This window comes from Haloparvum alkalitolerans, from assembly GCF_050122995.1.
Taxonomy (GTDB): domain Archaea; phylum Halobacteriota; class Halobacteria; order Halobacteriales; family Haloferacaceae; genus Haloparvum; species Haloparvum alkalitolerans.
Genome location: NZ_JBNLIA010000014.1, coordinates 1 through 55,170 on the forward strand (window position 1 = coordinate 1; position 55,170 = coordinate 55,170).

General features: G+C 70.6%; 52 protein-coding genes and 1 pseudogene. 38 read left to right on the forward strand and 15 right to left on the reverse strand.

The genetic code is table 11. The features are described from left to right. Positions 1 to 421: 421 nt before the first annotated feature. Entirely contained in the window at positions 422 to 898 is a 477-nt protein-coding gene (locus tag ACQE3L_RS12920) for a 50S ribosomal protein L11 (protein ID WP_426964283.1), read from the reverse strand. Between the two features lie 120 nt (positions 899 to 1,018). Beyond that, complete coding sequence (locus ACQE3L_RS12925; protein ID WP_058366484.1) at positions 1,019 to 1,492, reverse strand: GNAT family N-acetyltransferase; 474 nt, start codon at positions 1,490 to 1,492, stop codon at positions 1,019 to 1,021. A gap of 95 nt (positions 1,493 to 1,587) precedes the next feature. Between ACQE3L_RS12925 and ACQE3L_RS12930 the strand changes: the two genes are divergently transcribed. From ACQE3L_RS12930 to ACQE3L_RS12955, 6 genes are all read left to right on the forward strand, one after another. Continuing rightward, a complete protein-coding gene (locus tag ACQE3L_RS12930; protein WP_426964284.1) occupies positions 1,588 to 2,736 on the forward strand; it encodes a DUF502 domain-containing protein in 1,149 nt (382 codons plus the stop codon). Next, entirely contained in the window at positions 2,733 to 3,143 is a 411-nt protein-coding gene (locus ACQE3L_RS12935; protein WP_426964286.1) for an archease, read from the forward strand. Before ACQE3L_RS12930 ends, ACQE3L_RS12935 begins: the two co-directional genes overlap by 4 nt. A 115-nt stretch (positions 3,144 to 3,258) precedes the next feature. Next, positions 3,259 to 3,450 carry a 30S ribosomal protein S17e gene (locus ACQE3L_RS12940; protein WP_058366481.1) on the forward strand — a complete coding sequence of 64 codons (192 nt, stop codon included), beginning with the start codon at positions 3,259 to 3,261 and terminating at the stop codon, positions 3,448 to 3,450. 76 nt (positions 3,451 to 3,526) lie between these two features. Then, positions 3,527 to 4,762, forward strand: coding sequence for a tripartite tricarboxylate transporter permease (locus tag ACQE3L_RS12945; RefSeq protein WP_426964288.1), 1,236 nt, complete (start codon positions 3,527 to 3,529; stop codon positions 4,760 to 4,762). Positions 4,763 to 4,896: 134 nt separating this feature from the next. Continuing rightward, on the forward strand, positions 4,897 to 5,076 hold the full coding sequence (locus tag ACQE3L_RS12950; protein ID WP_058366479.1) for an HVO_2753 family zinc finger protein: 180 nt from the start codon (positions 4,897 to 4,899) through the stop codon (positions 5,074 to 5,076). A 2-nt stretch (positions 5,077 to 5,078) separates the two neighbouring features. Next, positions 5,079 to 5,345, forward strand: coding sequence for an elongation factor 1-beta (locus ACQE3L_RS12955; RefSeq protein WP_426964289.1), 267 nt, complete (start codon positions 5,079 to 5,081; stop codon positions 5,343 to 5,345). Between the two features lie 133 nt (positions 5,346 to 5,478). On the opposite strand, the gene panB is transcribed toward ACQE3L_RS12955, so the two are convergent. Continuing rightward, positions 5,479 to 6,288 carry a 3-methyl-2-oxobutanoate hydroxymethyltransferase gene (gene panB / locus ACQE3L_RS12960; RefSeq protein ID WP_426964290.1) on the reverse strand — a complete coding sequence of 270 codons (810 nt, stop codon included), beginning with the start codon at positions 6,286 to 6,288 and terminating at the stop codon, positions 5,479 to 5,481. Positions 6,289 to 6,417: 129 nt separating this feature from the next. Between panB and ACQE3L_RS12965 the strand changes: the two are divergent. Then, positions 6,418 to 6,675: pseudogene (locus tag ACQE3L_RS12965) on the forward strand (DUF5822 domain-containing protein); the annotation flags it as partial. Positions 6,676 to 7,161: 486 nt separating this feature from the next. Here ACQE3L_RS12965 and gpmI read toward each other — a convergent pair. After that, positions 7,162 to 8,715 carry a 2,3-bisphosphoglycerate-independent phosphoglycerate mutase gene (gene gpmI, locus ACQE3L_RS12970; RefSeq protein ID WP_426964292.1) on the reverse strand — a complete coding sequence of 518 codons (1,554 nt, stop codon included), beginning with the start codon at positions 8,713 to 8,715 and terminating at the stop codon, positions 7,162 to 7,164. Between the two features lie 163 nt (positions 8,716 to 8,878). Between gpmI and ACQE3L_RS12975 the strand changes: the two genes are divergently transcribed. After that, complete coding sequence (locus ACQE3L_RS12975) at positions 8,879 to 9,835, forward strand: hypothetical protein (protein WP_426964293.1); 957 nt, start codon at positions 8,879 to 8,881, stop codon at positions 9,833 to 9,835. 104 nt (positions 9,836 to 9,939) lie between these two features. Further along, positions 9,940 to 10,596, forward strand: coding sequence for an ArsR/SmtB family transcription factor (locus tag ACQE3L_RS12980; RefSeq protein WP_426964294.1), 657 nt, complete (start codon positions 9,940 to 9,942; stop codon positions 10,594 to 10,596). A gap of 24 nt (positions 10,597 to 10,620) precedes the next feature. On the opposite strand, the gene ACQE3L_RS12985 is transcribed toward ACQE3L_RS12980, so the two are convergent. Next, complete coding sequence (locus ACQE3L_RS12985; protein ID WP_426964296.1) at positions 10,621 to 11,103, reverse strand: COX20 family protein; 483 nt, start codon at positions 11,101 to 11,103, stop codon at positions 10,621 to 10,623. Between the two features lie 110 nt (positions 11,104 to 11,213). Between ACQE3L_RS12985 and ACQE3L_RS12990 the strand changes: the two genes are divergently transcribed. The 3 genes from ACQE3L_RS12990 (at position 11,214) to ACQE3L_RS13000 (ending at position 13,006) form a co-directional block, all read left to right on the forward strand. Beyond that, positions 11,214 to 11,639, forward strand: a complete 426-nt coding sequence (locus tag ACQE3L_RS12990; RefSeq protein ID WP_426964298.1) for a universal stress protein — start codon at positions 11,214 to 11,216, stop codon at positions 11,637 to 11,639. Positions 11,640 to 11,714: 75 nt separating this feature from the next. Then, the gene (locus tag ACQE3L_RS12995; RefSeq protein WP_426964300.1) at positions 11,715 to 12,203 is read left to right on the forward strand and encodes a hypothetical protein; all 489 of its coding nucleotides are present in this window, start codon (positions 11,715 to 11,717) and stop codon (positions 12,201 to 12,203) included. A gap of 77 nt (positions 12,204 to 12,280) precedes the next feature. Next, positions 12,281 to 13,006 carry a guanosine phosphorylase gene (locus ACQE3L_RS13000; protein WP_426964302.1) on the forward strand — a complete coding sequence of 242 codons (726 nt, stop codon included), beginning with the start codon at positions 12,281 to 12,283 and terminating at the stop codon, positions 13,004 to 13,006. Between the two features lie 42 nt (positions 13,007 to 13,048). Here ACQE3L_RS13000 and ACQE3L_RS13005 read toward each other — a convergent pair whose 3' ends face one another. Then, positions 13,049 to 15,658: a PAS domain-containing sensor histidine kinase gene (locus tag ACQE3L_RS13005; protein WP_426964303.1), complete on the reverse strand. Its 2,610-nt coding sequence runs from the start codon at positions 15,656 to 15,658 to the stop codon at positions 13,049 to 13,051. A gap of 40 nt (positions 15,659 to 15,698) precedes the next feature. Next, positions 15,699 to 16,853 (reverse strand): NAD-binding protein, encoded by a 1,155-nt coding sequence (locus ACQE3L_RS13010; RefSeq protein ID WP_426964304.1) that lies wholly within the window; start codon positions 16,851 to 16,853, stop codon positions 15,699 to 15,701. A 203-nt stretch (positions 16,854 to 17,056) separates the two neighbouring features. Between ACQE3L_RS13010 and ACQE3L_RS13015 the strand changes: the two genes are divergently transcribed. The 4 genes from ACQE3L_RS13015 to ACQE3L_RS13030 all read left to right on the forward strand — a co-directional run bounded on the left by ACQE3L_RS13015 (position 17,057) and on the right by ACQE3L_RS13030 (position 21,166). After that, positions 17,057 to 18,313 carry a potassium channel family protein gene (locus ACQE3L_RS13015; protein WP_426964305.1) on the forward strand — a complete coding sequence of 419 codons (1,257 nt, stop codon included), beginning with the start codon at positions 17,057 to 17,059 and terminating at the stop codon, positions 18,311 to 18,313. Further along, positions 18,310 to 19,656 carry a DUF8167 domain-containing protein gene (locus ACQE3L_RS13020; protein ID WP_426964306.1) on the forward strand — a complete coding sequence of 449 codons (1,347 nt, stop codon included), beginning with the start codon at positions 18,310 to 18,312 and terminating at the stop codon, positions 19,654 to 19,656. The genes ACQE3L_RS13015 and ACQE3L_RS13020 overlap by 4 nt, the downstream gene beginning before the upstream one ends. A gap of 88 nt (positions 19,657 to 19,744) precedes the next feature. Further along, on the forward strand, positions 19,745 to 20,017 hold the full coding sequence (locus ACQE3L_RS13025; protein WP_426964307.1) for a ubiquitin-like small modifier protein 1: 273 nt from the start codon (positions 19,745 to 19,747) through the stop codon (positions 20,015 to 20,017). 84 nt (positions 20,018 to 20,101) lie between these two features. Then, complete coding sequence (locus ACQE3L_RS13030; RefSeq protein ID WP_426964308.1) at positions 20,102 to 21,166, forward strand: deoxyhypusine synthase; 1,065 nt, start codon at positions 20,102 to 20,104, stop codon at positions 21,164 to 21,166. A 410-nt stretch (positions 21,167 to 21,576) separates the two neighbouring features. Here ACQE3L_RS13030 and ACQE3L_RS13035 read toward each other — a convergent pair whose 3' ends face one another. Next, entirely contained in the window at positions 21,577 to 22,179 is a 603-nt protein-coding gene (locus tag ACQE3L_RS13035) for a P-loop nucleotide/nucleoside kinase family protein (RefSeq protein ID WP_426964309.1), read from the reverse strand. Positions 22,180 to 22,579: 400 nt separating this feature from the next. Here ACQE3L_RS13035 and ACQE3L_RS13040 point away from each other — a divergent pair, with 400 nt between their 5' ends. After that, the gene (locus ACQE3L_RS13040; protein ID WP_426964310.1) at positions 22,580 to 22,747 is read left to right on the forward strand and encodes a hypothetical protein; all 168 of its coding nucleotides are present in this window, start codon (positions 22,580 to 22,582) and stop codon (positions 22,745 to 22,747) included. A 32-nt stretch (positions 22,748 to 22,779) separates the two neighbouring features. Here ACQE3L_RS13040 and ACQE3L_RS13045 read toward each other — a convergent pair whose 3' ends face one another. Continuing rightward, positions 22,780 to 23,250 (reverse strand): hypothetical protein, encoded by a 471-nt coding sequence (locus ACQE3L_RS13045; protein ID WP_426964311.1) that lies wholly within the window; start codon positions 23,248 to 23,250, stop codon positions 22,780 to 22,782. A gap of 103 nt (positions 23,251 to 23,353) precedes the next feature. Further along, positions 23,354 to 25,537 (reverse strand): hypothetical protein, encoded by a 2,184-nt coding sequence (locus ACQE3L_RS13050; RefSeq protein WP_426964312.1) that lies wholly within the window; start codon positions 25,535 to 25,537, stop codon positions 23,354 to 23,356. A 136-nt stretch (positions 25,538 to 25,673) separates the two neighbouring features. Between ACQE3L_RS13050 and ACQE3L_RS13055 the strand changes: the two genes are divergently transcribed. The 5 genes from ACQE3L_RS13055 to map all read left to right on the forward strand — a co-directional run bounded on the left by ACQE3L_RS13055 (position 25,674) and on the right by map (position 29,975). Continuing rightward, a complete protein-coding gene (locus ACQE3L_RS13055) occupies positions 25,674 to 27,362 on the forward strand; it encodes a PAS domain S-box protein (RefSeq protein ID WP_426964313.1) in 1,689 nt (562 codons plus the stop codon). A gap of 99 nt (positions 27,363 to 27,461) precedes the next feature. Next, positions 27,462 to 27,587: a hypothetical protein gene (locus ACQE3L_RS13060; protein WP_281176549.1), complete on the forward strand. Its 126-nt coding sequence runs from the start codon at positions 27,462 to 27,464 to the stop codon at positions 27,585 to 27,587. A gap of 146 nt (positions 27,588 to 27,733) precedes the next feature. Then, positions 27,734 to 28,111 (forward strand): translation initiation factor IF-5A, encoded by a 378-nt coding sequence (locus tag ACQE3L_RS13065; RefSeq protein WP_058366500.1) that lies wholly within the window; start codon positions 27,734 to 27,736, stop codon positions 28,109 to 28,111. Positions 28,112 to 28,116: 5 nt separating this feature from the next. After that, positions 28,117 to 28,944, forward strand: a complete 828-nt coding sequence (gene speB, locus ACQE3L_RS13070; RefSeq protein ID WP_426964314.1) for an agmatinase — start codon at positions 28,117 to 28,119, stop codon at positions 28,942 to 28,944. A gap of 122 nt (positions 28,945 to 29,066) precedes the next feature. Continuing rightward, the gene (map, locus tag ACQE3L_RS13075; RefSeq protein ID WP_426964315.1) at positions 29,067 to 29,975 is read left to right on the forward strand and encodes a type II methionyl aminopeptidase; all 909 of its coding nucleotides are present in this window, start codon (positions 29,067 to 29,069) and stop codon (positions 29,973 to 29,975) included. A 96-nt stretch (positions 29,976 to 30,071) separates the two neighbouring features. Here map and ACQE3L_RS13080 read toward each other — a convergent pair whose 3' ends face one another. Then, positions 30,072 to 30,272, reverse strand: a complete 201-nt coding sequence (locus ACQE3L_RS13080; protein ID WP_426964316.1) for a DUF7835 family putative zinc beta-ribbon protein — start codon at positions 30,270 to 30,272, stop codon at positions 30,072 to 30,074. Between the two features lie 249 nt (positions 30,273 to 30,521). Here ACQE3L_RS13080 and ACQE3L_RS13085 point away from each other — a divergent pair, with 249 nt between their 5' ends. The 3 genes from ACQE3L_RS13085 (at position 30,522) to ACQE3L_RS13095 (ending at position 32,667) form a co-directional block, all read left to right on the forward strand. Continuing rightward, entirely contained in the window at positions 30,522 to 31,106 is a 585-nt protein-coding gene (locus ACQE3L_RS13085) for an HIT family protein (RefSeq protein WP_426964317.1), read from the forward strand. 22 nt (positions 31,107 to 31,128) lie between these two features. Next, on the forward strand, positions 31,129 to 31,983 hold the full coding sequence (locus ACQE3L_RS13090; protein ID WP_426964318.1) for a TatD family hydrolase: 855 nt from the start codon (positions 31,129 to 31,131) through the stop codon (positions 31,981 to 31,983). Positions 31,984 to 32,082: 99 nt separating this feature from the next. Continuing rightward, a complete protein-coding gene (locus ACQE3L_RS13095; protein WP_426964319.1) occupies positions 32,083 to 32,667 on the forward strand; it encodes a DUF2150 family protein in 585 nt (194 codons plus the stop codon). A 15-nt stretch (positions 32,668 to 32,682) separates the two neighbouring features. On the opposite strand, the gene ACQE3L_RS13100 is transcribed toward ACQE3L_RS13095, so the two are convergent. Then, positions 32,683 to 34,407, reverse strand: coding sequence for a hypothetical protein (locus tag ACQE3L_RS13100; RefSeq protein WP_426964320.1), 1,725 nt, complete (start codon positions 34,405 to 34,407; stop codon positions 32,683 to 32,685). A gap of 136 nt (positions 34,408 to 34,543) precedes the next feature. On the opposite strand from ACQE3L_RS13100, the gene ACQE3L_RS13105 reads away from it, so the two are divergent. The 8 genes from ACQE3L_RS13105 to ACQE3L_RS13140 all read left to right on the forward strand — a co-directional run bounded on the left by ACQE3L_RS13105 (position 34,544) and on the right by ACQE3L_RS13140 (position 47,887). After that, positions 34,544 to 35,980 carry a type IV pilin domain-containing protein gene (locus tag ACQE3L_RS13105; protein WP_426964321.1) on the forward strand — a complete coding sequence of 479 codons (1,437 nt, stop codon included), beginning with the start codon at positions 34,544 to 34,546 and terminating at the stop codon, positions 35,978 to 35,980. Between the two features lie 65 nt (positions 35,981 to 36,045). Beyond that, a complete protein-coding gene (gene hmgB, locus ACQE3L_RS13110) occupies positions 36,046 to 37,392 on the forward strand; it encodes a hydroxymethylglutaryl-CoA synthase (protein WP_426964322.1) in 1,347 nt (448 codons plus the stop codon). Between the two features lie 424 nt (positions 37,393 to 37,816). Continuing rightward, positions 37,817 to 38,872, forward strand: coding sequence for an anthranilate phosphoribosyltransferase (gene trpD / locus ACQE3L_RS13115; protein WP_426964323.1), 1,056 nt, complete (start codon positions 37,817 to 37,819; stop codon positions 38,870 to 38,872). Continuing rightward, positions 38,872 to 39,516, forward strand: coding sequence for a phosphoribosylanthranilate isomerase (locus ACQE3L_RS13120; protein ID WP_426964324.1), 645 nt, complete (start codon positions 38,872 to 38,874; stop codon positions 39,514 to 39,516). The genes trpD and ACQE3L_RS13120 overlap by 1 nt, the downstream gene beginning before the upstream one ends. Then, on the forward strand, positions 39,513 to 41,186 hold the full coding sequence (gene trpE, locus ACQE3L_RS13125; RefSeq protein ID WP_426964325.1) for an anthranilate synthase component I: 1,674 nt from the start codon (positions 39,513 to 39,515) through the stop codon (positions 41,184 to 41,186). Before ACQE3L_RS13120 ends, trpE begins: the two co-directional genes overlap by 4 nt. Further along, positions 41,183 to 41,806: an anthranilate synthase component II gene (gene trpG / locus ACQE3L_RS13130; RefSeq protein WP_426964326.1), complete on the forward strand. Its 624-nt coding sequence runs from the start codon at positions 41,183 to 41,185 to the stop codon at positions 41,804 to 41,806. The genes trpE and trpG overlap by 4 nt, the downstream gene beginning before the upstream one ends. A gap of 527 nt (positions 41,807 to 42,333) precedes the next feature. Then, complete coding sequence (locus tag ACQE3L_RS13135) at positions 42,334 to 45,486, forward strand: adenosylcobalamin-dependent ribonucleoside-diphosphate reductase (RefSeq protein WP_426964327.1); 3,153 nt, start codon at positions 42,334 to 42,336, stop codon at positions 45,484 to 45,486. Between the two features lie 202 nt (positions 45,487 to 45,688). Continuing rightward, the gene (locus tag ACQE3L_RS13140; RefSeq protein ID WP_426964328.1) at positions 45,689 to 47,887 is read left to right on the forward strand and encodes an amino acid permease; all 2,199 of its coding nucleotides are present in this window, start codon (positions 45,689 to 45,691) and stop codon (positions 47,885 to 47,887) included. 63 nt (positions 47,888 to 47,950) lie between these two features. On the opposite strand, the gene ACQE3L_RS13145 is transcribed toward ACQE3L_RS13140, so the two are convergent. Next, complete coding sequence (locus tag ACQE3L_RS13145) at positions 47,951 to 48,949, reverse strand: TIGR04024 family LLM class F420-dependent oxidoreductase (RefSeq protein ID WP_426964329.1); 999 nt, start codon at positions 48,947 to 48,949, stop codon at positions 47,951 to 47,953. A gap of 116 nt (positions 48,950 to 49,065) precedes the next feature. Here ACQE3L_RS13145 and ACQE3L_RS13150 point away from each other — a divergent pair, with 116 nt between their 5' ends. Beyond that, a complete protein-coding gene (locus ACQE3L_RS13150) occupies positions 49,066 to 49,272 on the forward strand; it encodes a hypothetical protein (RefSeq protein ID WP_426964330.1) in 207 nt (68 codons plus the stop codon). A 115-nt stretch (positions 49,273 to 49,387) separates the two neighbouring features. After that, positions 49,388 to 50,848 carry a cryptochrome/photolyase family protein gene (locus ACQE3L_RS13155; protein ID WP_426964331.1) on the forward strand — a complete coding sequence of 487 codons (1,461 nt, stop codon included), beginning with the start codon at positions 49,388 to 49,390 and terminating at the stop codon, positions 50,846 to 50,848. A 12-nt stretch (positions 50,849 to 50,860) separates the two neighbouring features. Here the strand turns inward: ACQE3L_RS13155 and ACQE3L_RS13160 are convergent, their stop codons facing one another. Together ACQE3L_RS13160 and ACQE3L_RS13165 are read right to left on the reverse strand one after the other, a co-directional pair. Next, complete coding sequence (locus ACQE3L_RS13160; protein WP_058367018.1) at positions 50,861 to 51,193, reverse strand: 4Fe-4S dicluster domain-containing protein; 333 nt, start codon at positions 51,191 to 51,193, stop codon at positions 50,861 to 50,863. Positions 51,194 to 51,617: 424 nt separating this feature from the next. Then, the gene (locus ACQE3L_RS13165) at positions 51,618 to 52,679 is read right to left on the reverse strand and encodes an AIR synthase family protein (protein ID WP_426964332.1); all 1,062 of its coding nucleotides are present in this window, start codon (positions 52,677 to 52,679) and stop codon (positions 51,618 to 51,620) included. A 169-nt stretch (positions 52,680 to 52,848) separates the two neighbouring features. On the opposite strand from ACQE3L_RS13165, the gene ACQE3L_RS13170 reads away from it, so the two are divergent. The 3 genes from ACQE3L_RS13170 (at position 52,849) to ACQE3L_RS13180 (ending at position 55,142) form a co-directional block, all read left to right on the forward strand. Continuing rightward, positions 52,849 to 53,916, forward strand: a complete 1,068-nt coding sequence (locus ACQE3L_RS13170) for an mRNA surveillance protein pelota (protein WP_426964333.1) — start codon at positions 52,849 to 52,851, stop codon at positions 53,914 to 53,916. Further along, on the forward strand, positions 53,913 to 54,383 hold the full coding sequence (locus tag ACQE3L_RS13175; RefSeq protein ID WP_426964334.1) for a DUF8215 family protein: 471 nt from the start codon (positions 53,913 to 53,915) through the stop codon (positions 54,381 to 54,383). The genes ACQE3L_RS13170 and ACQE3L_RS13175 overlap by 4 nt, the downstream gene beginning before the upstream one ends. A gap of 120 nt (positions 54,384 to 54,503) precedes the next feature. Beyond that, positions 54,504 to 55,142: a DJ-1/PfpI family protein gene (locus ACQE3L_RS13180; RefSeq protein ID WP_426964335.1), complete on the forward strand. Its 639-nt coding sequence runs from the start codon at positions 54,504 to 54,506 to the stop codon at positions 55,140 to 55,142. Positions 55,143 to 55,170: the final 28 nt, after the last annotated feature.

Genomic DNA, 55,170 nt, shown 5'->3' on the forward strand with positions numbered 1-55,170 from the left:
GGCGGCGCGGCCGCATTGTGGTGCGGTTCCGCGGCCGCGCCGCCGCCGAGGCTGGGGAGGTGCGAGGCCCGCAGTGCGGTCGCGGGGCGGTGCGGTGGGTGGGGCTGAAAGGGGCAGCCGGCTCGATCCGGCCCCGAGGCCTCAAGCACCGCAGCGGGCTGTGCGGAGAGCGAGGAGCGCAGGGCGTCTCGCGGCCGGTCGAGCCGGCTGGGGCTTTCTGGGTGTTACTGCCCCGATCAGCTAGATCAACGACAGAGACAGAAACAGCACCACCACCTAACAAAAACAGAGCATATCCACTTCGCTATACCCAGTATCGGTGTGGGGGATCAGTCATGCTGCTCACGTCGCTGGGGGACAGGAGTAGAAACGCGACCCGCGGACGTCGTCCGCGACGAAACGTGGAACTACGGCCGCGCAGTTACGCTTCGAGGACGTCGTCGTACTCGCCGGCGTCGACGCGGTCGTCGAACGTCCGGGCGTCCTCGCCCTCGATGGTGACGCCAAGGGAGGCGCAGGTGCCGCCAACCTCCTTGGCGGCGTTCTTCGTGTCGTAGGCGAGCAGGTCCGAAGACTTCTGCTCGGCGACCTTCTTGACCTGTTCGATGGTCATGTCGGCGACGAAGTTCTCCTGCGGCTCGCCGGAGCCGGTGTCGAAGCCGGCTTCGTCCTTGATCAGCTCCGCGGTCGGCGGGACGCCGACCTCGATGCTGAAGGAGCCGTCGTCGTCGTACTCGACGGTGACGGGAACCTCCATTCCGTCGAACGCGGCGGTCTCCTCGTTGATCTGGTTGACGACGTCCTGCACGTCCACGGGGGTCGGGCCGAGCTCGGGACCGAGCGGCGGGCCCGGGTCGGCCTGCCCGCCGGGAACGAGCACTTCGATAGTTCCAGCCATACTCGTAGCAACCCGGGCGCGACTTTTAACGGTTGTTCTTCGGCGCGCGGTGCGCGAGCGGTTCGCACGCCGGCGGGAGCGGCCGCGGGGCGCGACTCCGACCGGTGTCCCGCCGGCCCTTCAGCGACGGACGAAATCGGAGAGCCGTTCGCGCAACGAGTCCTCGCCGAGCTTGAGGTAGTAGGCGTCGCCGCCGTCCTCGTAGTAGTTCTCGATGTGCCGTTTCACCTCGAAGCCGAGGTGCTCGTAGAAGCCGAGCGCCTCCGCGTTCGTCGTCCGTGCGTGGCAGGTGACCGAGCGGTTGTCCTCCGCCACCTCCGCGACGAGGCGCTCGCCGTAGCCGTGTCCGCGCGCCGTCGGCGCCACCGCGAGAAAGAGGATGTAGCCGTCGCGCCGCACCGAGGCGAACGCGACGAGTTCGTCGTCCTCGAAGAGAAGGTGCGTCGTCGACCGCCGGTAGGCGTCGGTGAAGAAGCCGCGTCGCTGTCGGAGCACGCCCTCGGCCTCGCGGATCCGCTCCTTGAGGTCCCACGCGGCCGCGACGTGGTCCGCGTCCCCCGGTCGGTCGACACGCTTCCGCACGTTGACGCTCACTGGGACAACGTAACACGCCCACGAGATATAACTCCTCCGTCCGGCGCGATCCGAGGGGGGAACAATTAACTCGGGGTCGGGCGTCGATGAGGGCGATGGCAGACGAGTCGCCGCGCGCTCGCGACGAACTACGAAACGGGTTCCTCACGGGCGTCGCGGTCATCGTGCCGCTTCTGATCACGCTGATCGTCCTCGCGATCGCGTTCAACTACATCTACACGTACCTCGACCTCTTCTCGGACGTCATCCTCCCGTTCGAGGCGCAGGTGTCCGTCCCCGGAGTCGGGCTGATCCAGCAGGAGGTCCTGGTCGAACTCGCCACGCCGGTGGTCCTCCTGCTGCTCATCCTCGTCGTCGGGCTGACCGCGAACTCCTCGCGGTACGGCCAGCGCGCGGTCGACTACTTCGACTACGTCATCGAGCGCATCCCGGGCGTCGGCTCCGTCTACGAGAGCTTCAGACAGATGTCGGACGTGATGTTGGAGTCGGACGACCAGAACTTCCAGGAGGTCGTCCTCGTCGAGTTCCCGACGGAGGGCGTCTACACGACCGCGTTCGTCACGAGCGAAACGCCCGAGACCATCTCCGACCCCGTCGGCCGCGGCGACATGACGACGCTGTTCATGCCGATGGCTCCCAACCCGGTGATGGGCGGCCACGTCGTTTTCGTTCCGAACGACCGCATCGTCGAGGTCGACATGACCGTCGAGGAGGGGATCCGCGCGCTCGTGACGAGCGGCGTCGCCGTCAGCGAGGCGACCGGCGACGAGGCCGGGATCCCCGCCAGCCGACTCCGCGGCCTCTCGACGTTCGAAGAGGTCGACGGATGGTTCGACCCGGGCGACGTCGCCGACGAGGAACGCCCGGTCGACACGACCGCTACCGAGCGCACGAGCTACTACGACCGCGCCGTCGACCCCGAGCAGGCGCGGACGCCCGACTCCATCGCGGAGCGGGAGCGCCCGGACGAGCCCACGGACGCTACGGACGAGTCCGGAACCGGCGAAGCGGGGGTCTACGACCGGGAGGAGACGACGGTCACCCCGGCCGAGCGTGCCGGGCGCTACGAGGCCGAACAGGCCGGAACGGAGGAGCAGCCCTCGGAGGCGGCCGACCGCCCGGCGGAACAGCGCGAGGCGACGGAGCGGAAGCCCTCCGAAATCGCCAGGGAAAGCGCAGGTGAGGAGGCCTCCGAGGAGGACGACGACCGGGTCGACGCCGACGACGAGGGGGACGACCGGTGACCTTCGAGCTGCGCGACCACACCGCCGACGTGGCGGTGGCGGCGACCGCGAACACCCTCGACGGCGTGTTCGCGGACGTGGCCGCCGGACTGACCGCCGCGATGTGCGAGTCGTGGCCGGCCGACGGGGAGCGGTTCGAGATGGAAGAGCGAGCGGAGGGGCGGGAGGCGCTGCTGTTCGACTATCTCGACCGGCTGATCTACGAGCGCGACGTGCGCGGAGTGCTCCCCGTCGACCACGAGTGTGCGGTCCGTCGCGAGGGCGAGGAGTGGGTGGCCGAGGCGACCGCCCGCGGCGTCCCCCTCGCGGCGGTGCAGGCCCGCGACGTGAAGGCCGTCACCTACTCGGAGATGCTGCTGGAGCGGCGGGACGGGGGCTGGGAGGCGTACGTCGTCTTCGACGTGTGAGCGCGGCCGAACGCCGTCGGAGGTGCCGATACGGGCGGGGTCCGGCGTGAGAGGTCGTCACACCGCCGCGCTCGGGAACGAACCCTTTTAGTTCGGCCCGCAGGTACCACCCCCTATGGCTATCAAACCCAAGTACATCAAGCAGCTGGGGAACGCGCTGCTGGAGCGGTATCCGCAGTCGTTCAACACGGACTTCGAGACGAACAAGGAGAGCGTCGACGAGCTGACGACCGTCGAGTCGAAGGGCGTCCGGAACCGCATCGCCGGCTACGTCACCCGCAAGAAGTCGCAGGCCGGCGCGGCCTAATTCTCCGACGACACCCGCGAGACCCAACACGCACCTCCCGTAGCTTTACACCGGAAGCCGCGGCCAACCCCGCCGGATGGACCCCGGTTTCCGCCTCGTCGTCGACCCCGCGCTCGCGGCCTCCCTGCTCGCGTTTCTGACGGGCGGGATCGCGCTCGGGACCGCGAGCGGGCTGGTTCCGGGGCTCCACGCCAACAACTTCGCGCTGCTTCTGGCCGGCGTCGCGGTCGGGAGCGACGTCGACCCGCTCCTGCTCGGCGTGGCGATGCTGGCCGCGGGCGTCGTCCACACCTTCCTCGACATCGTCCCGGCGCTCGCGCTCGGGGTCCCCGACGCCTCGATGGCGGTCGCTTCCCTGCCGGGTCACCGCCTCGTGATCGCCGGCCGCGGCCGCGAAGCGCTGCGGCTCTCGGCGGTCGGCTCGGCGGTGGCCGTCGCGCTCGCGCTCCCCCTGGCGGTTCCGGTGACGTGGGTGATGTCACGCGTCTACCCGACCCTCCGTGCGCACCTGTGGATCGTTCTCGGCGGCGTCGTCGCGTTCCTCCTCGTGACCGAGTCCTCGCGGCGAGCCGCGGCCGGCGGCGCGGTGGCGTTCCTGTCGAGTGCCGCCCTCGGTGCCCTGACGCTGGACGTGGAGCCGGCCGCGCCGCTCGAGGCCGGCGGGATGCTCGCTCCGCTGTTCACGGGTCTGTTCGGCGCGCCGGTGTTGATCGAGGCGCTGCGGGGGTCGGGCGTCCCGCCGCAGGCGGACGCGCGGCTGGCGATGCCTCCGCGCTCGCTCGGGCGGGCCGCGGGCGCCGGCTCCCTCGCGGGCGCGGTGGTCGGCTACCTGCCGGGGATCTCGGCGGCCATCGCGTCGGTGTTGGCGCTGCCGGCGGTGCCGGCCGAGGACGCCGACCGGGGTTTCGTCGTCGCCACCTCCGGCGCTGGGACCTCGAACACAGTGTTCGCGCTGTTCGCGCTCGTCGCACTCGGGACGCCGCGGACGGGCGTGATGGTCGCGCTCGAGCGCGCGGCGGTCCCGTTCGCGCTCCCGGTGCTTTTGGCGACGACCGTCGCCGCTGCCCTCGCGGGTTTCTCGCTCGTCCTCCTGGTCGGAGACGCCTACCTCCGCGTGGTCGGGAGCGCGGACTACACGCGGCTCAGCCTCTGCGTGTTGGCGTTTCTGTCCGCGCTGTCGTTCCTGTTCGCCGGTCCGGTCGGCGTGGGCGTCTTCGCGGTCGCGGCCGCGCTCGGACTGGTACCGCCGCGGCTCGGCGCCCGGCGGGTCCACCTGATGGGCGTCCTGATCGGTCCGCTGCTGATCGGGTGAGAGCGGAAGGCGCTCTCGAGTCCCGGAGGCGCCGAAAACCCGGGTTGCGTCGGCTGAGGAGCCATCCATGCGATGCTGACACGGGGCGGCGCCAAAGAACAACGGTTAAAAGTCGTGCGCCGGTTCTTCAGTGTATGAGCGAGAGCCGGCAGCAGGCGGCGCGCAAGTGCGTCTCCTGTGGCATCAAGGTGTCCGGGAAGAACGCGGCGGAGTTCGCGTGCCCCGACTGCGGCACGACGATCTACCGCTGCGCGACGTGCCGCAAGCAGAGCAACCTCTACGAGTGTCCCGACTGCGGCTTCCGGGGGCCCTGACCATGGGTGACGTCGCCGCTCAGATCAAGGTCATGCCGCAGAGCCCCGAGATCGACCTCGACGACCTCGAGGAGCGTCTCGAGGAGTCGCTGCCGAAGGGCGCGAAGATCCGCGGCTTCCAGCGCGACGAGGTCGCGTTCGGGCTGGTCGCCCTGCTCCCGACCGTCATCGTCCCCGACGACGCCGGCGGTACCGAGGCCGTCGAGGAGGCGTTCGCCGACGTCGAAGGCGTCGAGTCGATCTCCGTCGAGAACGTCGGCCGGCTGTAAGCTGACGACCGCTTTCTCGCGTTTTCGCTCCTCCTGAGCGGACGCGCCGTCGGCCGCCCGGTTTCACCGGAACCGCGGTATCTCCCCGGCCCGCGGTGTCCCTCCGCGTTCCCAGCCGCCGGCCGGGCGTCGCTCAGTAGAGGTCCTCGAGCGTCTCCTCGACGTGGCTGTGCTCCTCCTCCGGGAACTCCCCGGCTTCTACCGCGTCGCGGTATCCCTCGACCGCGCGCGCCATCTCCGCGCGGACGTCGCCGAACTGCTTCGAGAACGGCGGCGACCAGTCGTCGAGCCCAAGCACGTCGTTGATCACGAGGACTTGGCCGTCGCAGTCCGGGCCTGCGCCGATGCCGATCGTCGGGATCTCCAGCGCCTCCGTCACCGCGCCCGCGAGGTTCGCGGGGACGTGCTCCAGCACGAGCGAGAAGGCGCCGGCGTCGGCGTGCGCGCCCGCGAGTTCGACGATCTCCTCGGCGGCCTCGCGGTCGGTTCCTTGTCGCCCGTAGCCGAGGCGGTTGACGTGCTGGGGGGTCAGTCCGAGGTGTGCCATCACCGGGATCCCCAGGTCGGTGAGCCGCGCCGTCAGGTCGACGGTGTGCGGCCCGGACTCGATCTTCACGGCGTCCGCGTTCGCCTCCTTCAGCATCCGCCCCGCGTTGTGTAGCGACTCGGCCTCGTCGACGCCGAACGAGAGGAACGGCATGTCGGCGACCACCAGCGCGTCCTCCGTCGCGCGCGCGACCGCGGCCGTTCGGCTTTCGATCTCCTCGATCGTCACCGGGAGGGTCGTGTCGTACCCGAGCACGGCGTTCCCCATGCTGTCGCCGACGAGGATGACGTCGATACCCGCCTCGTCGACGACCGCCGCCGTCGGCGCGTCGTAAGCGGTCAGCATCGTGATCGGCTCCTCGCCAGCCTTCGACCGCAACCCCCGCGTCGTGGTCATACCCGTTCGGTTCGGTGCCCGGCGGATAAAGTGGTCGGGGTCGCGGTCGGTTCGGCCGGGTCGATCTCCCCGACCCCTCGCGGCGGGCGGACCGGCAGCGATTTGGGCGCGCGCACCGCAGGTCCGCGCGTGCAACCCGTCGAGCGCACCGAGGTCGAGGGGATCGACTACGGCTGGGTGATGCAGATGACCTTCGTCGTCACCATCCTCGTGGGGGCGCCCGTCGTCGCGCTGCTGTCGACCGTCGTGACGCTCGACACCTGGGGCGCCCGCGCCGCGTTCGCGGTCCGCGTCGGCGCCCCCATCTGGTTCGTCACCGCCGTCTCGCTGGCCGTCTACGCGAAGCGGACGGAGGCAGGCGACGTGCGAGAGTCGACGGACGAGGAGTAGGGCGGGGCGGTCAGGGCGACGCTTGCCGCGACGCGTCTGATCGTTCCGCTTCTGTCGCAAACGCTGCTGATCGGGACGGGAACGGTTAGGGGTCTCCAGCCGGTTCGACCGCGCCGGGTTCCGGCAGACGGGTCGGGCAGGTTCGAGCCGGCTGCCCCGTTCAGTCCCGCACCGCGACCGCCCCGCACCGCGACCACGCCGCACCGCGACCACCCCGTACCGCGACCGGCACAGTACCACAGGCCTCACACCTCCCCAGCCTCGGGCTGGACGCGGCCGCGGAACGGCACTGCACCGCATCGCGGCCGCGTCCAGCCCTCCCTCGCGCGCGTTCCTCGCGCGCGCCGACAGCACAGCACCGCGGTCGCTTCGTCAGGAGTGTCGCCGAATCGGCAGGAGTTTCGGAAATCGAGGTGTGCCGTGGTGCGAGGATGCACCGAGTCACGGGATGGACCCGCCGACGCGCTCCCGGCCGTCGTCGAACTACTCGAGTAGGCTCTCGCCGGTCATCGCGGCCGGCTGCTCGACGCCCATCAGCTCCAGAAGCGTCGGCGCCACGTCGCACAGCGAGCCGCCGTCGCGGACCGCGTGGCCGCCGTCGTCGCCGTCGGGCGTGAGGTAGACGAACGGGACCGGATTGAACGTGTGTGCCGTGTGCGGCTCGGTCTCCGTTCCCATGTCGTCGGCGTTGCCGTGGTCCGCGGTGACGACCGCGTGCCCGCCCGCGTCCGCGACCGCGTCGAGCAGGCGCCCGAGCTGCGCGTCGACCGCCTCGACGGCCTCGACCGCGGCGTCGAAGTCGCCGGTGTGGCCCACCATGTCCGGGTTCGCGTAGTTGAGGACCAGAAGCTCGGGGTCCTCCCGCTCGACGAACCCGACCGCCTCGTCGGTCAGCTCCGGTGCGGACATCTCCGGCTGGAGGTCGTAGGTCGGCACGTCCGGGCTGTCGACGATGACCCGCTCCTCGCCGCCGAAGGCCACCTCGCGGCCGCCGTTGAGGAAGTAGGTGACGTGCGGGTACTTCTCCGACTCGGCGATGCGAAGCTGCTCGAAGCCCGCGTCCGCGGTCACCTCGCCGAGCGTGTCCTCGGGGATCGTCGGCGGGAACGCGACCGGGAACTCGTAGGTCTCGTCGTACTCGGTGAGCGTGACGAGTTCGACCTCGGGCTGGTCGAGGTCGTCCTCCCACGTCGGCACGGTGCCGGTGAGCATCCGGACGAGCTGGCGGGCGCGGTCCGCGCGGAAGTTGAAGAAGACGACCGCGTCGCCGTCCGAGAGGGCCGGCCCGTCCGCGACCAGCGTCGGCTCGACGAACTCGTCGGTCTCGCCGCGGGCGTGGGCCGCCTCGACGGCCTCGATCCCGGAGGCGGCCTCGTGGGGGGCCTCGCGGTTCACGATGGCGTCGTAGGCGCGCTTCGTGCGCTCCCAGTTCTCGTCGCGGTCCATCGCGAAGTAGCGACCCGTCACGGTCGTCACCTCGCCCGTGCCGGCTTTCTCGGCGTGGGCCGCCACCTCCGCGAGGAACTCGTCGCCGATCTCCGGGGCGGTGTCGCGGCCGTCCGTGAACGCGTGCGTCGTCGCGGGAACGCCGTGGGCGACCGCGCCGTCGATCAGCGCCTTCAGGTGGACGACGTCGGAGTGGACCCCGCCGTCGGAGACGAGGCCCATGAAGTGGACGCGGCCGCCGGTCTCGGCGACGTGCGAGAAGGCCGACGCGATGGCCTCGTTCTCCGCGAAGGTGCCGTCCGCGATGGCGTCGGAGATCCGGGTGTACGCCTGCTTGACGACCCGCCCCGCGCCGATGTTGAGGTGGCCGACCTCGGAGTTGCCCATCTGAGCGTCCGGGAGGCCGACGCGCCGACCGTGAACCTCCAGCCGGCCGGACGCTCCGCGGCTCGCGGCGTCGTCGAAGGTGGGCGTGTCCGCGGCCGCCACCGCGTCGCGGCCGGCGTCGCGGCTCGGATCGGGCCCCGGGTCGCCGCCGTCGCTGCCGGCGCCGAGACCCCAGCCGTCGAGGATCACGAGGGCTGCGTGCATGGTCGTGGCGTGGGTGGCTGCCCGTAACTACGCTTCGCTTCGCGCGAACCCCGCCGCTCGGCGAAAATCGGACGACTGCGGCGGGATCTACCGGACCGTTCGCCCCTGCGAACGAAACGAACGGATGTGCCTATTTATGAGTCGAGGGCCGCTTCGATCGGGTATGAACGCGACGCCCCTGATCGCAGTCCTGCTGGCAGGGTGTTGTCTCGTGGGAGGCGTCGGCGGCGTCGGTGCGGCGCCGACAGCACCGATCGACGGCGCGCAGGTCGAAACTCCTGCCGACACGCCCGACGGAACCTCGGAGGCCGACGGAACGGCCGACTCCGAGGAGAACGACACGGCGAACGCGTCGGACGACGGCCCCGGGTTCGGGAGCGCCGTCTCCTCGTTCGTCCAGTCGACGACTGCCGAGACGAGCGGCGAGGTCGACCAGGGGATGTGGGAAGCGCGCGTCGAGGGCAACGTCAGCGCCGAGGCGGTCGAGAACCGCTCCGCGGAGCTGGCCGACCGCGTCGCCGACTTGCGGGAGCGCCGCGCCGCGCTCGCGGCCCGTTACGAGAACGGCAGCCTCACGCCCGGCGAATACCGGGCGAAGGATGCCCGGCTCCGCGCGGAGCTCCGGTCGATCGGCACCGCGGCCGACGAGACGAGCGCCGTCGCGGAGCGCTCCGGCGTTCCGGAGGCGGCTGCCGCACGTGCAAAGGAGGTCGCGGCCGCGGCCAGCGAGGCGAGCGGACGCCCCGCGACCCCCGGCGGCGGACCGCCAGACGGCGTCCCCGGCGAGGGCGCGAACCGATCAGGCAACGGTTCGGGACCGCCCGGCGCGGGGGACGGTCCCGGTACCGGCGCGGGCGACGGCGCTGGGAACGGCGCCGGGAACGGCACAGGCAACGGCGCGGGTGCCGGTGCGGGCGCCGGAGGACCGCCGGACGACGCGGGTAGCGAGGGGAACGGTACCGGAGCCGAGGGCGACGGCGGGGACGGAACGGGTGCGGCCTCGGATCCCGGAAACGGCGACCGCGGTGCCGGCGAGGGGAACGGCCCGGCGTCCGATCGGAGCCCGCCGAACGGGACGGAGGCCGAGCGGACTTCGGAGCCGACCGGCACCCCGGAGTGAGACGACGCCGTCCGGGGCTCGTGGCCCGCGGTCGGTGGGTGGTCGCCGGAGCGCCGTCGGCGTGTTAGACAGCCTTTTAGCTACTCGTCGCTAACCACACGTTAATGGACTCCGCGGTACTGCTCGATCTCCTCGGCAACGAGAACCGCCGGCGCATCCTCCGGCTCCTCTCACACAAGCCGTGTTACGTCACCGAGATCTCCGAGTACCTCGGGGTGAGCCCGAAGGCCGTCATCGACCATCTGCGCAAGCTGGAGGAGGCCGGCCTCATCGAGTCGCGGACGGACGACAAGCGCCGCAAGTACTTCCACATCTCCCGGAGCCTCCGGCTGGAGGTGAACGTCTCGCCGCACGGGTTCGGCGCCAAGAGCGCCTATCCGGCGAGTGCGAACCTCGACATGAACGGGCGCTGTTCGCTGCTCTCGCTCGAGTTGGACCTGGAACCGGAGTGCAACGACATGGCGGAGCTGGCCGCGGAGTTCGGACGGCTCCGCTCGCTCGACCGCGAGCTCTCGCTGGCCCAGCGGTGGGTCCACGGCCGGCTCGAGGAGACGCTCTCCCGGATCGACGAACGGCTCGGCACCGAGGCCGACAGCCAGTTCTACGCCGAGGTACTGGCCGCGGTCGTGGAGACGGACGGCTCCGCGGACGCGGTCGCGGCCGAAGTGAGCGCGCCCGGCGACGCGGTTCGGGACGCGCTCGACAGGCTCGCGGACGTGGGCGTTCTCACGCGCGAGGAGAACGGCTTCGCGGTCCGGTAACCTCCGGCGTCGGCGTCCCGTGGGTCACTCCACGGTCGCGGTCAGTCCCGCGCGGAGGTCGCGTCCGAAGTAGGTGCCGAGGAGCGCGACGACCGCCCCGAGCGCGGTGCCGACGCCGACGAGGCCGACGCCGTACTCCTGCAGGAACTGGACGCCGACCGGGAGGAACCCGACCGACAGGGCGCTCAGGAGTGCGCTCGCCGCGCCGATGCCGGCGCCCGCCAGCGCCGTCTCCGCGTAGCGGCGACGCGAGGCGAGTGCACCGATCAGGAACGCGCCCGCGGCGACGCCGGCGAGTCGCCCGATGCTGCCGCCGACTATCGGGACGAACCCGCCGAGCACCGAACCCGCACCGAGCGTGAGCAGCGCGACGCCGAGCGCCCTGAGCGAGAACGCGCGGCCGCGGACGCCGACGAGCGACACCTGGCCCCCGTCGGTTCCGGCGTCGTCCGCGGACGCGGCGGTGTCGCGCGCTCCGGCGTCGGACCGGTCGATGGAGGGCGTCATACCCGACGGTTCGGCCGCGCGGCCTTTGTTCTTGCGCCGGGCGGAACGACGCGGGTCGGTCCGACGCACCGAGGACAGCACTCAAGCCGGCGGCCCGCGAAGCCCGAGACATGACCGACATCCTCTCCCGACCGCTGGTTCCGGTCGCGAGCGTCGAGGACGCGGAGTCGACCTACGAGGCGCTCCGCGAGTACGTGGACGCTGACGCCGAGATCCACGTCGTCAACGTGATCGAGAAGGCCGGCGGCGCGCCCGACAAAGCGGGCGTCGAACAGCGCGAACTGGCGGCCGAGGAGGCGTTCTCCCTGTTTCGGGACCGCGCCGCGGCGGACGGGCTGACCGTCGAGACGGATCTGTTGTACGGAACCGACGTGGCGGCGGCGATCCGCGAGGCGGCCGCGGAGAGGAGCGCCACGTCGATCGCCTTCCGGTCGCGCGGCGGCGGCCGGATCGTCGACTTCCTCTCCGGAAGCGTCCGGACGAAGCTCGTGACGGAGGTTGACCGGCCGGTCGTCGTACTGCCCCGAGACGAGTAGCTGACGGTGCGGCGACGGCGCGTCTGACGCCCGGCGGACGGGGATTTAACCCGACACGGCGACAACGCCGTGCGAATGAGTCCCGTGCCCGCGTCGATCGCCTGGCTGCTCGTCGGCATCGTGGCCGGACTGATCGGCGCCGCGGTGATGAGCTACCCGATGTCCCGGTCCGCGACCGGGTTCGTCCCCGCGCGCGTCGCCACGGCGCTCGTGACGCGGCGCCGACCCGCCGACGTGCCCCTCCCGCAGGCGCTGGCGTTCCACGGCGTCGCCGGCGCGGGCGCGGGGGCGGTCTACGCCGTGCTGGCGGCCGGACTCGACAGGGTCCTGCCGGCGCTCGGCACGCTTCCCGGTGGAGTCGGGCTCCCCGCACATCTGCTGGCGGCCGCGCTCGTGGCCGGTGCGGTGTACCTCGTGTTCGCGGTCATCGTGTTCCCGCACGCCGGCGGGCGCGCCTACGAGGAGCGCGACACGGAGGTGCAGGGTCGGTGGCTCCGCGCGAGTCTCGCGTTCGGCGCCGCGCTCGCGGTCACGGCGCCGGCGCTCGCGTCCCTGCTGGGGTGACGGAAGGCGCCCGCGGTGGCACACCGGACACCGCCGCGGACCGTATCGCTTTTGCCGCGTCTCGGGGAGGGTTCCACATGGCGAAACAGCCGCACCTGCTCGTCGAGGAGGGCGACGTTCACGAGATCGCGATCATTCCGGGGGACCCGGGCCGCGTCGACCGCATCGCGGACCAGTGTGACGACAGCGAGGTCGTCGCACAGAACCGCGAGTACAAGGTCGTCAACGCGGAGTACGAGGGCTGCGAGCTGACGATCTGCTCGACCGGGATCGGCTGCCCCTCCGCGGCCATCGCCGTCGAGGAGCTGTCGCGCGTCGGCGTCGAGACGTTCCTCCGCTGTGGCACCTGCGGCGGGCTGCAGTCGGACATCGAGATCGGGGACATGATCGTCGCCTCCGGCGCCGCCAAGGAGGAGGGGACCTCCAAGCGCTACGAGTCCGCGAACTACCCCGCGGTGCCGGACTACGACGCACTGACGGAACTCGTCGGCGCGGCCGAGCGCAACGGCGAGGAGGTTCACGTCGGCCCCATCGTCTCCGACGACGCCTTCTACAACGAGTCCGAGGACTTCGTCGACGACTGGGAGGACGCGAACCTGCTGGCCATCGAGATGGAGGCCGCGACGGTCTTCTCGCTGGCGCGCCGGAAGGGCCTTCGCGCGGGCGCCATCTGCACCGTGGACGGCAACCTCGTCGAGGGTACCCAGAAGGGCGCCGACTCGGACGACGAACTGCCCGAGAAGGCCAAGAACAACGTCGAACGGGCGATCAAGATCACGCTGGAAGCCGTCACCGCGCTGTAGGTCGCGAACGCACCGAGGCGGGACCCGGTACCGCGCCCCGCGTCACTCGGGGCGGTCGACGCCGGTGATCTCGAAGCGCGCGCCGCCCGTCGCGCCGTCTGCCACGGCGATTTCCCACCCGTGGGCGGTCGCGATCTGCTTGACGACCCGGAGTCCGATCCCGGTCCCGCTCTCCTTGGTCGTGGACCCGGTCTCGAAGAGGGTCGCGCGGACCTCCTCGGAGATGCCGACGCCCGTGTCCTCGACGAAGAAGCCGTTCGGGAGGTCGCCGATTCGGACGGTGATGTCGTTGTCCCCGTGTTCGACGGCGTTCCGGATCAGGTTCTCGAGTAGCTGGACGACCCGGCTCTCGTCGGCGACGATCCGGCCCTCCGCGGTCACGTCGAGCGCTGTCTCGCCGGTCGTGACGTTCGACCACGCCTCCTCGGCGACGGCCCGGACGCCGACGTGAGTCAGCTCCCCGATCACCTCGCCCTCACGGGCCAGCGTCAGGATGTCCTCGATCAGGTCGTTCATCCGCTCGTGTGCCCCCGCGATCTTCGCGAGGTGGTCGCTGTCAGACTCCTCCATCGCGAGGTCGAGGTAGCCGTCCGCGACCGACAGCGGGTTCCGCAGGTCGTGGGAGACGATGCTCGCGAACTCCGATAACTGCGCGTTCTTCGCCTCCAGTTGCGACTGTTGCTCGCGGTGTTCCAGTTCGTAGGAGAGCCAGCGCGTCAGTAGCTCGACGAACGTCCGCTCCATCTCGGTGAACTCCCGGTCCCGCGGCGCCGTGGCGGCGAAGCAGACCGTGCCGTACAACCGGCCGTTGACCACGATCTTCCCCCCGATGTACGTGCCGAGGTCGAAGCGGTCGAAGGCCGGGCCGTCCGCCCACCCCTCCGCGACCGCGTTCCGTACTGCGAGCAGTCCCGTGTCGGCGGAGACGGTCCTGCGGCAGTACGACTCCCCGAGCGGGCACGTCTCCCCCGGCTGGAGCAGGTCGTGGTCACCGGTCGAGGCGACGACCGTCTGTGTGGTCTCGGTGAGCTCCGTCACGAACCCGTACGGAAGGTCGAGGTACTCACCGCCGATGCGGAGGATCGCCTGCTGTTTCTCCTCGAACGGCGTGGCCGTGTCCGACGCGGTCTCGTAGAGTTCGTGGATCGTGTCGACCGTCTCCTGGAGCTCCGACCGCGTCCGCCGCTGTTCGGTGATGTCGCGGAAGTAGACCGTGAGTCCGGTCTCCGACGGGAACGCGCGAATCTCCAGGTCGGCGTCCAGCGGCTCGTAGTAGGTCTCGAAGGACACCGGCTCCCCGGACGCCACGGCCTCGTGGTACTCCTCGTAGATGTGCGTGTCGACGGCCTCGGGGAACTCCGCCCAGACGTTCCGCCCGAGCAGTTCGTCGGCGTCGCGCCGGAGTACACGCTCAGCCTGCTCGTTGAGGAACGTGAACGTCCAGTCCTCGTCGACCGCGAAGACCGCGTCGGTCATGCGGTCGAACGCCTCCTGTTGGGCGCGTTCAAGCCGTTTGAGCTCCGTTATGTCGCGGTAGAACCAGACGAAGCCGAGTCGGTCGCCGTCATCGGTGCGCGCGACCGCCGAGTACTGGTCGAGAACCGTCCCGTCGGCGAGACGGATCTGCTCGTGTCGAGCCCGTCCGGGGTCGCGATACTGGGCCTCGATGCTCTCCCGGAACGCGTCGGGATCGACGACGCGCTCCGCCGCCGTCTCCAGCGCGAGGTCGGCGTCGCCGGACGCGAGCACGTCCTCGGGAAGGTCCCAGACGTCGAGGAACCGGTCGTTGTACGTGATGACGTTCCGGTCGACGTCGGTGACGAGGATGCCGTCGGGGCTCCCCTCGAACGTCGAACTCAGGAGAGACCGACGGTACTCCAGTTCACGCTCGTACGCGACACGCTCCGAGACGTCCCGCAGGATGTAGACGACCGCCGCCGACCCGTCCCACGTGATCGCGCGTGCGGACCCCTCCACCGGGATCTCCCCCTTCTCCGAGGCGGCGGTCAGACGGTCGTGCTCGAAGGCGGTCCCGTCCTCGGCGGCCACACCGAGCGGCGGCCCCGCGCCGTCGTGTGAGAACAACTCCGAAACGGACGTGTCGTGCAGCTCCGCGGCCGACGCAGTGCCGAACAGCTCCACCGCCGCCGGGTTCGCGTAGACACAGCGTCCCTCGATGCCCACGAGGATCGCGTTCGGCGACGCTTCGAGGATCGCCTCCGCGTGTTCGCGGGCGGTCGTCGCCTCCTCGCTCAGCCGTCGTCGCTCCACGGCGTTCGTGAGGCGCTGGGCGAGGACGCGGTACTGGTCGGTTCCGGACTCCTTCCGCATGTAGTCGGTCACTCCGGCGCTTATCGCGTCGCTGGCGATCTCCTCGGAGCCGCGGCCGGTGAACAGCAGGAATGGCACGTCAGGGTCCTCGGCGCGCACCGTCTCCAGAAACACCAGTCCGTCGGCCTCGGGCATGTCGTAGTCGCTCACGATGCAGTCGAACGTCCGGTCGTCGACGAGCGCGAGTGCCTCGCCGACCGTCGTCGCGGCCGTCACCGCGATCCGGTCGTCGAAGCGTTCGAGGTACGTCCCGATGAGTTCCGCCATCCCCGGCTCGTCGTCGACGCAGAGCACCGAGATCGGAGCGGAGTCCTGCGGCATACCACACACACTCGTCCGAGCGGGAAAAGATCGCCGGGCCCTACTCGTCCTCCTCGCCCATAATCTCGTCCGCGACCTCCTCGCTGTCGCCGCCGAACGCGGAGTCGACGAGGAGATGGCCACCGAGCGTCGACGGCGAGATGACGTGGTCCGCGCCGGCGCGGCGGAGTTTGTCGACGTTCTCGCGCTGTGTCGCGGCCGCGACGATCCGGATCGAGGGGTTGAGTTGGCGTGCGGTGAGGATCGCCAGCGCGTCCTTCGCGTCGTCGTTGGTGGCGACGACGACCGCGCGGGCGTCCTCGATCCGCGCGCGCTCGAGCGGTCCCACGTCGCTCGGGTCGGCGGTGAGCGTCGGGACTTCGTCCTGGCCGAACAGGCGAGCGGTCCGGTCATCCTCGGTGATGACCGCGAACGGGACGCCTCTGTCCGCAAGTTCTTCCAGTATCGGTTCCGTCAGGTCCCCGGAGCCGAGCACGAGGACGTGGCTTTCGAGTAGGTCGAGCTGTCTGTCTGTCATTTTTCCGAGTGCCTTCGAGAGCTGCGCCTCGATCGCGGGCGTGAGCAGGACCCCGAGCGCCACCGCGAACGCGGCCACGTTGATCACGAGCACCGAGATGCCGAACATCCGGCCGATGTCGGTCGACGGCGAGATGTCGCCGTAGCCCACGGTCGAGGCGGTGACGACCGTGAAGTAGAACGCGTCGACGACCGTCTCGATCCCCGAGAACTCATCGCGGAGCGCGAAGGAGCCGAAGGTTCCGTATCCCATCGCCGTCACGAGCGCGGTTCCGGCCGCCAGTTGCGTCGGCGACGGGCGGTACGTCCGCGTGAACCGGCCGCGGTTGATGAGGAGCCCCGGCAGCGAGAGCAACGACAGGGCGACGAGCGGATACGCGAACGCCGACGTCTGCAGGAGCCCCTGTACCGCGGTCAGCGGAAGCAGCACCGCCGTCGAGTACCAGCCGACGCGGTAGCCACGCTTGAGCGCGTAGCCGCTGCCGAGCATCGCGAACCCCGTCAGCGTCCCCGTGAAGCCGACGGTCTGTTTCACCCAGTCCGGGACGTGCGGCGCGAGCGGGCCGGCGACCCCGCCGGTCGAGATGTGGATGAGCCCGACGAGGATCGACAGCACCGCGACGGCGAACGTCAACACGATCGACGCCCGCACGGTGACCCACTCCCGGCTCAGACCCATACCCGCTCGTCGCGGACTGCGAACTTAAACGCCACGCGACGGGCGCGCCGCGGTGCCGACCCTATGCGGCGTTCGGTCCGGCTCCGGTCCGCGTGGCCGCTGTGGACCGCCGCGAACCGGCGTGGACTGCCGCGGACCGGTGTGGAACGCCGCGAACCGCCGACGGCGGTAAGCGTTTAGGTGTGCCGGGAAAGAGGGAGAGCATGACGCTCCCGGTCGAGATCCTCTACGGGATCTACCTCGGCGTGCTGACGGGGATCGTGCCGGCGCTGGTGGCCGGCGTCCTCGGATTCGTGTTCAAGTACTTCACGGGGGTGACGATCCCCGGTTTCGGTGTCGTCGTCCTCGCGCTCGCTATTGCAGGGGTCAACGGCGGCCTGCTCGCGCTCAACGACCCGACCGTGCGCAACTCCGAGCGCGCTCCCGCGGTGCTGACCGCGATTTTGGTCGTGTTGATGCTCTCGCTGTACGCCCACGCGCAGGGTGACAAGCTCGGCGCGACGGCGCCGCGCCGAATGTCCCTGCGCACGATCCGCGACCGCACCCTCTCCGCGGACGTCATCGAGCGCGTCGGCGGCCGTGGACAGGTCCGGATCGACATCGCCGGATCGGTCGGCGACATGGAGGGCTACCCGCCGCTCCCGGCGGCGATCCGAGCCGAGATCACCGACGGCGAGTGGAAGTTCCCGGCGGACGTGCCGCTTTCGGAGCTGGAAACGCGACTCGCCGACCGTCTCAAAACCGAGTACGACCTCCCGGACGTGGCCGTCACCATCGACGAGCGGGCGCGAGCGACGGTCAGCGCCGCGCCGCCGATGGGCGGACTCTCGAAGCGCGTCCCGCCCGGCCAGCGTGCGGTCTCGGTCTCTGCGCTCGTTCCGACGGGGATCGCCCGCGGCGACGAGGTCCGCGTGTTCACCGACGACGGGGCCGTCGAGGGAACAGTGCTCTCCGCGAAGTCCGGCGGACCGGCCGCAAAGCCGAACCCGGCGTCCGCCTCGCCGGGGACTGCAGCCGGCGGTGATGGGGTACCGCGGACCGACGGCGGCGAGGGTGCAGCGGCGGAGGCCCCGCCACCGAGTGCGCCGACGACCACGGGCGGAGAGGGCCGCGTCACGCTCGCCGTCGACCGCGCGGAGGCGAGCACACTGCTGTCGGTCGACCGCGGGCGGGTGCTGGTGGCCTCGCGTGGCACGCACCGGGAGTTCGAGCTGACGACGCTGCTGCGCCGGGCCGGCAAGCGGTTCCGGCGGATGACGGTTCGGGCCGACGGCCCGCTCGACGGGCACTCGCTCGCGGACGCCGCGGTCCGTGAAACGTACGACGTGGTCGTCGTCGCCGCGAAGGCGGAAACGTGGACGGTCGCCCCGCGGGGCGGCGCGACGCTGTCCGCGGGCGACGAGCTCTTCGTCGTCGGGACGCGCGAGGCGCTCGACGGCTTCACGGAGGTGGCGACGTGACCCCCGCGCTCGTCCCCGCGGACCTCGTGAGCAGTATCGCCACCGACGCGAGCGGAGCGGTCCTGCAGGCTTCCGGCGGCGTCACGTTCAACGAGCCGATGCGGGCGGCGGCGACGTTGGTCACGTTCGCGGTCGTGGCCGCGGTCGCAGCGGGGAGCGCCGCCGTCGCGTACCGGTGGTACTTCCGCGAGCGCGTGGGGGAGGGCATCGCCGCGCTGGTCGGCGTCGCGGTCGTCGCGCTCTACCTCAACACGGCGTCGCTCGGGGCGGTCATCGGCGGCACCGAGTACGAACTCCTCCGGCTCGACGCGGTGTTCTTCAACGTCGTCGCCATCGGCGTCGCGGCCGCCGCGGCGCCCGTCGGACTCCACCTCGGCGACGGGCTCGCGACGAACTTCTTCGCGGTCACCGGCGGGAAGCGGCTCGAGGGGGAGGTGAGCGACGTGGTCCGGACCATCGGCCGCGTGACGCCGGTGACGCTCCCCGCGGTCGACGACATCGGCGACATGGACGCCTACGAGCCGGTCGACCCCGAGACGAAGACGGAGATGGCCGACAAGACGCTGCTGTTCCCGCGCCGGCTCACTGTCGAGGAGCTCCGCGACCGGCTCGTGACCCGGATCAAGGAGGACTACGGCGTCGGCTACGTCGACGTCGACGTGACCGCCGAGGGCGAGGTGGAGTTCCTCGCGCTCGGCTCTCGGGCCGCCGGCATCGGCCCGACGCTCGCGCCCGGCACCGCCGCGGTCGCGGTGACCGCCGACCCCGCCAACGCCGCGACGCCGGGCGACGTGGTGCAGGTCTGGAAGCCGGGGGGCACACCGGACGAAGCGGAAGCGGCGGGTGCGGGAGAGTCCGGCGAGGCGGATCAGCGCCCGAAGCGCGTCGCCACCGCGGAGCTCCGTGCGACCGCCGGCGACGTGGCGACGCTGGCGCTGGACGAGGCGGACGCGTCCGCGCTCGACGACCGGACGGTCTACCGGCTGGCCACCCTGCCCGCGGAGCAGCGGGCCGACCGCGAGTTCGCGACCGTCCTGCGGAGTGCCGACGAGACGATGAGCGCGGTCCGCGTCGAGCCGGGGAGTTCCCTCGTCGGGACCACCGTCGCGGACGTGGCGGCGGTCGTCGCCGCGGTCCGTCCCCCGGAGGGGAGCGTTCAGGCCATCCCGCCGCGCGCCTACGCCTTCGCCGCGGGCGATACGGTCTACCTGGTGGGGCGGCCGGACGAGCTCCGCCGCTTCGAGACGCTCGCCGCGGACGGCGAAGATGGGGAGAGCGACGCTGACGCCGTCACCGGGTCCGACGACGTGGACGACGGTGACGGCGTCGATGACGGCGAGTGAGGCCGGTCGGCGGGCGACGCGATCCGTCCTACCGGCACGGAGCCGGGGCGGACGCAATCCTCTTACGCGCGGCCGTGGGCTGTCCGGTATGGAGTGGAAACTGTTCGCCGACCTCTCGGAGATCGCCGGCGGACGCACGGTGACCGTCGACGCCGAACCGGGCGACACGGTCGAGGAGGCGCTCGACGCCCTGCTGGCCGCACATCCCGATCTACGCGACCGGATCATGGAGGGGGACGAACTCGCGGACCACATCAACGTCCTCGTGAACGGTTCGAACGTCGCTCACGAGGAGGGGCTGGAGACGGAGCTCTCGCCCGGCGACGAACTGGCGCTGTTCCCGCCGGTCAGCGGCGGGTAACCGTGGACGGCCGGTCTCCGGTCCCCTGCCGCCCGCGTGGCGCGTAACCGGACTTTTCAAACGCGCCCGTCGCGGAGTGGGACTATGAGCGACGACGAGGGTCACGACGAGGACCACGCGGACGGCCACGACGAGGACCACGCGGGCCACCACGCGCCCCACCGCGAGGAGTTCTCCGAGGACCCGCTCGGACACACGCGCGTAGCGGGGGGAATGACCGTCTCGGAACTGGTCGAGCAGTACGGCCACGCCGGCATCGGCGCGGCGTCGGTCCACGAGGCGGGCGACGTGCTCGCGGAGATGCTCGGCAACGACGACTGCACCGTCTTCCTGTCGCTGGCGGGCGCGATGATTCCGACCGGGATGCGCGCGGTCGTCGCCGACCTGATCCGCGACGGCTACGTCGACGCGCTGGTGACGACGGGCGCGAACCTCACCCACGACGCCATCGAGGCCATCGGCGGGAAGCACCACCACGGCCGCGAGGGGGACCCCGAGAAGTCCGCCCGCGAGCACGACGAGACGCTCCGCGACGAGGAGGTCGACCGCATCTACAACGTCTACCTCCCGCAGGAGCACTTCGCGCTGTTCGAGTCGCACCTCCGCGAGGAGGTGTTCCCGCCGCTGGAGGCGGAGGGGACCGTCTCCATCGAGCGCCTCTGCCGCGAACTCGGGCGCGCAAACGCCGAGGTCAACGAGCGCGAGGACGTGGCCGAGGCGCCGGGCGTCGCCGCGGCGGCTTACGAGAACGACGTGCCGATCTACTGCCCGGCCGTTCAGGACTCGGTGCTGGGCCTGCAGGCGTGGATGTACGCACAGACCGGTGACCTCACGCTGGACGCGCTCGCGGACATGACCGCGCTGACGGACCTGGCGTTCGACGCCGACGACGCCGGCTGCCTGCTGGTCGGCGGCGGCGTCCCGAAGAACTTCACCCTCCAGACGATGCTCGTCACGCCGCGTGCGTACGACTACGCGGTCCAGATCACGATGGACCCCGAGGCGACCGGCGGCCTCTCGGGCGCGAGCCTGGAGGAAGCGCGCTCGTGGGGGAAACTGGAGCGGGACGCACGCAACGCCTCCGTCCACGGCGACGCGACCGTGATGCTCCCGCTGCTGGTCGCGGCCGCCCGCGAGCGGATCGAGTAGTTCCGGCTCCGCCGGCGGTCCGTGTCCGCGGTCGCCCGGCAAGGACCGATTCTTCACGAACGTTTATGACTGTAGAGGGCGCAGGGTAGCGTGATGGCACCCGTAGTACACGAGTAGTCGGGCGGCGACGACGGAATCGGACGGACCGAACGGACCCACTGCCACGCGGTCGACGGACGCCCGGTGGCGCGACGAGACCGCGCCACCCGGTGCGGACACCCCGGCCGAGAGCGAGGCACCGAGCGACGACCGCCCGACGACCGGCGCGGAGGCCGTGGCGCGCGCCCCGGCGACGTTCGACGCGGGCGACACGCGGCGGCTCCGCAACCTGGTGGACGCCGCCAACGGCGTCGTGCGCTGACGCGCCGCTTGCGGTGCTTTTCTGAAGAACGAGCGCCGTCGCGCCGCAGTCAGAAGAGGTCGTCGACGCGATCGCGGGTCGCCGCCTCGGCGCCCGAGTTGTCCACGACCGCGTGCTCGCTCTCGACGGGGTCGTACTCATCGCGGAACATGAGGTGGACCTCGAAGTCGGCGTCCGAGAGCCCGTCGCGCGCCGCGATGCGCTCTTCGACCACGTCCACCTCGCACTCGACCTTGACGAGCCGGAAGGGGACCCCGTGCTCGGCGGCGGCCGCGCGCACGTCCTCGCGGAAGCGGGCCTGCGCGAACGTGGCGTCGAGGACGACGCTCTCGCCGTCCGCGACCTCCTCCGCGGCGCGGTCGATCAGTTCGCCGTACACCCGCTCGGTCTCCGCGTCGGTGTAGTCCGGGTCCGGGAACAGCTGCTTGCGTATCGCGTCCGTCCGCAGGACCTCGCCGTCGACGTGCTCGGCGACGCGGCGCGCGACGGTCGTCTTGCCGACGCCCGGCAGGCCGCAGACGACGACCAGCGCCGGCCCGTCGTCGGTCACGGCGGCCGCGGTCGCGTCGGGGTCCGCCGCGGCGGCGTCGTCGGAGTCGGCGTCCGTCTCGTCCCCCGCGACCCCCGACCGCGGTCGCCCGCTCTCAGCCATCCGACTCGCTCCCCCGGATTCGCCCTCGCCCCGGCGCGGTACTCATTCGGAACCGATCACTGCCGTGGAGTAAATGAAGGTTCCCCTCGCGCGTGCGCTCGCGACGCGGTGGCACGGGGCGGGGAGATCTCGGCGGGACGGGCGACGACGGCCCGGCCCGCCCCCGGAGCCGCGGACTTAACCCGACCGCGGGCGTACGACCGCGCGGCCGATGACGACGCACCGCTCCGAGCCGCCTCGGCACCGGCGATGACGAGCCCTATGAGTGCCGAGGCCAGCTTTTAACGAGAAGCGGATCACGGAGGAGCACGACTGCTGCCACGGTAGGCACGAGCCCCGGCCAATCGCTCACCGGTGAGGCGGACACGGATTTCAGAAAGTCGCCGAGTAACCGATCGGTATGGCGGCCGAGAGCTCCGACAGAGTTCGAGAAATCGCTGAGGTCCGCAGCCTTGCGGAGTCCGAACTGTCCGAGCAGGCGCTCGAACGTGGTCTCGACGACCTGTGGGAGGGCATCGTTCTCGCTCGGTACCTCGACGGCGAAATCGACCGGGGCCTGAACGCGTGACGCTCGCGCCGTCTCGGACGCGGATCGACCGTTCACTCCGTCGAGACTCTCTCTACGACCTCTCTGCTTCGGTACTGCTGTTCGTACAGGTCTTCCCAGGCGGCCTCGTCGAACCCGTTCGATCCGACCGGTTCGAACTGGGTGACTACCACCTGCAACGCGCACTCGGTGCACTGAGCTATCCCGTCGACCGCGAACACTTCGATACCGACGTCGGGGTGGTCTGCGATTCTGGAAACGTCGCCCTCCTGTGCTCGGAACGTCTCATCGCTTCCACAGCCCGGACAGGTATACTCGGTCGCGATCAGGACGTCACCGGAGCTGGGATCCACGGTCTGACGGTAATACTCGAGCGCCGCCATCAGGTGGTCCAGTTCGTTCTCCGCTATCCTGAGTTCGATCGGATCGTCGTTCTTCTGCTCGACGACCTTGTTCATCAACCGGCACGCCGTCTCGAAACACGCCTCCCGATCTACCGTCGTCCGTGAGTCACGGTCGTCCATAGTTGTCTGAACGTGTCGCCCGACGTATCGCGAGTTCGGTCTGGGTCACTGAAAGAGCTCTCCCGTCGGGGCTCGTCCCGACCCTCGATCGAGAGTCGCCGCCTCAGATCCCCGTCTCCAGCGCCGTCTCGGCCCGCTCCAGCACCGTCAGCAGGCGCGGTTCGAGCGCCATGATCTCGTCGGTGCCGTAGACCTCCTGTTGGTCGCTCCAGAGCGACTCGCGCGCCTCGTCGAGCAGGTCGCGGACGGTCGCGAGGCGGTCGTTCGCGGTCTCGGCGTCCCCCTCCGCGGCGGCGTCCGCGGCCGCGGTCGCCTCCTCGGCGGCCTGAGAGAGGCGGTTCAGAACCGTGTTCTCGCGGGTTCGCTCGCGGTCCGCGTCCCCGTCGTCGGACCCACTCCCGTCCGCGAGGTCTCGGGCGAGGTCGCGCACCGCGGCGACCTCCTCGCGGAGCGTGGTCGCGAGGGGCGCCTTCCCGGTTTCGACGCGCTCGCGGACCGCCTCGGTGCCGTCGCCGAACGTCTCGGGCGTGACGCGGTAGGCGCCGGGGCGACCGTCGGCGTCGACGACCTCGACCGTGTAGCGCCCCTCGCGGTGGACCGCGACCGCGAAGCGGTCCGGTTCGGACGGTCGGCCCTCGTAGACGACGCCGGCGTAGTCCTCGACGACCCGCACCGACTCGATGCCGGTCGCGTCGCGGCCGTCGCCGCGGATCCAGCCCGCGTCCTCGTTGGCTACGACCGTCAGCTCCCCGCCCGCGCCGGCGCGGAGGGTGCCGCCCTCGTGGACGAACCCCTGCGCGAGCGGCGCGACGCCGGGCGCGTTGACCGTCAGGTGGTGGTCGCCCGGCTCGACGTGCAGGTAGCCGAAGGTGCCGCCGCGGGTGACCGTCACTTCCGGCCCCTCGCTCGCGAGTCGCACCGCCGCCTCCACCGGGAGTGCGAACAGGGAGACGGTCGCGGCGTCCCCGAGCGCGTCCGACCCGCTGCCGAGCGTGCCGTCGAGCGCCCCCTCCGCGCCCGCCCGGAGCTGCCGGACGCGACCGACCACGCGGTTCCGCAGCCCCGCTGGCTCGGCGCCGTCGATCCGCCGGCGGTGCGCGGGGTCCGTCACGTCCGCGAGGGGGTCCGCGTACCGCTCCTGCTCCCACGGGATGCCGACAGAGGTGATATGGCTCGCGAGGCGGTCCTCCGCGAATCCGGGGACCGCGAACTCGAAGCTGAGTTGCGGACCGACGAAGTCGTCGACCGCCTCGCGGACGGCGTCGAGCGGCTCCAGCGCGTACGTCGCGTCCGCGTCCGTCGGGCTGTCCGGCGGGGCGAGCACGAGCCCCGGCTCCCGCAGGGGGATCTCCGCGGGCGGTCGCGGGAGCCCGCGCCAGTCGCCCACCGTGACGCGCTCGTCGACGAAGTCGTCCCGCCCGACGGACAGGTCGGGATGTTCGTCGAGCCGGTGGCCGTCCAACTCGGGCATCACGAACGGGAGCCGCGCCCCCTCGCCGCGCGGGAGGCCGTAGGCGAACGGGGCCGCGAGCCCCTCCGTCACCTCGATCGCGTCGTTGGTCACGTCCGAGACCCAGTCGTCGGTCGGGAGGCGCTCGAAGCTCGGAACCACGTCGTTCACCTCGCTGGCGCTGGAGTGGGAGCCGACCTCCGAGAGGACGCCGACTCGTCGGCCGTCGCTGACGTCCGGGTCCAGAAACTCGTTGTTCGGCGTCCCCCTCGCGTGCGCGCTCGCGGACACCAGCAGCGGGTCGTCGGTCTCGCGGTCGAGAAACACCTGCAGGAGCTCCCAGTCGTGCCAGTGGAAGTTGACCGTGAACTGGTCGAACGCCGAGTAGAACCAGTACTGAATCGCGTCGACGCCCGGGGCCGCCTCGACGACGTTGTAGAACGCCACCGGTGCCGGCGGAGAGCCGGTCTCCGCGAACGCGGCACTGTACCCGTCGAGCGCCGCGAAGCCGTCCACTTCGCGCCTCTCCCCGGCTTGGACGACGTACGGACGCGGGTCCGTCGGGAACCACTTCTCGAGCGCCCCGAAGTAGAGGTCCGGGGCGTACCGACGGACGCGCTCGGGAACGTCCGCGTTCGGCTCGGCGTCCGTCACGGGGTCCGGATCGGAGGTCGGCGTCCCCTCCGGCGTACCCGCGTCCGGTTGCTCGTCGCCCCGCGAGACCGTCCACGCGCCCGCGACCCCGACGCCGCCGAGCGCCGCCAGTCCGGCGTACGCGAGGAGGCGCCGGCGGCGCTCGTCGGGGCGGTCGGTGTCCGGTTCGTCCGGTTCAGTCATGTGTGTTCGTTGTTACCAAGGGCTGGTAGCTATATCCCTGTTCCCCCGAGCGCCGGGGCGCACGACGGCCGTGCCGTCATACGCAAGCTTTTGACCCCCGAGGAAAAACGCGGAGGCGAACCCGGTTCCGCGTATCATGGCTCCCGACCCCTCCATCTCCGTCCTCTACGTCGACGACGACCCGGCGCTGCTCGACTTGACGGAGCAGTTTCTGGAGTCCGAGAACGACGCGCTCGCGGTCACGACCGCGAAGGGCGCTCCCGCCGCGCTGGACCTGCTCGAGGAGCGCTCCTTCGACGCGGTCGTCTCGGACTACCAGATGCCCGAGATGGACGGGCTCGAACTCCTCCGCACGCTGCGGGAGCAGCGCGACTCGGACGTGACGTTCATCATCTTCACCGGCCGCGGGCGCGAGGAGGTGGCGGTCGAGGCGCTGAACCTCGGCGCCGACCGCTACCTCCAGAAGGGGGGCGACCCGACGGCCCAATACGGGGTGTTGGTGCAGGCCATCGAACAGGAGGTCGCGCACCACCGGACGCGGACCGCGCTGGAGCGCCGCGAGCAGAACCTGCGGATCACGCTGGAGTCCATCGGCGACGCGGTGATCGCCACCGACGAGACCGGAGCGATCGAGCGCATGAACGGCGTCGCCGAGGACCTGACCGGTTGGGAGCGCGAGGACGCCGTCGGGCGCCCGCTCCCGGAGGTGTTCGACATCGCCAGTCAGGAGACCGGCGAGCCGATGGAGAGCCCGGTCGAGGAGGTGCTCGAACACGGCCGGACCGTGGGGCTCGCGAACGGGACGGTGCTGCGGACCCGCGAGGGCGACGAGCGGATCATCGCCGACAGCGCCTCGCCCATCACCGACGAGGACGACGCCGTCGTCGGCGTCGTCCTGATCTTCCGGGACGTGACGGAGACGTACCGCGAGCGTGACCGGCGGCGCCGCCAGCGTGAGGCGGTCGTCGACCTCTCGACGCACGAGGCGGTCGTGGAGGGGCGCGTGGACGAGGCGGCGGCGCTGATCGCCGAGACGATGGTCTCGGTCCTCGGGGTCGCACGCGCGTCGGTGTGGCTGTTCGGCGACGACCGCGAGACGATGACGTGTCTGGACCTGTTCGAGCGGGACGAGGGCGTTCACGAGTCCGGCATGACGCTGTCTGCCGAGGCGTACCCGAACTACTTCGAGGCGCTGATCAACCGCCGGGCGGTCGCCGCCGCGGACGCCGCCGCGGACCCGCGGACCGCGGGGCTGACCGAGTCGTACCTCGATCCGGAGGGGATCGAGTCGATGCTCGACGCGACGGTGCGCCGCGGCGGCGAGGTCGTCGGCGTGCTGTGTGCGGAGACCGTCGGCGACTACCGCGAGTGGACCGAGGACGAGCGCCGGTTCGCGGGCGAGTTGGCCGACCAGTTCGTCCTGGCGCTCACGAACCGCACGCGGCGCCGGCGCGAGACCGAACTCCGACGAAAGACGCGAAGCGCGCGGACGTTGTTCGAGCAGTCGCCGACGGCGGTCCTGGAGCTGTCGCCCGACCTCGAGATCCGGCGCTGGAACGACCGCGCGTCGGCGCTGTTCGGCTACGACGCCGCCGAGGCGGTCGGCCGACACGTCGCCGCGCTCGTCCCCGACGCGGACGAGGCGGAGGTGACGGCCTCGTGGGCCGAGCGCGTCCCGCGCGACGAGCCGACCTCGTTCGTCCGACGGAGCGTGACCGCGGACGGGACGGTGTGCCGCTTCGAGTGGCACGTACGGACCGTCGTCGGGGACGACGGCGACCCGCGGAGCGTCCTCGCGTTCGTGACGCCGGTCGACGACGCATAGGTCCCGTCTCAACCTCGGCCGGTTCGGCGGTCCGAAGCGACGACCTTCGACACCGACCGCGCCCGAAAGCGGTAAGCCGGGGGACGCGCAACTCCGCCCATGGAAGCGTACATCCTCGACGAGGACGAGGAGAAGCTCGCCCCGGCCGTGGTCGTCGCGACGATCGCCTTGCTCGGGCTGTTCGCGTTCGGGTTCCTCTTCCTCCTCGTTCGATCGGTCCTGTGAACCGCCGCGGTGGCGCTCCCGGCGCCGTGAGCGGGGGCGTCGGCGCGGTCGTCAGGCTGCTTGACCGACGCCTCCGAAGAGCCGGGGATCCGCAGCGTCCGGCGCGTTCCAAACCGTTTATACCCGGCCGACGGGAATCGGTGTGTATGCCGCGAGAGCAGAAGCAGGTTCGCGAACTCCAGGAGGGGAGCTACGTCATGATGGACAGCTCGCCCTGCAAGATCAACCACTACAGCACCGCGAAGCCGGGGAAGCACGGCAGCGCGAAGGCTCGCATCGAGGGGAAGGGCGTCTTCGACGACAAGAAGCGCTCGCTCTCGCAGCCGGTCGACGCGAAGGTGTGGGTCCCGATAATCGAGCGGAAGCAGGGTCAGGTCGTCTCCGTCTCCGGCGACGACGCGCAGGTCATGGACCTCGACACCTACGAGACGTTCACGATGCGCATCCCGGAGGACGAGGACTTCACCTCCGACGACAACATCGAGTACCTCGAGTACGAGGGCCAGCGGAAAGTCGTCGGGTAGTCGCAATGTTCCCCGGCGCGACCGCCGACCGCGAAGCTGCTTCCTACGTGGTCGTCGGCGCGCCCCTCGACGCGACGACCACGTTTCAGCCGGGCACCCGGTTCGGACCGGACCGGATCCGGCGCTTCTCCGAAACCTTCGACGACTACGACCGCCGCACCGACAGCCGCTTCTCCGCGCTCGGCGTCCACGACGCGGGCGACGTGGCGCCGTGGGACGACGTGGAGAGCTACCTCGACCATCTCGCCGGCGAGCTCCGGGCAGCGGTCATCGACGACGCCGTTCCGCTCGCGCTCGGCGGCGAGCATACCGTCACCCACGCGGGCGTCGACGCCGTGGAACCTGACGCGCTCGTCGTGCTCGACGCGCACCTCGACCTGCGGGACGCCTACGACGGCAACCCGCTGAACCACGCCTGCGTCACGCGCCGCGCGCTCGACGACCTCGGCGTCGACCGAGTCACCGTCGTCGGCGCACGCACCGGGTCGCCCGAGGAGTGGGACCGCGCCGCCGAACCCGACGTGGAGGTCGTCGCGCCCGAGGACGCCCGCGCGTGGATCGACGGCCTCGGTCCCGACGCGTTCGCCGGCGAATCCGTCTACCTCTCCGTCGACATCGACGGCGCCGACCCGGGGTTCGCCCCCGGAACGGGGACGATGGAGCCGTTCGGGCTCTCGCCCCGCGAGATGCGCGACGCGGTGCGAGCGGTCGCGCCCGCGGCCACGGGGTTCGACGTGGTCGAGGTGAACGACCGCGACGACGGACAGGCCGCGGCGCTCGGCGGGAAGCTCCTGCGGGAGTTCGTCCACGCCCACGCCGCGGCGGACCGGTAGCGCCCACGCCGCGGCGGGCGAGCGGACCGCCGCCGGAGCCGCCGCTCGAACCGCGGCCGGCGGGACCGCGTCCGTCGTGCGGTCCCGCAACCTCTTTCCCGACTCTCCGCCAACCGCGAGCCATGAGTCACGGACCCCTCGACGACGACGCGGTCGAGAGCTATCGGGAGGCCGGCGCGGTCCTCGTGGAGACGATGAACGAGGCCCGGGAGATGGTCGAGCCGGGCGTCACCCACCTCGAAGTCGCGGAGTGGGCCGAAGACCACGTCCGCGACCAGGGGGCCGGACTGGCGTTCCCGGTCAACATCAGCGTCGACGAGGAGGCGTCCCACGCGACGCCGGGCCGCGGGGACGACACCGAGTTCGGCGACGGCGACATGGTCTGTCTGGACGTCGGCGTCCACGTCGACGGCTACATCGCCGACGCGGCCGTCACGGTCGACCTCTCGGGGACCGACGAACTCGTCGAGGCCTCGGAGATGGCGCTGGAGGCGGCGCTCGAGGAGGCCGGTCCCGGCGTGCCGGTCGGCGAGATCGGCGCGGCCATCGAGGACGTGATCCGCGGCTACGGCTACACGCCCGTCCTCAACCTCTCCGGGCACGGCGTACAGAAGTACGACGCACACACGGGACCAAACGTCCCGAACCGCGGCGTCGACCGCTCCGTGGAGCTCGAACCGGGGCAGGCGGTCGCCATCGAGCCGTTCGCGACCGACGGCCGCGGCAAGGTCGGCGAGGGGACGACCGAGGAGATCTACGAGCAGGTGAGCGACCGGAGCGTCCGCGACCGGCGCGCCCGAAAGGCGTTAGAGCAGATCGAGGCGTTCGACGACCTCCCGTTCGCCGCGCGGTGGCTGGAGGGCGCGGGCACCGAGATGGCCCTCAAGCGCCTGAAACAGAAGAACGTGGTCAAGGGGTACCCGGTGTTGAAGGAGGAGGCGGGACAGCTCGTCAGTCAGGCGGAACACACGCTGCTCGTGACCGAGGACGGTATCGAGGTCACGACCGCAGGCATCCACTCGTTCGACTAACCCCGCCGGCCGCGGTCGAGGCGACTCGTCGTCGAGGCCCTCGAGGCCGAGGGCCCCCGCGGCCGACGCGGTCCGCGAGCGGTTCACAAAAGACGGTCAGGCGTTGTTCATCCGCGTCGCGGTTTCGGTGCCACACTCCGTACAGGTCGCGATCCGGTACGGCTCGCGCGAGAACTGCGCGTTCTCGTCCTTCTCGCTCTCCGTCCGGATCTCGACGCTCACGTCGTGGACCGTCTCCCGGCCGCACTCCGAACAGGCCTCACGAACGACGTCCGGGTCGGAGGGTTGTGTCGCCATGTGGACTCCGTTATTCGGGAAGCCCGGATAAAGACTCTTGAAGGAATATTGAAACTAACGGAGTGGATCCGGTGGCCGATTCCGGCGGGAGCAGCCCGCACCCGCCGGAGTCACCGACGACGCGGCGTGGCGAGCGTCGGTGCTGCAGGCCGCCACAGACGCCCCGGCCCGGACGCGGTCGAGGTGTCGTGCGTCGGGACGGCGGGTCCGACCGGGAAGGTTGAAGGCGCGCCCCCTCTCCCTGTCGGCATGGAACGGCTCTACGCACCGTGGCGCATCGAGTGGGTCGAGCGCGAGGCGGACCCGATCGACGGCTGTCCCTTCTGCGTGCTGCCGGAGCGGGCCGACGACCGTGACTCCCGGATCGTCGCGCGCGGCGACCACAACTTCCTCCTCCTGAACAACGCGCCGTATAACCCCGGCCACGCGATGGTGATCCCCTACGACCACCTCGACGCGTGGGGCGCCCTGTCGGACGCCGCGATGCTCGAGCACGGGCAGCTGAAGGCGGCGACGATCGCCGCGATGGAGGACGCGATGGGCCCGGACGGCGTCAACACGGGGATGAACCTCGGGGGCGGCGCGGCCGGCGGCTCCATCGACGAGCACGTCCACACGCACGTCGTTCCTCGGTGGAGCGGCGACACGAACTTCATGCCGGTCGTGAGCGACACGAAGGTGATCGTCGAGGCCGTCGACCGGACGTGGGCGCACCTGCGCGAGGCGTTCGCGGACCTCGACTGCGCGGTCGACGGAGACGCCGCGGGCGCGCCGGCGGACGACGCGGACGAGGGAGCGAGCGACCCGACCGACGCGGTCCGCGTCTCCTTTTAGGCGGCCGCCCGAACGCCCGTCCATGAGCGACGGCGACCTCGGTACCCCGGTGTTGGACAACCACCTCCACCTCGACCCGCGGCACGCCCGCGGCGTCGAGGCGGTGAAGGACTTCGCGCGCGTCGGGGGCACCCACCTGCTCGTGGTCAACAAGCCCTCCTGGCACCTCGGCGTCGAGGCCGACGAGCCCGAGGACTTCCGGGCGGTGTTCGCGGAGACGCTCGACGCGGTCGCGGACGCCACCGAGGTCCTCCCCGGCCGCGCGTGGCCGGTCCTCGGCGTCCACCCCGGCCTGATCAGCCGGCTCGTCGACGAGCGCGGCTTCTCACCCGAGGCGGCCAGGGACCTGATGTGCGGCGGGCTGGAGGTGGCCGCGGAGTTCGTCGCGGACGGGCGCGCGCTCGCGCTCAAGTCCGGCCGGCCGCACTACGACGTGAGCGACGCGGTCTGGGAGGCCTCGAACGCCGTCACGAAGCGCGCGTTCGAGCTCGGCGCGGAACGCGACTGCGCGGTCCAGCTCCACACCGAGGCCAGCGAGGACCTCACGGAGCTGGCCGAGTGGGCCGAGGCGCGCGGCCTCCCGGCACAGAAGGTCGTCAAGCACTACGCGGGCGGGCGGCTCCGCGGCCCGACGCCGAGCGTGATGAGCGAGAAGGACCGCCTCCTGACCGCGGCCGAGGCCGGCGAGCCGTTCCTGATGGAGACGGACTTCGTGGACGACCCCGACAAGCCGGGGATGGTGCTCGGTCCGAAGACGGTCCCGCGCCGGACGCGCTGGCTCCTGGAAGAGGGGTACGGGGCGGCCATGCGGACCGCGCACGTCGAGACGCCGCGCGAGGTGTACGGGATCGACACCGAGGCGACGCTGGACCGCTGAATCCTCTCACGGCCGCCGTTTCGAGCAGTCCGTGTCACGCCGGGACGCGGAGCCGAGGGATCGGAAAGGCCTTTGAGTGGTGCGGGCGACGTTCGGGACATGACTGACGAGGAGGAGGGAATAGAGACCTTCTACTCCGCCGAACGCTGGCAGAACTGGCTCGACCGCGTCGAAGAGGAGGACCTCGATCCCGAGAACGAGGACTCCGCTCGACTCCTGTTGAACCTGCAGGACGACGCCGCAATCGCGGTCGCGAAGATCCTCGCCGCCTACGAGGAGGGGCGGGTCGACGAGGACCGCGCGGTCGAGGAACTCGGCGACGTCCGCGACATCGTGCTCTCGGAGGTCGACTTCGACGACGAGGACAAGCTGATGCTGATCGACGGCGTCCAGACCTCGCTCGTCCCCGTCTTCTACGCCGCCGAGGAGTACATCGTCGCCGGCCCCACCGAGGGCGACGTCGACGAGTTCGTCCGCGCCGCGGCCGGCGCGGAGGCCGACGAGGACCTCGACGCCGCGCTGGGCTACGTCGTGCAGGCCGGCACGCGCGTCATCGACGGCGACACGCTGGACGTGGACCTCCTGGAGGAGTTCGAGTACGGCCTCGTCTCCGAGTGGGTCAACGGGCTCGACTCGCTCCAGTCCGCGCTGGAGGACCCGGAAGTCGTCGAAGAAGAGGGCTGAGACCGCCGCGGTTCCTCAGAAGACGAACACCGTCGCGGTCGTCTCGTCCTGCGTGCCGTCCTCCGTCTCGAAGAAGATCGTGAACCGCAGGTACTGGCCGTCCATGGAGATCGGCTCGATGTTTTGGCCCTGCCCCTGAATTCCCCGGAACTCGTACAGGTATATCTCTCCGCGTTCGTCGACGCGGATCGTGGCTTCGTTGTCCAGACTCACCTGCGTTCCGAACGCGAGGTTGCTGTTACCGCGGTCCCCCGCCTCGTAATTGCCGTCGTTCGCGTCCCGAGCATCCGGGTCGGAGTCTGCGACGTTGATGAACACCTCTCTGTTCCAACCGCCGTCGCCGCCACTATCCTCCTTGAGCCGGTTCGCGCCAGTGCTCGTCTTGTCGATCCGGATGCCGGTTATCGTGATGTTCTCAGTTCCCCTGTTTCGGAGGTCGACGATCACTCCCGTGTCTCCCCCGCTTGGTCCGTCCGGAACGGCATCGAGGATCTGCAGATCGGCGAAGGAAGGGCCCGTCCCGGCGCCGGTCGACGTCACGCCGATGTCGATCGTCGCGGTCTCTGCGGGGTTCCCGCCGCCGTCGACGGTCGCGTCGACCGCGTCCGCGCCGGCCGCGAGCGCGTTACCGCCGTCGGTCGCCGAGTAGACGACGGTCGCCGCGCCGTCCTCGTTCGTGGTGACCGTCGTCGCGTTGGTCGGCGTTCCGTTGACGAGGAACTCTCCGCGGTCCGCCGCGAGTTCGACGGTCGCGCCGGAGACGGGGTTGTTGAAGCGGTCGCGCACCTCGAAGGCGAGTTCCGTCCGGGCGCCGGTCTGTAGCGACCGCGTCGCGGACCCTTTCGGGATGACGTACGAAGCGCCCGGCTCGCCGACCGCGCTCGCGTCGTTGCGCTCGCGGACCTCCAGTTGCGCCATGCGGAGTTCGTAGGTCCGGGTGCCGTTCAGCGTCACCTCGACGCGGCCGCCCGCGGTCGCGCTCACGTCGTCGACGCGGGGGTTCGCGAGCAGCGACTGGCCCGTCCGGTTCACCCACTCGGAGGCGGAGATCCCCGGCGGCGCGTCGAGCCGGAGCCTGATCGGGTCGTCGTTCTCGCCCGTAATCGTCACCGTCCGCTCGGTCGCGCTCACGGGGTCGGTCGTCAGCGCGACCGCGTCGCCGCCGGCCGAGACGTCACCCTCCACAAACGTGAGCGTGAGTCGGTCGCCCTGCAGCAGCGACTGTCCCGTCAACGGGATCTGGCGACCGTCGCTGTGTCTGTACGCCTGCTGGCCGGTGACGACGACCGGCTGGCCGCCGAACACGTTGTAGTCCGGCCGGAACGCGACGTCTCGGGTCGAGTAGTTCGTCCCCGAGAGCGCCGTGGCGACGAACGTCCGCGTGTTCGTCGCCTCGCCGTCGACCGCGGTCACGTTCTCCAGCGTGACGTTCCGCGCCGCGGTCGCGGTCACCCTGTTGTCGGGCGGGCCGGGGTTGACGAATATCGCCCGGGCCGGATAGCTGACGCCGGTCCGGATCGTGGTGCCGACGCTCACGTCGCGGCCCGCGGCCGCGATCACGTCGTTCTGGAGGTCGATCATGTCCTCGCTCGCCTCCTGGTAGGCGTTGAACTCGACGCCCCGGTTCTGCTCGGGGACGACGGTCGCCTGATACAGCGAGAGCCCGATGATGAGGAATCCGAACAGGATCACCGCCCCGACCTGTGCGGACTGCCCCCGATCGGCCAGGCGAAGATCCATTGTCACCCTTCACCCGTCCGAGCGTCAAAACAGTTCTCCCCGGAGCGCGGTCCGCGGAGCGTGTGCCGACCGAACGCGTCCTTCAGCCTGAAACGATCCCCAATGTACTTACGCCTCTCCCGATCCAGTGTAACCGGTGCGTGGGCAGTCGGAGACCATCGGCGTGGTGTTGCTGATGGGTGTGGTGGTGGTGGTGTCGACGACCATCGGGGTCGCGTCACTGGCGACGTTCTCGGGCGCGGACGAGCGAGCAAGCGGGGCGACGCTCCTCGACGCGACCGTGAGCGACGATTCCGTTCGGATCCACCACACCGGCGGCGAGCCGCTGGACCCCGAGACCACCGAGGTGCGTCTGCAGACTCCCGAAGGAACGACAGTCTACCGGATCGCCGACGACGGGAGTCTCGACGGCGAACCTCCCTTTTCGGCCGGCGACCGGTGGACGCTCTCGGGGCCGCCGTACTCACCCGGCGACGAGGTCACGGTCGCGGTCGTCGACACGGCCGACAATGCGGTCCTGCTCAGCCTGACCGACCGCGTTCCGGCGGCCGCGGAGGCCGATACTACGCCGACAGCGACGGAGACGGGCGGGCCGACCGAGACGGACGAACCCACCGAGACGGGCGAGCCAACCGAGCCGGAAGAGCCGACGGAGCCGGAACTCGTGATCGAGTCGACGGGCGGTCTCGGTGATGGAACCGCGCTACGTGAGTACGAGCCAGCGGTGAAACTGCGGTCCGACGAAGGAGACGCACGCAATGTGAGCGTGACGCTGACCATAGAGGGCCCCGAGTCGTTCTCACGGACCACGGAGGTCGGCGACGTCGATGCCGGAGCCTCCAGGTCCCGGAGTTTCGCCGTCGGCCGGTTGAGCGAGGGCGAGTACGAGTGGGAACTCACGGTCGAGGCCGAGAACGCGGAGGCCGTCGAGTCAGAGGGCGAGTTCGAGGTCGACAGCGGCGTCTCCATGCGCGTGGAGGACCTCAGCTACGAGGACAGCGACGGGGGACAGTTCGTCACCTCCGTCGATGTCGAGGACGCGGGCGACGACTTCTCGCACGTCCGGATCGTGCACGAAAACGTTGACGACGGGAGTGCGACCGAGACGGCGTCCATCGACGCCGCGCGCGGGAGCGTGAGATACGGGCCTCGCGGTGGTACCTACGGCGACGAGTTCCGTGTCCGTGCGGAGGTCGTCTACGACGACAACGAGGGCGGAACCGAAGTCGTCGCCACGCGCTCGCTGGAGGTGACTGCCGGAGACGGCTCCCCGGACGAAAACGACGACCTCTCGACGGAGACGTCGCCGGAATTCGACACCGTCGACATCGAAACGTCCGGGAACAGTGGAAAATACACGGTCGACTATGCAGTCGACGGCTCCTTCGACCGCGTGGAAGCGTACATGATCGGGGACGAGGAGGGCTACGCTAAGGGAACCTCCACGAAACCGAAGGGCAAGATCAAGCTCAAACCTAAAGACGGAGACGAGTTCAAGATCATCGTTCTACTGTACGACGAAACCGGTGCGGTCGTGGAGGCACGAGTAGAAGAAGTCGAGGTCGACGACTGATTTTTCGACGCGTGACGTAACGCCTCATCGACAAGCCCATATGCCCGCTTCGTGAAGAATCGGGCATGACCACGGTCGGCATCGACGCCATCGAGATCCGAACGGGGAAGCTGAAGCTCGACCTCCCGAACACGTTCGCGCCGGAGAAGGGCGACGACCCGGAGAAGTACACGAAGGGGCTCGGCCTACAGGACTCCTCGTTCCCGGACGTGTACGAGGACATCGTCACGATGGGTGCCAACGCGGCAAAGCAGCTGATGGACCGCAAGGGGCTGTCGCCGTCGGAGATCGGTCGGATCGACGTGGCGACGGAGTCCGCGTTCGACCACTCGAAGCCCGTTTCGACGTACATCGCGGGCTGTCTGGAGCAGGTCTACGACGGCGACTTCCGCCACGCCAACAAGGGCGAGCGCAAGTTCGCCTGCGTCGCGGGGACGCAGGCCATCGACGACGCCTACAACTGGATCCGCGCGGGGCGGAACCGCGGCCGCGCGGCGCTCGTTATCTGTACCGACACCGCGCTGTACGCCCGCGGGGACCCCGGCGAGGCGACGCAGGGGGCGGGCGCGGTGGCGATGCTCATCGACGAGGACCCGGACCTGGTGGCGCTCTCGGACGACCAGGGGTACGGCTCGATGGACGAGACGGACTTCCTGAAGCCGAACCAGCAGTTCCCCTCCGTCGACGGCAAGCGCTCGATGCAGGTGTACCTCGCTCGCATGCGCGAGGCGCTGGAGGACTACGAGTCGGTCGCGGGCAAGATCGAACTGGACGACTTCCAGTACGCCCCGTTCCACACGCCGTTCCCGGGGATGGTCCGCAAGGCGGCCCTACTCGCGTACAGACACGTCATCCGCGACACGGAGCGCGAGGAGGAGCTCGCGGAGGAGATCGGCCGCCAGCCGCGCGAGGACGAGTACGAGGACCGCGAGGCCTACGAGGAGGCGATCCGCGAGCACATGGACGAGCTGAAGGACACCGAACAGTACCAGACTTGGTACGCGAAGACCGTCGAGCCGACGCTGGAGCTGTCCAGCAAGGTCGGCAACTGGTACACCGGCTCCGTCCACGTCGCCCGCGTGAGCGCGCTGCGTGACGCGGTCGAGAAGGACCTCGACTTCGCGGGCGAGACGCTGTTGGTCGGCTCCTACGGCTCCGGCGCGCAGGCGGAGATCCACACCGAGACGGTGCAGGACGGCTGGCGCGAGGAGGTCGAGGCGCTCGACATCGACGAGCAGCTCGCGGCCCGCTACGACCTGACGTGGAGCGAGTACGAGGACGTTCACGACGTTCACGAGTACGACGAGGACGTGGGACACGAGATGATCGAGCAGTTCACCACGCCCTCCGAGGAGTTCGTCTTCACGGGCTGGGGCCGGATGAACGAGCGGCAGTACGACTACGTCGAATAGCGCCTCGAAGGCGACCGCGACCGAATTTTTCTCGCCCGCGGTCGGCGGTGGACTCACGGGTGGAGCCGCACCGATCCACAGAAAATCCGGCCGATGCGGTGCTGATGCGGTGCAGGTGCGGTGTGGTGCGGATGCGGTGCGGGTGCGGTGTGGTGCGGATGCGGTGCTGATGCGGTGTGGTGCGGATGCGGCGCAGGGCGGTCGCGGTGCGGTTTTCTGTCGAGGTTGTGGTACCGCGGCGGCGCGAGGGCGCGCAGCGCCCGCAGCGCCGACCGCGGCCCCTTTTTGATCGACATTTTTCAAGGAGCGGTGAGCGCGCCGCCTGCGGCGCGCGAACCCGACCGCAGAAAAAGGTCGAGGGGAAGCCTTAAATCGATGTACAGACTTGTACATCGTAAGACGAACCTATACATTGGTGCCCACAATGAACATCCAGAACACCATCGAGCGCGTGACGGAGGGGGAGGACCTGACGGTCGAGGAGGCGCGGGAGACGGCGCGGCAGGTCTTCGAGGAGGCGAGTGAGGCGCAGATCGGCGGGCTGCTGACCGCGCTGCGCGCAAAGGGCGAGACGGAGGCGGAGATCGCCGGCTTCGCGCAGGGGATGCGGGACGTGGCGCGGACGATCGAGCCCGACGGCGCGCCGCTGGTCGACACCTGCGGCACCGGCGGCGACGACTACGACACGATCAACGTCTCCACGACCGCGGCCATCGTCGCGGCGGGCGCGGGCGTGGCGGTCGCGAAACACGGCAACTACTCCGTCTCTTCCTCCTCGGGGAGCGCAGACGTGCTGGAGGTCGCGGGCGTCGATGTGGAAGCGGAGCCGCCGGCGGTCGAGGAGGCGATCGAGCGCGACGGCATCGGGTTCATGCTTGCGCCGGTGTTCCACCCCGCGATGAAGGCGGTCATCGGCCCGCGGAAGGAGCTGGGGATCCGAACGGTGTTCAACGTGCTCGGGCCGCTGACGAACCCCGCGGGCGCCGACGCGCAGGTGCTCGGCGTGTACGACCCCGAACTCGTCCCGCAGATCGCCCGCGCGCTCTCACACATGCCCGTCGAGCGCGCGCTGGTGGTCCACGGGTCGGGGATGGACGAGATCGCGCTCCACGACGAGACGACCGTCGCGGAGGTCGACGGCGACGAGGTGACCGAGTACGCGATCGCGCCCGAGGACCTGGGCCTCGAGCGGGCGCCGATCGAGGACGTCTCGGGGAGCACGCCCGAGGCGAACGCCGCGGACCTCGAGGGGATCGTCCGCGGCGACGTGACCGGCCCGAAGCGTGACCTGATCCTGGCGAACGCGGGCGCGGCGGTGTACGTCGCGGGACTCGCCGACTCGCTGGAGGCCGGCGTCGAGCGCGCGGCCGCCGCCATCGACGAGGGCGACGCGGCCGCGAAGTTCGAGGCGCTGTGCGGTGACGACGCGGACCGTGCGGGCGCGGAGCCGGACGCCGCCGCGGGGGCGGACGCGAACTGATGGCCAGAGCGAAGATCTGCGGGCTGACGCGCGGTGCCGACCTGCGTGCGGCCGTCGAGGCGGGGGCCGACGCGGTCGGCGTGATCGCCGAAGTTCCGGTCGATACGCCTCGCGAGGTGGACCCCGCCGTCGCGGCCGAGTTGCTGGCGGAGGTGCCGCCGTTCGTCACCGCGACACTGGTGACGATGCCCGACTCGGCCGAACGCGCGGTCGAACTCGTGCGGACGGTCGAGCCGGACGCCGTCCAGCTACACGGCGAGTGGACCGCCGACGAGGTGGGCTACGTCCGCGCGGAGACCGGCGTGAAGGTGCTGCTCGCCGTCGACGCGGACGACGAGAGCCGCGCGGAGCGACTGGACGAGGCGGCCGACGCGCTCGTGGTCGACTCCACGACGGAGTCGGGCGCGGGCGGGACGGGCGAGACCCACGACTGGGAGGCGACCGGTCGGCTCGCGGAGCGGTTGGTCTCGCCGGTCGTGCTCGCGGGCGGCCTCACGCCGGACAACGTCGCGGAGGCGGTGGCGACCGCGGACCCGTTCGCGGTCGACGTGGCCTCCGGCGTGGAGCTGCGCGGCGGCGAGAAGGACCACAACGCCGTCGCGCGGTTCGTCGCCAACGCGGGTCGGGAGGTCGAGGTCGCGTGACGGAACTGGACCTCTCGCGTGAGGCGTTCGTCGAGCACGCCGCCGACGCCGACGGCCCGGCCGTGGTGCGCGTCGCGGCGGAACTCGACCCGGACGTGACGCCGCTGACGGCGTACGCCACGCTCGTCGGCGACAGTCCCCACGGCTTCCTGCTGGAGTCGGCAGAGAAGGTCGCCTCCAGCGACCCCGACGGCGCGTTCGCGCCGGTCACGGACGCCGACAAACACGCGCGCTACTCGTTCGTCGGCTACGACCCGGAGGCGGTCGTCTCCGTGTACCCCGACCGGACCGACGTGAAGCGACTCGGCCCGGCCGCGGCCCTCGTGGGGGACGAGCGAGCGGACGGCGAACCGGCGGACGGCGAGCCGGCGGACGTGCTCGACCGCGTGCGCGAGGCGTTCCCGAGCGTGGAGCGCCGGAACTTCCCCGACCGGGACAGACAGACGCTCTCCGGCGGGTTCGTCGGGTTCCTCGCCTACGAGGCCGTCTACGACCTGTGGCTGGAGGAGGTCGGCGTCGAGCGCCCGGAGACCGACTTCCCTGACGCGGAGTTCGCGCTCACGACGCGGACGGTCGTCTTCGACGACGTGGAGGGGACCGTCGACCTGGTGTTCACGCCGGTCGTGCGCGAGGGGGACGACGCCGGCGCGGTGTACGACGAGCTCGCCGCGGAGGCCGAGGCGGTCGCCGCGGACCTCCGGACCGCCGACACTCCGGAGCCCGGCGGGGTCCGCGTGACCGAGGAGCGCGCGGGGCCGCAGGAGGCCTACGAGGACGCGGTGCGCGCGGCGAAGGAGCACGTCCTCGACGGCGACATCTATCAGGGCGTCATCTCGCGCAAGCGGGAGCTGACCGGCGACGTGGACGCGATGGGGCTGTACGCCGCGCTGCGGGACGTGAACCCCTCGCCGTACATGTACCTGCTGCGCCACGACGACCGGACCATCGTCGGCGCCAGCCCCGAGACGCTGGTGTCGGTGCGAGGCGACCGCGTCGTCTCGAACCCCATCGCGGGGACCTGCGCGCGCGGCGAGAGCCCGGTCGAGGACCGTCGGCTCGCGGGCGAGTTGCTCGCGGACGAGAAGGAGCGCGCCGAGCACACCATGCTCGTCGACCTGGCGCGCAACGACGTGCGCCGCGTCTCCGAGCCCGGCTCCGTCCGCGTCGAGGAGTTCATGAACGTCCTCAAGTACAGCCACGTCCAGCACATCGAGTCGACCGTGACGGGGACGCTGGACGGGGAGTACGACGCGGTCGACGCGATCAGGGCCTCGTTCCCGGCCGGTACCCTCACCGGCGCGCCGAAGGTGCGCGCGATGGAGATCATCGACGACCTCGAACGGGAGCCGCGGGGCGCCTACGGCGGCGGCGTCGGCTACTACTCGTGGACCGGCGACGCGGACTTCGCCATCGTGATCCGGACCGCGACGGTCGAGCACGGCGTGTCGGTCGACGAGCACGGCGAGGCGGATGGAGACGCGTCCGCGGACCGCATCACCGTGCAGGCCGGCGCGGGCCTCGTCGCGGACTCCGAACCGGCCGCGGAGTACGCCGAGACCGAACAGAAGATGGGGGGCGTCCTCGACGCCATCGACCGGATCCGGGTCGAGCCGGACGACGACGCGTCCCTCGCGGACGCGCCCGCCGCGGGCACGGGGGCCGAGGAATGAAGGTCGTCTTCGTCGACAACTTCGACTCGTTCACCTACAACCTCGTCGAGTACGTCTCCGAGTGTCCGGTTGAGGGCGGCGTGACGACCGAGGTGCTGAAGAACACCGCCTCGGTCGACGCGGTCGCGGCCGCGGAGCCGGACGCGCTGGTTATCAGTCCCGGTCCGGGCCATCCGAAGAACGACCGCGACGTGGGCGTGACGACGGACGTGCTCCGCGAGCTGTCGCCCGAGGTCCCGACGCTCGGCGTCTGTCTCGGGCTGGAGGCGGCCGTCTACGAGTACGGCGGGACGGTCGGCCACGCGCCCGAGCCGATCCACGGCAAGGCGTTCCCGGTCGACCACGACGGCGAGGGGGTGTTCGCGGGGCTCGACCAGGGGTTCCGCGCCGGGCGGTACCACTCGCTGGTCGCGACCGAAGTGCCGGACTGCCTGGACGTGAGCGCGACGACCGACCACGACGGGACGGAGCTCGTAATGGGCGTGCGCCACGAGGCGTACCCGCTGGAGTGCGTCCAGTTCCACCCCGAGAGCGTGCTGACCGGCGTCGGCCACGACGTGATCCGGAACTTCCTCACGGAGGTCGCGGGCGCGACGTCGCGCGCGCCGGCCACGCGGTGACCGAGGACCGGGGAGCGGCGCCGGCGCGCGCGCTCGGCGCGGACCCCTCTGCGGGCCGACCGGTTCGCCGAACCGACCGAGGATCCGTCGTCCCGCGAGCCAGCCCTGGTGGCGTGCGATCCGCCCGACTCGACCGGTTCTGTTTATCTGATACGTCGGCGGACCGAACGGGTTTTCGGCGGGACGGCCGCCGCGGTCGGTGCGGCGGCCCCGCACGGCGACTGCGCGGCGGCCGGTCGACCGCGAACGCCCCTTCCGTTCGACTGTAAAGGACGACTCCCTCGTGCGGTTTGATCGTTCTCGATCCACTTTCACTGCGGAGGGGCCATCCTTATGTAGACCCCGCCCGCACTACGAACACGTACAGGCGCGGAGCCGCTCGGCCGCGCCGCAGTGATCCCATAAGGGATCGGATAGTTCCACGCCCAAATGGACCGGGAACGCAACGCCTAAGGGGTCCAACTCACCAGTACGACATCACGATACATGACCGATTCACCACGCACTCGGGGAGACGTGACCGCGCAATGAGCGGGAGCGACCTCTCCACGGACGAAGTCGAGCTGCCGATCAAACGCACCACCGGCGAGACGCTGGAGGACCGGCTCACGGAGAACGCCTACCACAACATCCTCCCCGCGCGCTACCTCCGAAAAGACGCCGACGGGAACCAGGTCGAGACGCAGGAGGAGCTGTTCGTCCGCGTCGCGAAGAACGTCGCGCTCGCGGAGGCCGTCTTCGAGGCCGACAAGCAGGGCGTCGAGGTCACCGTCACGCCCGACCAGCTCAAGCCCGACCACCCCCGTCGCGACGAGCTGGCCGAGGAGGTCTTCGGCGCCGGCGTCTCCGCGGACGACGACGTCGAGACGGCGCTGACGGCGCACAACGTCAACAAGTTCGCGTACGACACGGTCGTCCCCGAACTCCCGAACGAGGTCCGCGATCACGTCCAGGACGTGGCCGACCAGTTCCGCGAGGGGATGGAGTCGCTGTCGTTCATGCCGAACTCGCCGACGCTGATGAACGCGGGCGACGAGCTCCAGCAGCTCTCCGCCTGCTTCGTCGACTCCCCCGGCGACGACATCACGGACATCCACCAGACCGCCAAGGAGGCGGCCGAGGTGTTCCAGTCCGGCGGCGGCATGGGCTACGCCTTCTGGAAGCTCCGCCCGTACGGCGACGCGGTCGGCTCGACCGGCGGCATCGCCTCCGGTCCGATCACGTTCATGCGGACGTTCGACCAGATGTGCGAGACCATCGCGCAGGGCGGCGCGCGCCGCGGCGCGCAGATGGGCGTCATGCGCGTCTCGCACCCGGACGTCATCCAGTTCATCCACGCGAAGAACAAGGACGTCTCGCTGGCGCACTCGCTCCGGCTCAACGACCCGGACGACTTCACGCACAACTCCTTCAAGGAGGCGCTGGAGGAGGCCCGCGAGCTGATCGACGACGAGGGGCGCGTCCCCAAGCACCTCCGGAACGCGGTCGAGGGCCACCTCTCGAACTTCAACATCTCCGTCGGCGTCACCGACGACTTCATGGAGGCGCTGTACAACGACGAGGAGTTCACCTTCACCAACCCGCGGACGGAGGAGCCCCACGTCGCCACGCCGGAGACGAAGGAGATCTACGAGATGTTCGGCCTCGGCGAGCACGTCGAGGTCGGCGAGGTGCTGTCGGTCCCCGCGGAGAAGCTCTGGGACCACATCGTCGAGGGCGCCCACGAGAACGGCGAGCCGGGCGTCATCTACCTCGAGCGCGTCAACAAGAAGCACTCCTTCGACGTGGAGGAGCACCCCGACCACCGCATCCTCGCGACGAACCCCTGCGGCGAGCAGCCGCTGGAGGAGTACGAGGCCTGTAACCTCGGCCACATCAACCTCTCGACGCTCGCGGCCGAGGACGCGCCCGACTGGCGCGTCTGGTCCGAGGAACACGCCGACGAGTACGACTCGCAGGCGGACGCGGTCGACGCGTTCCTCGAGGAGGCGCTCGACTACGAGGAGTTCGACGACCGCATCGCGTACGGCACGCGCTTCCTCGAGAACGTCGTCACGATGTCGGACTTCCCGGTCGAGAAGATCGAGCAGAAGGTCCGCGACATGCGGAAGATCGGCCTCGGCGTCATGGGCCTCGCGCAGCTGTACGTCCAGCTCGGCATCCGGTACGGCACCGACGAGGGTAACGAGGTCGCGCGCCAGCTGATGACCCACATCAACCACGGATCGAAGTGGGCCTCCCACGAGCTCGCGGAGGAGCGCGACACGTTCAACGACTGGGACGACTCCAAGTACGCCAACCCGACGGAGTACCCCGATTGGTTCGAGCACCACACCGGCCTCGACGCCGACGAGTGGGAAGACGGGTTCACGATCCGGAACCACAACACGACGACCATCGCGCCGACCGGCACCACGTCGATGATCGGTAACACGACGGGCGGGTGTGAGCCCATCTACAACGTCGCGTTCTACAAGAACGTCTCCGACGACGTACAGGGCGACGAGATGCTCGTCGAGTTCGACGACTACTTCCTGCGCACGCTGGAGGCCAACGACCTCGACGTGACGGAGGTCAAGAAGGAGGCGCAAGCACAGATGGCGGACAACGAGTTCGACGGCGTGGAGGGGCTGGAGACGGTCCCGGACGCCATCGGCGAGCTGTTCGTCGTCACCGGCGACCTCTCCGGCAAGCAGCACGCGGCGGTCCAGTGCGCCTGCCAGGAGGGCGTCGACTCTGCCATCTCGAAGACCTGCAACTTCCCCAACTCCGCGAGCAAGGAGGACATGGACGAGGTGTACCGCTACATCTACGACCACGGCGGGAAGGGCGTCACCGTCTACCGCGACGGCACGCGCTCGAAGCAGGTCCTCACGACCCGCGCGCAGAACACGGAGTTCGCGGACGAGACCGAGGCGGCCGAGACCATCGTCGAGCAGATCAACGAGGTCTTCGGCGGTCTCGAGGCGTTCCTCGACAACGAGGACGTGCGGGCCCAGATCGACGCGGAGGTCGACAGCCTGCTCGAGGCGAGCGAGCAGCCCTCGGTCGACTACACCGAGACCCAGCCCCGTCCGGACGCGCTCTCGGGCGTGACCCAGCGCGTCGAGACCGGCTACGGCAAGCTCTACGTCACCGTCAACGAGGACGAGAGCGGCCGGCCGTTCGAGCTGTTCGCGAACATCGGCCACTCCGGCGGCTACACTAACTCCTTCACGGAGGCGCTCGCGAAGGTCATCTCGACCGCGCTCCGGAGCGGCGTCGACCCCGAGGAGGTCGTCGACGAGCTGCAGGGCACCCGCAGCCCGAAGGTGGCGTGGGACAAGGGCGAGCAGATCCAGTCCATCCCGGACGCCATCGGCACGGCCCTGCGCCGCTACCTCGACGACGAGATCGACAAGGGGATCCCCCAGCAGCAGTCCCTCGCGGACGTGGACGAGGGCGGGAGCCCGACCGCCGACACCGACGGCGGCGCGGTCGACGCGGACGCCGGCGCCTCGGTCTCCGCGGGCGGTCCGAGCGCGGCCGCGGGCGGCAAGGAGGCCGCCGACGCCGACGACAGCACGCAGGACCTCATCGCGGCCGGCGAGTCCCCCGAGTGCCCGGACTGCGGTTCGATGAGCCTCTACTACTCGGAGGGATGCAAGACCTGCGAGTCGTGCGGCTGGTCCGAGTGCTGAGGTAGCCGAGCGGTCACACACCGTTTCTGTACGCTTTTTCCGTCGACGTATCGCGATCCCGAAGTACGCCGGAGCGACCACCTTTATCGGTATTCGCCGACACGTGTTCGGTATGCGTCAACGACCGGTCGATCATGACTGAGCACTCTTCGACGGCCGGACCGAGCGGACACGACGGTACCGCTGTACGTCCCGCCACCTGATGGGCAAGCAACTCGAGCGCGACCTTGGGCTACCGGAGGTGACGGCGATCAGCATCGGCGCGATGGTCGGTAGCGGCATCTTCATCCTGCCGGGGCTGGCGATGGGGATGGCCGGGCCGGCCGTCGTGTTCGCGTACTTCCTCGCGGGCGTGCTGGTGTTGCCCGCCGCGTTGAGCAAGTCGGAGATGGCGACCGCGATGCCCGAGGCGGGGGGGACCTACCTCTACATCGAGCGGGCGATGGGACCGCTGTTCGGCACCATCGCGGGCGTCGGGACGTGGTTCTCGCTGACGTTCAAGGGGGCGCTCGCGCTGGTCGGCGGGGCGCCGTACCTGGTGTTGCTGTTCGACCTGCCGGTGACGCCGGTCGCGCTCACCGTCGCGTCCCTGCTCATCGTCCTGAACGTCGTCGGGGCGAAACAGACCGGCCGGATGCAGATCGGCATCGTCGCGGTCATGCTGACGGTGATGGTCTGGTTCATCGTCGCCGGCGCACCGAGCGTCGAGGGCGCCCGCTTCGAGGGGTTCTTCGACGACGGAATCGCGGGGATCCTCGGCGCGACCGGGTTCGTGTTCGTCTCCTACGCCGGCGTCACGAAGATCGCCAGCGTCGCGGAGGAGGTCGAGAACCCCGACCGGAACCTCCCGCTGGGGATCCTCGGGTCGCTCGTCATCACCGCCGGCATCTACGTCGCCATCGTGACCGTGATGGTGGGCGTGGCCGACGAGGCGGCGCTCACGGCGACCGAGACGCCGATGCAGGTCGCGGCCGAGAACGCGCTGCCCGCGGCCGGCGTCGCGGCCGTCGTTGTCGCGGCACTGCTGGCGCTGATCAGCACCGCCAACGCCGGGATCCTCTCCTCGTCGCGCTACCCGTTCGCGATGAGCCGCGACGGGCTCGCACCGGACATCTTCGAGGACGTCAGCGACCGGTTCGAGACGCCGGTCAACGCGATCACGATCACCGGCGGCGTACTGCTCGTCCTCGTCGCGTTCGTCCCCATCGACGACATCGCCAAACTCGCCAGCGCGTTCAAGATCCTCGTGTTCATCCTGATCAACGTCGCGCTGATCGCGTTTCGGCAGGGGTCCATCGAGGCGTACGACCCGAGCTTCGAGTCCCCGCTGTACCCCGTCCCACAGCTGGTCGGGATCGTCGGCGGACTGGTGTTGCTCCGGTACATCGGGTTCGTCCCGCTGGTCGGCGCCGTCGCGATCATCCTCGGGTCGATGGCCTGGTACTACCTCTTCGTCTACCGGCGGGGCGGCGTGGGTCGCGAGGGGGCGATGACCGACGCCGTCCGCCGGAGCGTCGGCCGCGACGTGGTCGAACAGACGGAGACCGAGATCGGCACCGCCGGGGATGAGGTCCTCGTGGCGGTCACCGAGCGGACGCCGCCCGCGGTCGAGCGGTCGCTGATCGACCTCGCGACCGACCTCGCCCGGACGCGCGAGGGCGGGGTCAGGGTCGCGCAGTTCGACGAGACGCCCGACCAGACGCCGCTCCCGCAGTCCGCGTCCGTCCTCACCGAGGCCGATCAGGCGTTCGAGGCCAGAATGGCCGACCGGGCGACCGACTCCGAGATCCCGGTCCGGTACGGCGAGGTCGTCAGCCACGACACCCGCCACGCCATCGTCAACTACGCCGCGTCGGTCGGCGCCGACACCCTGCTGATCGAGCGCTCGACCGGGTCGGAGACGGTGCTCGGGAGCGACGTGGACTGGATCGAGGCCCACGCGCCCTGCAGCGTCGTCGAGGTCTCGAACCTCGACCACGACGCCGCCGAGCGCATCGGCGTCGTCACCGACGAGGGGCCGTTCGACCCGGCGAAGGTGGCGCTCGCGGACGCGCTCGCCACGGCGGTCGGCGGGACGGTGACGTTCTACCTCCCCGTCGGTGCGGACCCGCCGGAGAGCCGCCGCAACACGACCGCCGACTACCTCGCCGACCTCGCGGCGCTGTGTGAGGCCCCGGTCACGACGCGCGTCGTCGAGTCGGGGACCGACGAGGCCATCGACATCGCGACCGCCGACTCCGACGTCCTCGTCGTCAGCGGCGTTCAGCGCGACCTCACGGACCGGCTGTTCGGCCGCGGCTCCGACCCCGCGGCGATCACGGCGAAACACGGAACGCTGGTCGTCTACGGGGAGCAACAGCCGGGGCGGCTCCGGCGGGCGCTCGAACGGCGCCTGTTCTGACTCGCCTCGCGCCCGACGCGGTCGGGGCGGTCGAACGCGACGGAGCGCTCCGCCGCCGACCGCTCAGACGGGCGCCAGCGCGTCGATGGTCTCGTGGATCTCGTCCACCTCGGCGCCGCGCGGGAACGACACCGCGGCGGCGTCGAGCCCCTCGACGGCCGCGAAGCGGTCGAGGGCGACCTCGGCCTCCGCGGGCGTTCCACAGACCGCCAGCCGGTCGAGCAGGTCGTCGTCGAACGCGGCGAGCGCGGCCTCGCGGTCGCCCGCCTGCCACGCGTCGTGGACGGCGTTCGCGCGCTCCTCGAACCCCTGTCTGGCGAGCGCGTCGCGGTAGTAGGTGCCCATCCCGCCGACGTAGAAGGCGAGATGTCGACGGGCCAACTCGCGGGCGCGGTCGCCGTCCTCCAGCACGCAACAGGTGAGCGAGAGGACGGTCCGGAGGTCGTCGGGGTCGCGGTCGCCCAACTCGGCGCCGCGCGCGAGGTCGTCGAGTCGGTCGCGGAGGCCGTCGGGCGTGAACAGCAGGGCGTGCCAGCCGTCGCCGAAGCGACCGGCGAGTTCGACCGCCTTCGGGCCCATGCCCGCGACTTCGACCGGCGGGGCGGGGTCGGGCGGCGCACAGCGCAGTCGGAACCCCTGCAGGTCGACGTACTCGCCCTCGTAGGTCACCTCCTCCCCGGAGAGGACCTGCCGGATCACGTCGACGTACTCGCGGGTACGGCGGAGCGGGTTGCCGAAGTCGACGCCGTGCCAGTTCTCGATCACCGCGGGGCCGCTCGGGCCGACCCCGAGCCGGAACCGGCCGTCTGCGGCTTCCTGAAGCGTGGCGGCGGTCGCCCCGACGAGCGCGGGCGAGCGGGAGTAGACGTTGAGGATGCTGGTGCCGAGGTCGATGGTCTCGGTCCGCTCGGCCGCGAGCGCGAGGGTCGTGACGGCGTCGCGGCCCCACGTCTCGGGGAGGTAGGCGGCGTCGTAGCCGGCGGCCTCGCCGCGTTCGAACAGCCCCAGCACGTCGTCGAGGCGCGGGAGCGAGGCGACCGGGAGATGCAGCGCGCGGTCCATACCCCCCGAACCCGCCGGCGGCTCATAAGCGTGGGTGGCGGATCGGGGCGCAGCGCGGGGCCGCAGCACTGGACGCGGGGAGAACCCTTTTGCGTGAGACGGACGCGGTTCCGGACGTGCGCGGTCCCCTGGGAGCGCTCCGGAACACGCCGATCCTCGGCACCTACCTGCGGGCGTACGTCGCGTTCCTCCTCGCGAGCCTGCTGGCGGTGACGAGCGGCGCCGTCCTCCTCCGAGTCGGCCGCGCGATGGGGGTGGCGGCGCTGTCGGCGGCGCTGGTGGCCGGATTCGCGGCGTGCTGGGCCGTGTTCGCCTTCCGGTAGCCCTTCCGACCGTGGCGGTCGGCGGTCCCGCGCTCCGGTCGTCGGGGCGTCGCGCGGTCGTCCCGTCGGCGTCGCTCTCCCGTACTTTCAGGTAGTGCACGCCCCATGGGGATCCATGGAGCTGTTCTGGCATCGACGGGACCTACGCGTCGCGGACAACGTCGGCCTCGCGGCCGCGGCCGACCGCGACGCGGTCGCGTCCGTCTTCGTGTTCGACGACGCGGTGCTCGAGCACGCCGGCGCGCCCCGCGTCGGGTTCCTGCTCGACGCGCTCGACGCGCTCCGGGCGGCGTACCGCGACCGCGGGAGCGACCTGCTCCTCGCGCGCGGCGACCCGACCGCGGTCGTGCCCGCGCTGGCCGACGAACTCGACGCCGACCGCGTCGTCTGGAACCGCGACTACTCCGGGCTCGCGCGGCGTCGCGACGCCGCGGTCCGGCAGGCGCTCGACGAGGCCGACGTGCCGCGCGAGGCCCACCACGACGCCGTCCTGCACACGCCGGATTCGATCCGGACGAACGCCGGCGACCCCTACTCCGTCTACACCTACTACTGGAAGAAGTGGGACGACCGCGAGGCGGACGACCCCGCGCCGACCCCCGACGGGGACGACCTCGCCTCCACGGACGAGTTCGAGGGCGCACGCGGCGAACTGGACGCGCTCCTCGCGGATCTCCCCGAGCCCGCGGACCTGGGCTTTTCGGAACCCGACGCCGACCTCCCCGAGGCGGGGACAGCTGCCGCGCGCGAACGCCTCGACGGGTTCCTCTCCGAGGACGTGTTCCGCTACGCGGAGGCGCGCGACTACCCCGGCGAGTCGGCCACCTCGCGGCTCTCGCAGGACCTCAAGTACGGGACGATCGGCGTCCGCGAGGCGTACGCGGCGACGGAAGAAGCGCTGGACGCGGCCGCGGACCGCCCCGAGGCGGACGCCGCGGAGAGCGTCACGGAGTTCCAGGGCCAACTCGCGTGGCGCGAGTTCTACACGCAGGTGCTGTACCACAACCCCGAGGTGGTGACGGAGAACTACAAGTCGTACGAGGAGCCCATCGCGTGGCGCGAGGACGCGGAGGCGCTCGTGGCCTGGAAGGAGGGGCGGACGGGCTACCCCATCGTGGACGCGGGGATGCGCCAGCTCAGCGCGGAGGCGTACATGCACAACCGCGTGCGGATGATCGTCGCCGCGTTCCTCACGAAGGACCTCCTGATCGACTGGCGGGAGGGGTACGCCCACTTCCGCGAGCACCTCGTGGACCACGACACCGCCAACGACAACGGCGGCTGGCAGTGGGCGGCCTCCACGGGGACCGACGCGCAGCCGTACTTCCGGATCTTCAACCCGATGACGCAGGGGGAACGCTACGACCCCGACGCCGCGTACATCACCGAGTACGTTCCGGAACTCCGGGGCGTCGACCCCGAGACGATCCACTCGTGGCACGAGCGCTCGCAGGCGGAACGCGACCGCGCCGCGCCCGACTATCCGGCGCCGATCGTGGACCACTCCGAGCGCCGCGAGGAAGCGCTGGCGATGTTCAAACGCGCTCGCGGCGAGGACCCCGACTCGTCGGGGTGAAAGAAGGGACGCTCAGTCGATCCGGTTCTCGCGGCCGGGGTCCACGTCGATGGCGTCGACCGGACAGACGTCGACACAGAGCATGCAGTCGATACACTGGTCCTCGTCTATCGGGTTCGCCTTGCGCTCGGACTCCGGATGTCCCGGCGTCTCCACCCACTCGAACACGTCGACCGGGCAGTCCTCCAGACACGCGCCGTCCGCCAGACAGATGTCGAAGTCGACCGCGACGTGCGTCCCGCGGATCCCCTGCTTCTCGGGCGGGTCGACGGGACCCCAGACGGCGACGCCGTCCTCCTCCCCGACGCGCTCGCGGTTGGTCTCGAAATTCGGATCGATGGCCATTACCGGGACGTTCCCGCGCGGACGGTTAAATGTAGTCGACCGCGGATCGGTGCGATGACCCACAGCGATACTGCGTGTTACAGACCGACCCAGAACTCCCACATTTCTGAAACTCGCGGCGGTGCTGTGCTGTGCGGTCGCGGAGCGGTGCGGTTGCGGTGCTGTGCGGTCGGCGCGCGCCGCGGCGACCGCGGAGCGTGTCGCCGCGACCGCGCGAGGGAGGCGGCGGTGGCGCGGCCGCATTGTGGTGCGGTTTCGCGGCCGCGCCACCGCCGAGGCTGGGGAGGTGCGAGGCCTGCGGTGCGGTCGAGCCGGCTGGGGCTTTCTAGACGTCGGTGTCGAGAGCAGCAGGCTCAACAGCAGTTACAGAAGCACAATCTGACAGAAAAGCAGAACAACTACCGTACTCCACTAAGTATCGGTCTCAATCGGTCGTTTCACGCGTGCTGAGGTCCGCGTAAATGGGCCACGAGGCGTCGCCGGTCGGCGCTTCGGTCTCGGTTCCATCGAGCGTGACCCCCTCGCCCTCTTGCACCTCGCCGACGACCGCGGCCGGGGTGCCGCGGTCGCGGAGGGCTTCGACGACCGCGTCCGCGGCTTCCGGCGCGACGGACGCCAGCAGGGTCCCCGCGGTCGTCGCGCGCCAGGGGTCCATCCCGAGCGCGTCACAGACCGCGCTCACGCCCGGTTGCCACGGGACGGCATCCGTCTCGACCGCGAACCGGACGCCCGCGGCGCCCGCCATCTCGTGGAACGCGCCGAGGAGCCCGCCCTCTGTGGCGTCGTGCATGGCGTGGACACCGGCGGTTCCGTCGCCGACCGCCTCCCGCGCCGTCTCCGCGACCGCGAGCGCGTCCCCGACGAGGCGCACGTCGTCCAGTCGCTCTTGCGCCGTCGCGACCGTCTCCGCGGGGAGGTCGATCGCCTCGGGGAACAGCGACGCGAACAGGCCGACCGACTCCACGGCCGGCCCCTTCGTCACGACGATTCGGTCCCCGACGCGGGCGCCGTCCGGGCGCACGACCCGGTCGGGGTCGCCCACGCCGATGGCGGTCGCGGCGCCGACCCACGGGAGCGTCGCGCCCGGGTAGCGCGCGGTGTGACCGGTCGTCACCGCGATACCGAGCCGCTCACACTCCTCGTGGACCGCCTCCCACACCGCACCGAACTCGTCGTCGGTCATCGACTCCGGGAGCGAGAAGGCGATCGAGAAGTGCGAGGGCGCGACCCCCGACACCGCCACGTCGGAGAGGACGACGTGGAGCGCGAACCGGCCCGCCCGAGCAAGGCCCAGATCGGGGAGGACCGAGATCGGGTCGGTCGCGAGGACGGTGGCGTGGGGGCTCCCGGCCGGCCGGATGACGCCGAAGTCGCAGCCGTGGGCCGGGCCGAGCGCCACGTCCGCGCGCTCCGCGCCGAGGTTCGGCGCGATCCGCTCCTCGAAGAACGCCCGCGAGACCTTGCCGCCGTCGGACTGGTCGCTCATGCGGGAAAGGCGCGGCGCGGGCGGCAAAGCGGTTGCGGGACGGCGCTCGCAGGTGCGGGAGGGGGCGGCTCCGGGCGGCCGCGGTCGACCGCGGAACGACCGCGGGACGACCGCCGGACGACCGACCGCGAAGGACAAGGGTTGATAGGCGACCGCCCGAACGCCGGGTATGCGCATCGCGAACCGGGGGTACGGCGAGGAGGGCCGGGAACGGCTCACGCTGGTCCCCGAGAACGTCGACGACCTCTGGCACCTCGCGCACGTGCTGGAGCCGGGCGACCTCGTGGAGGGCGACACGACGCGCCGGATCCAGCGCAACGACGACCAGATGCGGGACACCGGCGGCCAGCGCGAGCACATCCACGTCACGCTGGAGGTCGCGGACGTGGAGTTCGCGCGGTTCGCCAACCGCCTCCGCGTCGGCGGCGTCATCGTCGGCTGCTCGCGCGAGGACCAACTCGGCCAGCACCACACCCTCAACGTGGAGGAACACGACGAGCTCGTCGTCGAGAAGCACTTCAAGCCGGACCAGACCGAGCGCATCGAGGAGGCCACCGAGGCCGCCGAGAACCCCGACGTGGCCATCGCCACCGTCGAGGAGGGCGCCGCCTCGATCCACACGGTCCAGCAGTACGGCACCGAGGAGTACGCCTCCTTCACCAAGCCCACCGGCAAGGGCGAGTACTCCCGCCCGCGAGAGGAGCTGTTCGAGGAGCTAGGCGACGCGCTCGCGCACCTCGACCCCGACGCGATCATCCTCGCCGGGCCGGGGTTCACGAAGCAGGACGCGCGCGACTACGTCGAGGAGGAGTTCCGCGACCTCGCCGAGCGGATCACCACCGTCGACACCTCGGCCGTGGGCGACCGCGGCGTCCACGAGGTGCTCAAACGCGGCGCCGTCGACGAGGTGCAGAAGGAGACCCGCATCTCGAAGGAGGCGGAGCTGATCGACCAGCTGACCGAGAACATCGCCCAGGGCGCGAAGGCGACATACGGTCCGGAGGACGTGGCCGAGGCCGCCGAGTTCGGCGCGGTCGAGACCCTGCTCGTCGTCGACGAGCGCCTCCGCACAGAGCGACAGGGCGAGGGCGACTGGGCGATCGACGTGAACGAGGTGATCCAGTCGGTCGAGCGACAGGGCGGCGACGTGGTCGTCTTCTCCTCGGAGTTCGCGCCCGGCGAACAGCTCTCGAACCTCGGCGGCATCGCCGCAATCTTGCGGTACAGGCTCCAATGATGTCGGGCGACGGAACCGGATCCCTCTACGTCGACGACAAGGAGGGGGTGACCGCGTGGGTCGAGCGGTTCTTCTTCGCGGGCGTGGAGCTGTCGGTCCTCTCGACGCCCGCGTTCGTGGTCGCGTACCTCGCACAGGCGCTGTATCCCGACACCGTTCCCATCGCGGGGCTCGCCGCGATCGGCGCGGGCTCGATCTCGCTGGCGGTCTACCGAGCCCGCACCGTGGACGTGGGCGGGTGGCCCCGGCGGGGCGAGTTCTCGACGCTGCCGCTCCGCGTCGCGCACTTCTCGCTCGTCTTCCTGATCGCCTGCGTCGCGGTCGGCGCGGCCGCGGGCGAGGCGGGGAACTGGGGAATGGCGTTCCTCAGCGGCGGCGCCGCGGAGGTGCTCGGACTCGGGCTGTTCCCGCGCGTCTACCGAGCCGTCCACGGCGACCCCTTCCGGAAGCCGGCCGAGCGGGCCTGAGAGGGACGGCCGGGATCCGTCCACTCGCCCGGCCTCCGTCCCCTCCCCGCAGCCGACCGACCGCGTCCGCACGTCGCCGCGACGGCAACGCTCAACCCCCGTCGGCCCCTTCTCCCGGCCATGCGCGTGCAGGTGCTGTTGTACGACGGGTTCGACGAGCTGGACGGGATCGGTCCCTACGAGGTGTTCGACTACGCCGGCGAGTACACCGACGGCGCGGTCGAGGTCTCCTACGTCACCCTCGAGGAGCGCGAGACCGTCACGGCGAGCCACGGAACCGAGGTGGGCGTGGACGGGACGCTCGTGGACCCCGAGGCGGTCGCCGCGGGGTCGGACGAGGCGAGCGCCGACGCACCCGACCTGCTGGTCGTCCCCGGCGGCGGCTGGACCGCCCGCGACGAGGCGGCGAGCGCGTGGGCGGAGGCGCAGAAGGGCGACATCCCGGCGGCGCTCGCGGCGCTCCACGAGGCCGGGGTCCGAATCGCCTCGGTCTGTACCGGCTCGATGCTGCTGGCGGAGGGCGGCGTCACGGACGGTCGGCGCGCGGTCACGCACGCGTCCGCGGTCGAGGAACTCCGCGAGTCCGGCGCCGAGGTCGTGGACGCTCGGGTCGTCGACGACGGCGACCTGCTGACGGCCGGCGGGGTCACCTCCGGGCTGGACCTGGCGCTGTACGTCGTCGAGACCGCCTTCGACGCGGAGCTGGCCGACCGGATCGCGACCGTCATCGAGTACGAGCGGCGGTACGAGGTCGCCTGAGAGGCTCTCCGGGGGCGCCGGAGCCCGA

Bases quoted from the DNA above. Each gene is read 5' to 3' on its own strand.
- ACQE3L_RS12920 (WP_426964283.1), bottom strand. From the start codon at position 898: ATGGCTGGAACTATCGAAGTGCTCGTTCCCGGCGGGCAGGCCGACCCG.
- ACQE3L_RS12930 (WP_426964284.1), top strand. From the start codon at position 1,588: ATGGCAGACGAGTCGCCGCGCGCTCGCGACGAACTACGAAACGGGTTC.
- ACQE3L_RS12940 (WP_058366481.1), top strand. From the start codon at position 3,259: ATGGCTATCAAACCCAAGTACATCAAGCAGCTGGGGAACGCGCTGCTG.
- ACQE3L_RS12945 (WP_426964288.1), top strand. From the start codon at position 3,527: ATGGACCCCGGTTTCCGCCTCGTCGTCGACCCCGCGCTCGCGGCCTCC.
- ACQE3L_RS12950 (WP_058366479.1), top strand. From the start codon at position 4,897: ATGAGCGAGAGCCGGCAGCAGGCGGCGCGCAAGTGCGTCTCCTGTGGC.
- ACQE3L_RS12955 (WP_426964289.1), top strand. From the start codon at position 5,079: ATGGGTGACGTCGCCGCTCAGATCAAGGTCATGCCGCAGAGCCCCGAG.
- panB (WP_426964290.1), bottom strand. From the start codon at position 6,288: ATGACCACGACGCGGGGGTTGCGGTCGAAGGCTGGCGAGGAGCCGATC.
- gpmI (WP_426964292.1), bottom strand. From the start codon at position 8,715: ATGCACGCAGCCCTCGTGATCCTCGACGGCTGGGGTCTCGGCGCCGGC.
- ACQE3L_RS12975 (WP_426964293.1), top strand. From the start codon at position 8,879: ATGAACGCGACGCCCCTGATCGCAGTCCTGCTGGCAGGGTGTTGTCTC.
- ACQE3L_RS12980 (WP_426964294.1), top strand. From the start codon at position 9,940: ATGGACTCCGCGGTACTGCTCGATCTCCTCGGCAACGAGAACCGCCGG.
- ACQE3L_RS12985 (WP_426964296.1), bottom strand. From the start codon at position 11,103: ATGACGCCCTCCATCGACCGGTCCGACGCCGGAGCGCGCGACACCGCC.
- ACQE3L_RS12990 (WP_426964298.1), top strand. From the start codon at position 11,214: ATGACCGACATCCTCTCCCGACCGCTGGTTCCGGTCGCGAGCGTCGAG.
- ACQE3L_RS12995 (WP_426964300.1), top strand. From the start codon at position 11,715: ATGAGTCCCGTGCCCGCGTCGATCGCCTGGCTGCTCGTCGGCATCGTG.
- ACQE3L_RS13000 (WP_426964302.1), top strand. From the start codon at position 12,281: ATGGCGAAACAGCCGCACCTGCTCGTCGAGGAGGGCGACGTTCACGAG.
- ACQE3L_RS13005 (WP_426964303.1), bottom strand. From the start codon at position 15,658: ATGCCGCAGGACTCCGCTCCGATCTCGGTGCTCTGCGTCGACGACGAG.
- ACQE3L_RS13010 (WP_426964304.1), bottom strand. From the start codon at position 16,853: ATGGGTCTGAGCCGGGAGTGGGTCACCGTGCGGGCGTCGATCGTGTTG.
- ACQE3L_RS13015 (WP_426964305.1), top strand. From the start codon at position 17,057: ATGACGCTCCCGGTCGAGATCCTCTACGGGATCTACCTCGGCGTGCTG.
- ACQE3L_RS13025 (WP_426964307.1), top strand. From the start codon at position 19,745: ATGGAGTGGAAACTGTTCGCCGACCTCTCGGAGATCGCCGGCGGACGC.
- ACQE3L_RS13030 (WP_426964308.1), top strand. From the start codon at position 20,102: ATGAGCGACGACGAGGGTCACGACGAGGACCACGCGGACGGCCACGAC.
- ACQE3L_RS13035 (WP_426964309.1), bottom strand. From the start codon at position 22,179: ATGGCTGAGAGCGGGCGACCGCGGTCGGGGGTCGCGGGGGACGAGACG.
- ACQE3L_RS13040 (WP_426964310.1), top strand. From the start codon at position 22,580: ATGGCGGCCGAGAGCTCCGACAGAGTTCGAGAAATCGCTGAGGTCCGC.
- ACQE3L_RS13045 (WP_426964311.1), bottom strand. From the start codon at position 23,250: ATGGACGACCGTGACTCACGGACGACGGTAGATCGGGAGGCGTGTTTC.
- ACQE3L_RS13050 (WP_426964312.1), bottom strand. From the start codon at position 25,537: ATGACTGAACCGGACGAACCGGACACCGACCGCCCCGACGAGCGCCGC.
- ACQE3L_RS13055 (WP_426964313.1), top strand. From the start codon at position 25,674: ATGGCTCCCGACCCCTCCATCTCCGTCCTCTACGTCGACGACGACCCG.
- ACQE3L_RS13060 (WP_281176549.1), top strand. From the start codon at position 27,462: ATGGAAGCGTACATCCTCGACGAGGACGAGGAGAAGCTCGCCCCGGCC.
- ACQE3L_RS13065 (WP_058366500.1), top strand. From the start codon at position 27,734: ATGCCGCGAGAGCAGAAGCAGGTTCGCGAACTCCAGGAGGGGAGCTAC.
- speB (WP_426964314.1), top strand. From the start codon at position 28,117: ATGTTCCCCGGCGCGACCGCCGACCGCGAAGCTGCTTCCTACGTGGTC.
- map (WP_426964315.1), top strand. From the start codon at position 29,067: ATGAGTCACGGACCCCTCGACGACGACGCGGTCGAGAGCTATCGGGAG.
- ACQE3L_RS13080 (WP_426964316.1), bottom strand. From the start codon at position 30,272: ATGGCGACACAACCCTCCGACCCGGACGTCGTTCGTGAGGCCTGTTCG.
- ACQE3L_RS13085 (WP_426964317.1), top strand. From the start codon at position 30,522: ATGGAACGGCTCTACGCACCGTGGCGCATCGAGTGGGTCGAGCGCGAG.
- ACQE3L_RS13090 (WP_426964318.1), top strand. From the start codon at position 31,129: ATGAGCGACGGCGACCTCGGTACCCCGGTGTTGGACAACCACCTCCAC.
- ACQE3L_RS13095 (WP_426964319.1), top strand. From the start codon at position 32,083: ATGACTGACGAGGAGGAGGGAATAGAGACCTTCTACTCCGCCGAACGC.
- ACQE3L_RS13100 (WP_426964320.1), bottom strand. From the start codon at position 34,407: ATGGATCTTCGCCTGGCCGATCGGGGGCAGTCCGCACAGGTCGGGGCG.
- hmgB (WP_426964322.1), top strand. From the start codon at position 36,046: ATGACCACGGTCGGCATCGACGCCATCGAGATCCGAACGGGGAAGCTG.
- trpD (WP_426964323.1), top strand. From the start codon at position 37,817: ATGAACATCCAGAACACCATCGAGCGCGTGACGGAGGGGGAGGACCTG.
- ACQE3L_RS13120 (WP_426964324.1), top strand. From the start codon at position 38,872: ATGGCCAGAGCGAAGATCTGCGGGCTGACGCGCGGTGCCGACCTGCGT.
- trpG (WP_426964326.1), top strand. From the start codon at position 41,183: ATGAAGGTCGTCTTCGTCGACAACTTCGACTCGTTCACCTACAACCTC.
- ACQE3L_RS13135 (WP_426964327.1), top strand. From the start codon at position 42,334: ATGAGCGGGAGCGACCTCTCCACGGACGAAGTCGAGCTGCCGATCAAA.
- ACQE3L_RS13140 (WP_426964328.1), top strand. From the start codon at position 45,689: ATGGGCAAGCAACTCGAGCGCGACCTTGGGCTACCGGAGGTGACGGCG.
- ACQE3L_RS13145 (WP_426964329.1), bottom strand. From the start codon at position 48,949: ATGGACCGCGCGCTGCATCTCCCGGTCGCCTCGCTCCCGCGCCTCGAC.
- ACQE3L_RS13155 (WP_426964331.1), top strand. From the start codon at position 49,388: ATGGAGCTGTTCTGGCATCGACGGGACCTACGCGTCGCGGACAACGTC.
- ACQE3L_RS13160 (WP_058367018.1), bottom strand. From the start codon at position 51,193: ATGGCCATCGATCCGAATTTCGAGACCAACCGCGAGCGCGTCGGGGAG.
- ACQE3L_RS13165 (WP_426964332.1), bottom strand. From the start codon at position 52,679: ATGAGCGACCAGTCCGACGGCGGCAAGGTCTCGCGGGCGTTCTTCGAG.
- ACQE3L_RS13170 (WP_426964333.1), top strand. From the start codon at position 52,849: ATGCGCATCGCGAACCGGGGGTACGGCGAGGAGGGCCGGGAACGGCTC.
- ACQE3L_RS13175 (WP_426964334.1), top strand. From the start codon at position 53,913: ATGATGTCGGGCGACGGAACCGGATCCCTCTACGTCGACGACAAGGAG.
- ACQE3L_RS13180 (WP_426964335.1), top strand. From the start codon at position 54,504: ATGCGCGTGCAGGTGCTGTTGTACGACGGGTTCGACGAGCTGGACGGG.